This window comes from Kribbella sp. NPDC104740, assembly GCF_055583505.1.
Genome location: NZ_JBVJNV010000004.1, coordinates 498,532 through 554,004, shown reverse-complemented (window position 1 = coordinate 554,004; position 55,473 = coordinate 498,532). Strand labels below are relative to the sequence as shown.

Sequence of the window (55,473 nt, the reverse complement as noted above, 5' to 3'; positions counted from 1 at the left end):
GCACCGGGGACCGCTGGGCGGCCCACTCGGGGCGGCTCACCGCTGCTCGCTGATCAGTGCAGCCGCAGGCGCTTGCTGAGTCTCGGCCCGCGCTTGACCTTGATGTCCCCGAGGATCGCGGTGCCGCGGATGTGGAACGTCTTCGGCGGCGTGGTCGGCGCGTCCACGACGCCGCCGATACCGGCCTCCTGCTCGCTGACCGAGCCGAGGATCGGGTTGCTGTCCAGGTGCACGATCGCGTTCTGCGGAACCCGGATCTTCACGTCGGCCAGGATCGACTTCACGTCGATGTACATCACGTCGTGCGCCATCTGCGCCTCGGTGAAGTCGAGCGTCACGTCGCCGAGGACCGCGTTGACCTCCTGACGCTGCGGGACGATCCAGGCGCCGGTCTTCTTCGAGTCCGACAGGAAGACGTTGATCACCGGGACGGTCTCGTTGGTGTACTGCGGGACGTACGACTGGCCGGCGTACTGCGGCGTCGCGCGCTGCTGGTCCCGCGGGGCGACCAGGCCGTTCGGCAGGTCGGTGGTGATCTCGACCAGTTCGCCGTACGTCTTCGCGCCGTACACCGTCTCCAGGCGTTCCTCCAGCTCGGTGTAGCTCAGCCGGCCCTCCCCCGCGGACTCCCGGAGCAGCTCGGCGACGTTCTCGCGTTCCAGGTCGGAGACCCGTCGGCGCAGCGCGAGCTCGTCCCCGGTCGGCTGCGCCGGCGCGGGCGCGTCCTGCGGGCGGTCCTGAGATGCTTCGTCCTGAGCCACAGGAAAAGATTACGCGCGCACCGGTTCCCCCGAACAGGAGTTACTTCCCTTAGGCAACCCTGACCCCACCCCTGAGGAATGTCGCTCTTAGGCTTGGGGGATCTCAGACCACCTGCCAGGAGGTACGCCCGCGTGTCCGCCGATTTCAGCTACTCCGACTTGCTCCCGCTCGGCCAGGACGACACGGAGTACCGGCTCCTCACCAGCGACGGGGTCAGCACGTTCACCTCGGGTGGGCGGACCTTCCTGCAGGTCGAGCCCGAGGTGCTGCAGCAGCTCACCGCCGAGGCGATGCACGACATCTCGCACTACCTACGGACCGCGCACCTGAGCCAGCTACGCCGGATCATCGACGACCCCGAAGCCTCCGGGAACGACCGCTTCGTCGCGCTCGACCTGCTCAAGAACGCGAACATCTCGGCCGGCGGCGTGCTGCCGATGTGCCAGGACACCGGCACCGCGATCGTGATGGGCAAGAAGTCCGAGGGCGTGCTGACCGGCGCGGTCGACGAGGAGTGGATCAGCCGCGGCGTGTACGACGCCTACACCAAGCTCAACCTGCGCTACTCGCAGATGGCGCCGCTGACCATGTGGGACGAGAAGAACACCGGCTCCAACCTGCCCGCGCAGATCGAGCTGTACTCGACGCCGGGGACCGGCGACCCGGCGTACAAGTTCCTGTTCATGGCCAAGGGCGGCGGCTCGGCGAACAAGTCGTTCCTGTTCCAGGAGACCAAGGCGGTGCTCAACCCGGCCGGGATGATGAAGTTCCTGGACGAGAAGATCCGCTCACTCGGTACGGCGGCCTGCCCGCCGTACCACCTGGCGATCGTCGTCGGCGGTACGTCGGCGGAGTACGCGCTGAAGACCGCGAAGTACGCCTCCGCGCACTACCTGGACGCCCTGCCGACCACCGGCTCGCCGCTCGGGCACGGGTTCCGCGACGTCGAGCTGGAGGAGGAGGTCTTCAAGCTCACCCAGCAGTTCGGGATCGGCGCGCAGTTCGGCGGCAAGTACTTCTGCCACGACGTCCGCGTGATCCGGCTGCCCCGGCACGGCGCGTCCTGCCCGGTCGCGATCGCGGTCTCCTGCTCGGCCGACCGGCAGGCGCTGGCCAAGATCACGCCCGAGGGCGTCTTCCTGGAGCAGCTCGAGCGCGACCCGGCGCGCTTCCTGCCCGACACCACCGACGCGCACCTCGACGACGCGGCGGACGTCGTACGGATCGATCTGAATCGGCCGATGAGCGAGATCCGCGCTGAGCTCTCGAAGCTGCCGGTGAAGACCCGGCTGTCGCTGAACGGGCCGCTGGTGGTGGCGCGCGACATCGCGCACGCGAAGATCAAGGAGCGGCTGGACGCCGGCGAGCCGATGCCGTCGTACCTGCAGGATCACGCGGTGTACTACGCCGGACCGGCCAAGACGCCCGAGGGCTATGCGTCGGGATCGTTCGGACCGACGACGGCTGGGCGGATGGACGCGTACGTCGACCAGTTCCAGGCGGCCGGCGGATCCTTCGTGATGCTTGCCAAGGGCAACCGTTCGGCGAAGGTGACGGCGGCGTGCAAGGAGCACGGCGGGTTCTACCTCGGGTCAATCGGTGGGCCGGCGGCGCGGCTGGCGCAGGACTGCATCAAGTCGGTCGACGTGCTCGAGTATGCCGAGCTGGGGATGGAAGCGGTGTGGAAGATCGAGGTCGAGGACTTCCCGGCGTTCGTGGTGGTGGATGACAAGGGCAACGACTTCTTCACGGAGACGGCGAAGCCGGTCCCGCTGACGGTGCGTCCGCGCAGCTGACGTGCGGTTCGGCGTACAGGCGACTGAAGCCGGGGCGCAGGCGATCGAAACCGGGCAGACGATCGAAGCCGGGTTTGGTCGACCGGAGTCGGTGTGCAGGTGACCGGAACCGCCGGGCGGGCGCTGCTCCTGACTGGCGGTGAGGGCGCGGGGAAGACGTCGCTCGGGCAGGCGATCGGTGGTCTGTTGACCGCCCGGTCGCTGCCCGTCGCCGTCGTGGATCTCGACGCGCTGGCGCAGTTCGGCGGCGGTGCGCCAGTACACGGGGAGCTGCGGCGGCGGAACCTCGCCTCGATGTGGACCAACTACCGGGACCTCGGCGCCCAGTACGTCGTGGTGTCGGGAGTCGTCGAGACCGCCGCGGAGGTGACGGCGTACGGCGAAGCGCTGGTGGGGTGCGACCTGCAGGTCGCGCGGGTCGCGACGCCAGTGGAGCTGGTCGAGCAACGGACGGCGGGGATGGTACGGGGATTCGGCTGGGATCCCGCGAACGCGCCGGCGTCGTACGAGCGCGCCCGGCGGGCGGCATTGGAAGACTTTGCCGTGAGCAACGATCGCTCGCTCGACGAGACCGCTCGGGAGATCGTGGCACGGGCGGGCTGGCTGTGGGATTGACCGGTTGCGGGACGGCGGATTAATCGGTTGGCGGTGGACAGAGCTGGTGCTAGCTTGCTGGTGACCGTTTGGATCGAGGAGGTGAGCCCTGTGAACGCTTCAGCGTGGGTGCTCCCCGCTTCGTCACGGTCGGGCGATTGACGTAGGTCTCGCCGGGAGCGCCAGACAGCATCAGCACTCCCGAAAGGCACTACCTGTGAATCTTCAGTTCACCGCACACACCGCGGCCGACGGCGTTCTGACCCGTTCGTTCGCGCTCGGCGAGGTCACCGGCGTTCTCTGGTCCCCGGTCGACACGACAGCTCGTACGCCGCTCGTCCTGCTCGGGCACGGCGGCGGCCGGGACAGCAAGGCCGCGCCGATGGTCGGGCGGGCGCACCGCCTGGTCCCCGAAGGGTTCTCGGTGGTCTGCATCGACGCCCCGGGGCACGGCGGCCGGCCGCGGACCACGGACGACGACCGCGAGATCGCCGCGATGCAGCACGCGATGGCGACCGGCGAACCAGTCGGCCCGATCGTCGTCCGCTACAACCTCGACCTCGCCGACCGCGCGCTGCCCGAGTGGCAGGCCGTGCTCGACGCGCTCCTGGAACTGCCGGAGCTCACCGACGTACCGGTCGGCTACTTCGGCCTCAACATGGGCACCGCGATCGGCATCCCGCTGATCGCAGCCGACCCGAGGATCACCGCAGCGGTCCTCGGCATCTTCTGGTACGACGATGTGCTGGCCAAGCTCGCCGCACAGATCACCGTCCCGCTGGAGTTCCTGCTCCAGTGGGACGACCAGCACATCCCGCGCGAGTCGAGCCTGGCGCTGTTCGACGCGTTCGCCTCACCCGACAAGTCCCTGCACGCGAACGCAGGCGCCCACAAGGAAGTCCCCCGCTTCGAGTTCAAAAGCGCGGTCCGCTTCTTGACCCGGCACTTGCGTCCGGCGTAGTCGCAAGCCCAGGACACTTGTCATTGCCTCACGGCCTTGTCGACTGAGTTACTGAAGAAAACACGAGGACTACTCAGCAATGACTTTGTCGCTTACCCTCTGAATTCGATGTGGGCTGGAGGCGCGCATGAGCACCACACCTGACGCTATCGACTTACGCCCACTCAGACACTGGCACCGGCGACGTGACCAGACCACGAAAGTGCTGATCCGGCAGGCAGAGAGTTACCTCCTCGGCGCTCAAGCGATCTGGATCATCGTGACGAGTCTGCTCGACAAGGTCGATCCCGTAGGTCGTGACATATTGTGGCTTGTCGCCGGCATTCACTTGATCGCCGCATTCTTGGCTTTCCGTTACGGGGGACCGTTCTTCCGCGGTGGTCCGGTGATGTGGCTGTGGATCGGGGCGGCGCTGATCATGCCTCTGATCATCGCCGCGCTGGTCCCGATCGGCGAGTACGGCGCCAGTTCGGCCTGCTTTCAGCTCTGTGGCTACCCGGCGCCGCCGATTCTGTTCCTTGCCTTCTACCCATGGCTGGGAGTGGCGCGCGACGATATTCGGCCGGCCATGAGTGTGATCGTTCTGGCGCTGATCACACTCATACCCCTCGCCATCATGATTGGCGTGAACGGCACGCTCGAGCTTTGGAACTGGCTCGGCTGGTTGAACGGGGCGTCCGGGTACCTGCTGGCCTACGTCGGTGGGATCATGTTCGGTACTATTTGCAAACAGGCGGCCACCGAGCAGGTCAAAGCCCAGCTTGAGGTCCAGTCCCAGGTTTTCGACGCGCTGCATGACAACGTCTCGAGCTCGATCAGTACCGCCATGAATCACTTTCACCAGCAAAACGGCAGCGCGGTTCTCCAAACGCTGCGAGTGTTGAACGAGACGGTCATCGCAGAGCGCAACCGGTTGAAGTCCGACGAGGACTCCACTTCACTCAACTACCTCGTCAGCCAGCAGATCCTCGCCGTCATGGGCTTGCTGGATCATGTCGAAGCGAAGGTCGGGCGAACGATCCGCGTCACCCCGGAACTCGGGATCTTCCTGAACCAGGCGGTGGGCGCGCTGCTGGGAAATGTGACCGCGCACGCCCAGGCCCGGCGCGTGAACATCGAGATCGAGACACTGGGCGACGAGGTTGTCATCATCGACGTCGGCGACGACGGAATTGGATTCGGAGATTCCGTGATCGACAACCCGGATACGAGCCTGCATCGGCTCCGCCAGCGAGCCAGAGACCGCGGTGGCGACTTGACCAAGATCAACTCAGCTGGAAACTCGACATGCCTCCGACTATGGGTTCCGCTTCACGAACAGGGTTGAGCTTCGATGAAAATATCGGTTCTTCTGGTCGATGACGACACCACGTCGCCGCCGATGGTCCGGGATCAGCTCATGGCGGCTGACCAAAACCTGGAAATCACGCTGACTGAAAACCCTCGGACAGCGCGTCAATTGATTCGAGACAATGCCTACGCGGTGGTGGTCGCCGACTTGTCGTTCAGGCCGGAGCGAGACGCCTTTCGGCAGCGGCGCCGCACGAACCAGGTGTCTTTGACCAACGACTCGGAATATTTGGTGAGCGGTCTGAGCGTACTCTCGGACGCCCGGCGCGTCGGCCGTCGCACCATGGATCCCGAGATCGCAAGGCAAGCACCAGGCCTGGTGGTCTGGACCAGCTTGGACGAGGACCGCGAGCTATTGGTCCGGTATGCCTACGACGTCCTCGGAGTGCGGAGCTTCTGCGCGAAGGGTGCGCATATCATCCCACCCTCCGGATCGACGACCGGCAGCCTGCGCGGCGCCATCTACGCGGCCCTCGATAACCGGTGGCACGTCGACTCGATCAGCAAGCCATTGTTTCCCGAACGGCGTCCCGGAACTCTTCAGGACACGATTTTCAAAGATCAGAACTGGTACGGAATCTGGCGCGCCTTGGCCCTCGGTGCCGCCAGCGAGAAAGAGATCAAAGCCGCATTGGGTAGCATCTCGAGGGCACGTACCGCGCATTCGAAAATGAAGTCGGCAATGCGAGCCCTGGAGCAGCTGGAGACCAGCGATTCATCCGACGCGATGAAGCAAATCAGCAACTACGCCAGCGTGCACTGGTCCTTCTTCCTGGATGACGAAGTGATGCGAGAGTTTCCACCCATACAGCATCGGATCTTCAACACGCGAGAGGCCAAAGATGAACGACAGTGAAAGCATCTCGATCTTGCGGGAGTTGCGTGCCCGCCGCATTCGCCACGATCGCCGTCATCGACGCCGGTCGATCGCGTCGGCGGTGATCGTCGCCATGACGGTAGCCGGAGTCGTCGTACTGTTCTGGTATGTCATCAATCGACAGCCACTGGAGGTGTCGGGAACGGTACGATGCTTGGACGGCAACCCGGTGCAGGGGATCTGGGTCAAGGAGGCCAACGGAGCGGGCAGATTCGCCGATCCGCAACGATTGGCGACTGATCCCAGCACCGCGACGTTTCGCTCCGTGGTTCGCGGCACCCGGCAGTTCGGGGTGAACATTGGTTGCGGACCGCTCGGCGCCCCTTCCTGGACACACCCCGCCAACTCGGACTACGTCTTCATCGGGAACTACACTTTCAACTGCCACGACGACGAACGCGACAACCAATACGGTCGTTGCGTGGCCCACAAGTAGCCGGCACTCAGATGCTCCCTCCCGCCGATCTGAAGCCGGAATACGAGCCAAGCCCCGCGCGCGAGCAGCCTGGCATCCGGAGCACCAACCGAAGGGCTCTCGATCGCGGACACTTGTCCGCCTGAGGCATATCTGTCCGCTGTACCGTCAAGACGACCAGTTTCGTCCGCGAGAGGCAGCCAGCCATGCCTGACAGTTCACAGCTTTTCGAGAGAAGCACCACTCCCTTCTTCTCCCAGAAAGAGACGAAAGATTGTCTGGTGACCCTGGCGAAAGCTGACGAGATCGTTCTCTACTGTGGCGCCGGTGTCACCATCGATCGGACCAGCCTGGGCTGGAAGGAGCTGGTGTCCCTCAGCCTCCGAGCGCGCGACGAAAAGAATCGGCCGTACATCTCCAACCGGCACCTCGAAATCCTGCTGGCAGATCTCGATCCACAACGGCTGGCATCGATCCTGAGCCAGCACTTCGTCTCGAAGTACTCGAAAGAGAATGTTCGCCGGGGACGCGTCATCGGCAACGTCCGGCACCAACTGTACGAGCGGCACACCTGGCAAGGCGGTCAGTTGGTCGGGAACATCGCTCAGTTCTGCATCTTCGGCGCCCTGGCCGGCAAGAAGATCACGGTCGTCACCACGAACTACGACACCTACATCGAGCAAGAGGTTCGGGCCGCGATCGAAGGAATCCGAGACGCGGCACAGTCCATGGAGACTCCACAAGCCCTGCCTGGTCTGACGGTCGAGGTTTTCGACGGGCAGATCGTCGACAGGACGCCTTCGTCGGAACCTTCGGCTCCTGACATCCGGCTGATCTATCTTCACGGCAGGATCCCGCCCGACGGCGAGGGCGAACCGACCGAGAAGATCGTGCTGGACGAGAGAGATTACGCGTTGACGCGGTCGAACACGATCGAGGTGCTGCAGTCGCTCTGGACGACGGACGGCTGCGTCAGTCTGATCGTGGGCGCCAGTCTGAGTGATCCACCGTTGATCGAGGCGCTGGCTCTGACCAGCGAGCACGGTCATGCGAAGTTCGCCCTCATGCCGGTGAAGTCGACCAAGCTGTCGGACAATCCTCCTGATGACGTCCCCGAGCTGCTGAACCAACTTCGCAAGAGGTACAAGCCGCTCGGCGTGCAACTGATCGTCGCCGATTTCAAGGCTCAAGTAGCACAGTTCTTCGAAGAACTGACCGTGTGCAACGGCCTCCTCGATCCCACGTCCTACTCGAACCCCACGTCGGGTGTCAGTTACGGCGGGCGCTTGACGAGCTGGTGGACGGAGTTCAATGAGATCTCCAAGAACGTACGCTACGTCTCCAGCACCTTCCTCGCATTACGGAGATTCATCGATCAATTGCGTACACAATGGGGCCTTCCGTCCGAAGACATTGAAGGCACCGAACTCCTCAAGTTGGAATTGTGGGTTCGCTGGAAACCCAAGAACCGTCGTGCTTTGGCGCTCTGGGGAAGCTCACTCGGCATCCTGACTGCTCGCGATCTCCTCCGGCAAGCCGACCTCGTGCTCAGGGCGCCGCAGGCATCCGTGCGCAGTTTCACCGAGGGACGACCTCAACACGTAGATCTCTCTGAGGTGCAACCGTCGCGAACGACCGACAGCAACCGTCCTTATCCAACGCGCTGGAAGTCCTTCCTCTCCGTTCCGATCTACCTCGAGGACCCTGAGCGACGTTTCGTCGGCGGCGTGATGACGCTCGCATCCTCCAAGGTCAAGGACGACAGCGAGATCCCCTATCGGGAGACGGCTCAGATGGAGAAGCTCATCATCGAAATGCTCGCCCTCGGCACGGCAATCCTCAGCCCTGAATCCGCGGCGAACATCGATGACGACTAGGCGGACTCTTCTCCCCTGGCTTGCCGGGCACGGTGCGCCCGGACCTTTCTCCCCAGCGCGGCATTCGCCAGGCTTCGCCGCAGTTTCCGATCCTCAAGGTATGCTTTGGCGTCGTCAATGTGAAACGGACGGGCATCAGACCGCAATTGATCAACGATGTCGTCCTCACGCATAGGATCAGCACCCATCGTCTCCGCCCTCCACCGGTCGACCTCCGACGGGTACAATCGTCAACCACTCCCGTCGGCTTCGCCACTGTCGATCTCATCATCGAAATTACACTGAGTGTAGTTTGCAACCGGTGAATCCGGTCGGCGTGTCGGTCATGTCGTCACCCGGCAGGGCAACTCGCTAAGTCTAGAGTGCACGGCACCTGATGACCAGTGATCGTCAGCTGTGCGAATCGCCGCGACCGTCGTTGGTCGCTTTACTGTGGTGTTGGCTGCCATTTCGGGTCACTCAGCGTAAACTCTGTGATTCGGATGCCGTTGGGGCGGGCTTGGACGTCCGAACGGGCCGGACGTCGCAGGACACCGACCAAACATCTTCGCGGGGGTCGAACGAATCAGTTGCGGGTAAGAACGTGAACAACTCAACCAGCCCGCATCCTTGTCCATTTGAGCAGGTCCGCCAGCAGCCTTCACAGCTGATCGGGTGAGCTCAGTAGTTCCTCGGTGATGTGGGCGACCTCGTACCCGGTTGGTGCCTCCGGGAGGCGCCAGCTGGGTGGGGCGGTCCACTCGTGCCAGTTGTCGGAGAAGGGGGCTGTCCAGGACTTGATGTCCTCGACGGCGGCGTGGGCCGTGCTGGTGATGCGGTCGGCTTCGGCGGGGGTGTAGCGGCCGGCTTGGACGGCGCCTTCCAGTTCGTCTTCGTCTTTCCACTCGATCACGCGGTCGGGGGTGATCCACAGGTCGAGGACGTAGTCCATCGTGGTCGTACGCCGGGCCGCCGGGTCGCGGTGGTGTTCGGCCTCGAGGTTCACGTACCAGCCGCGGAAGGTGCCGTCCTCGTGCCAGAAGTGCCACAGGGACCAGGGTTTGCCGGTGGGGGCGACCTTGAGGATGCCGGTGCCGTGCCAGATGTCGAGCTTGAGCACGCGGGGCTCGGTGAACATGCCGGTGGGGCCGGCGTGCCGGAGTTCGCGGCCGTCGGCCAGGACGGGCTTGATCAACGGTGTGCCCGGGGCGAGCCAGGCGACCAGGCCGTTGGCGTCGTCCTGGACGACTGTCATCGGTCGCACGTTCGGCAGCTCCGGGTGCAGCCCGGCGCCCTGGTAGACCCACTCGATCGTCGTACCCGGGGTCCAGTACTGCGATGCCGGGGAGGGCGGGGACGTCTCGGAGGTTGCTGTCACTGCTTGGCCGGGGTGGTCATCGACAGGAGGTCGAGGGCGGCGTCGAGTTGCTCTTCGGTCAGGTCGCCGTTCTCGACGTGGCCGTTCTCGATGACGACCTCGCGAATCGTCTTGCCCTGCTTGAGGGCGCTCTTCGCGACCGCGGCGGCGTTCTCGTAGCCGATGTAGCGGTTCAGCGGAGTGACGATCGACGGGGAGGACGCGGCCAGCGCGCGGGCGTGGTCGACGTTGGCGGTGATGCCGTCGACGCAGCGGTCGGCCAGCAGTCGGGACGAGTTGGTCAGGAGCTCGATCGACTCCAGGAGGTTGCGGGCGATCACCGGGAGCATCACGTTCAGCTCGAAGTTGCCGCCGGCACCGGCCACGGTGATGGTGGTGTCGTTGCCGATCACCTGGGCGGCGACCATCAGCGTCGCCTCACAGATCACCGGGTTCACCTTGCCGGGCATGATGCTGGAGCCGGGCTGCAGGTCGGGCAGCGCGATCTCGCCGAGGCCGGCGCGGGGGCCGGAGCCCATCCAGCGCAGGTCGTTGCAGATCTTGGTCAGGCTGACCGCGATCGTCTTCAGCTGGCCGGACAGCTCGACCAGCGCGTCCCGCGCGCCCTGGGCCTCGAAGTGGTCGGCGGCCTCGCTGAGCTCCAACCCCGTACGCCGGTTGAGCTCGGTGATCACCTTGCCGGCGAAACCAGGCGGCGTGTTGATCCCGGTCCCCACCGCGGTCCCGCCCAGCGGCAGCTCGGTGACGCGCGGCAGCGTCGCGCGAACCCGGTCGGCACCGCGGCGGATCTGCGCGGCGTACCCGTCGAACTCCTGGCCGAGGGTCACTGGCGTCGCGTCCATCAGGTGCGTCCGCCCGGACTTCACCACCTCGGCGAACTCGACGCCCTTACGCCCCAGCGACTCCGCCAGATGATCCAGCGCAGGCAGCAGGTCCTGGACGACGCCCGCCGTGGCGGCGACGTGGATCGCCGACGGGAAGGTGTCGTTGCTCGACTGGCTCGCGTTCACGTGGTCGTTCGGGTGCACGTCGGCCTCGAGCGCACGCGTCGCCAGCGTCGCGAGCACCTCGTTGACGTTCATGTTCGTCGACGTACCGGAGCCGGTCTGGAAGACGTCGATCGGGAACTCGGCGTCGAACTCCCCCGCGGTCACCCGGTCGGCGGCCGCGACGATGCCCTCGGCCAGCTTCGCGTCCACCACACCGAGCTCGGCGTTCACCACCGCCGCCGAGGCCTTGATCTGGGCCAGTGCGTGCACGAGCGCCGGCGCCAGCGGCCGGCCGGAGATCGGGAAGTTCTCCACCGCACGCTGGGTCTGCGCCCGCCACAACGCGTCCCGAGGCACCTTGACCTCGCCCATCGTGTCGTGCTCGATCCTGAATTCCACGTTGTCTCCCATACCAAGCAGAGTACGTCGATCCGCCCTGTCGGCCGGAGCTGGTAGAACGTCTGTGGACAACGCCACACGGAGGAGACCCATGCCGTTCACCCAGTCGTTCGAGATCACCAAGTGGGACCAGTCCACCTACGACGACGCCGACGGCGCCGAGCTCGGCCGCGCGACGGTGTCCAAGACGTTCGCCGACGGCGAGCTGGTCGGCACCAGCTCCGCCGAGCTGCTGATGGTCGGTACGCCGGCCGGCCCGGCGGCATACACGGCGGTCGAGCGGTTCACCGGCACGCTGGCCGGCCGCGAGGGTTCGTTCGTGATCGTGCACGGCGCGACCGCCGAGGAGAACGTCTCCCGCGGCAAGATCGTCGCCGCCACCGGCGACCTGACCGGACTCACCGGCACGGTCGTCTTCGAGCACGACGACAAAGGCCCGCGGCTGACCGTCGACTACGAGGGCTGAACAACGCCCTGGTAGACGTAGTACGTCTCGTCCCGTCCCTGCAGCGCCACCGGGACGGGCGAGACGGCGCACGCACCGAAGACGTTGCCGATGGCCCCTTCCAACGCGGCGGAGGCGGACGACGACCACACGGTCAGCACACCGCCGGCCCGCAACCGCGCGCGGCAGACCGACAAGAACTCGGAGCTGTAGATCGCCGCGTTCGCGTCGTACACGAGGAAGTCCGGCCCGTTGTCCACATCGAGCAGGATCGCGTCGTACGAAGACGAAGACGACTCGGCGACCACGTCCCGGACGTCGCCCACGGCGACCGTCACCCGCGACGAGTCGAGCACTGACGGCACCAGCCCACAACGCATCCACTCGACCAGCGCCGGCTCGATCTCCGCCACGACGATCTCCCGCACCGACGACGACGCGAGCAACGCTCGTACGGTGTAACCGAGCCCGAGCCCACCAACCAGCACTCGCTCAGGCCCATGAGAGAGCGCGACCGACGCGAGCAGCTCCTCGCTCGAGGTCTCCTGGTCGTCCATCACGAACACACCGTTGACGCGCAGCTCCAGCGCACCGTCCGTACGCCGCCCCAGCACCAGCTCGCCGCGCTCACTGACCGCGCGGGCCACCTCCGAAGTCACAGAGGTAATCAGTACCAGTTCTTCGCCCTGGAGTGCGCCCAGGCCTCGCACGGCGAGCCGTAGGCGTCCTCGATGTAGTCCAGGCCCCACTTGATCTGGGTCACCGGGTTGGTCCGCCAGTCCGAGCCGTACTCGGCCATCCGCTTACCCGGCAGCGCCTGCGGGATGCCGTACGCGCTCGACGTCGGGTTGTCCGCGTTGACCTTCCAGCGCGACTCCTTCGTCCACAGCTTGTCCAGGCAGGAGAACTGGCTCTCCTTCCAGCCGTGGTTGTCGAGCAGGTTCAGCGCGATCTCGCGCGGCGTGCCCTCGAGCTCCTTGCGGGCGGCGTCGCGGCTGGCGCGCTCCTTGCGGGAGTCGTTGTTCGTCTTCTGCAGCGCCTCGTACCGGGCCAGCGCGGCGTTCTTCGCCTTACGGCGCAGCGCGGCCTGGTCCTGCATCGTCTTGCGGGCGGTCTCCACGGCCTCGATCTGGTTCCGCAGCCGGGTCACCTCCGCGGCCTGCTGCTCGGCGGTGAGCGGCTTCGGTGACGGCTTCAGCGCGTCCCGGCCCTTCTCACTGTTCAGTACGGCGAGCTCCGCGCGCCCGGAGACCGGGTCGGAGGCGGCACTGGTCCGGGGGGAGCTGAAGAGATCGATACTCGCGACGACCGAGACGACGGCGATCCCACTGACCGCGAGGATCGCGACGGAGCGCTTCGCTTTCATCTGTCCTTCCGAGATACCCGACCCCCGTCGGCCACAACAGGAACATACTCTGACCTAAACAGACCGTGATCACAAGCAGGTCACAGGCAACGGTGCGGCCACATGGCGTGTGGCCGCACCGGGTACCGCAGAAGTTTTAAATTGCCTTTACAGAAGTGCCTCTCAGAGCTGTACGTCCTCCAGCATCTCGGTCACGAGCGCGGCGATCGGCGAGCGCTCCGAGCGGGTCAGCGTGACGTGGGCGAACAGCGGGTGCCCCTTCAGCTTCTCGACCACCGCGACCACGCCGTCGTGCCGGCCGACCCGCAGGTTGTCGCGCTGCGCGACGTCGTGGGTGAGCACCACCCGCGAGTTCGCGCCGACGCGGGACAGCACCGTGAGCAGCACGTTGCGCTCCAGCGACTGGGCCTCGTCGACGATCACGAACGCGTCGTGCAGCGACCGGCCGCGGATGTGGGTCAGCGGCAGCACCTCGAGCATGCCCCGGTCCATCACCTCGTCGATCACGTCGGCGCTGGTCAGCGCGCCGAGCGTGTCGTAGACCGCCTGGGCCCACGGCTGCATCTTCTCCGACTCCGAGCCGGGCAGGTAGCCCAGCTCCTGGCCGCCGACCGCGAACAGCGGGCGGAAGACGACCACCTTCTTGTGCTGCCGCCGTTCCATCACCGCCTCCAGGCCGGCGCACAGCGCCAGCGCCGACTTGCCGGTACCGGCCCGGCCGCCGAGCGAGATGATGCCGACGTCGGGGTCGAGCAAGAGGTCGAGCGCGACCCGCTGCTCGGCCGAGCGGCCGCGGATGCCGAACGCCTCGCGATCGCCGCGGACCAGCCGGACCCGCTTGTCCGGCATCACCCGGCCGAGCGCGCTGCCGCGGTCCGAGAGCAGCACCAGACCGGTGTGCGTCGGGAACTCACCGGCCTGCGGCAGCTCCAGTACGCCGTCCTCGTACAGCGTGTCGACGTCGGCGGTCTCCACCTCGAGCTCGCTCATCCCGGTCCAGCCGGACTCCAGGGCGAGCTCCGCGCGGTACTCCTCCGCGACCAGGCCGCAGGCCGAGGCCTTGACCCGCATCGGCAGGTCCTTGGAGACCAGCGTGACGTCGCGGCCCTCGGCCTTGAAGTTGCAGGCCACCGCGAGGATCCGGCTGTCGTTGTCGCCGAGCCGGAAACCGGCCGGCAGGCTCTCGGGGTCGGTGTGGTTCAGCTCGACCCTGAGGGTTCCACCCTTCTCCCCCACTGGCAGGGGTGCGTCCAGACGTCCGTGCAGAATCCTGAACTCGTCCAGCAGTCGCAGCGCGGTGCGGGCGAAGTAGCCGAGCTCGGGGTGGTGCCGTTTGCCCTCCAGTTCGGTGACGACGACGACCGGAATGATCACCTCGTGCTCGTCGAACCGCTCCATCGCGTGCGGGTCGGAGAGCAGGACCGAGGTGTCCAGCACGTAGGTGCGCTGGTCCGGCGTGGATGAGGTGCTTGACGCCTTGGCGTGGGTGGCAGCCATGTCGCACGTCCTCTCGGGCCGCAGCGTGCACCACGCCCGGCCCACCAGTGGTTAGGTGATGGACCGGGATCGGGCCCGGAGGTCTGGTGCAGACCCCCTCCGGTACGCCGTGGCGTAGCCGAGGATCAGCATGATCGAGACGCGAGGTCTCGGGCACTCCGTTCTGCCCCTCATGGGGCAACCGGCTGGCGAACGATTCTCATCTGATCGGGCCTCCCGGACAGCCGGCTTCCCCTCCGACCGTCAAAACGAGAGTAGGTCGGCCGGTGAAACCCCGCAGCCCGACACGCCCGGCCACGGGGTTAACGGCTTGTTACACGTTGCCGTTGCCGAGTTCACCCGTGCGGGGGAGGCCGATCGCCCGCAGGAGGGATCCGCTCACGGACGGTACCGATCAGGCTTGGAGCATGCGGAAGAACTGGCCGATCTGGACCGGGAGCGTGACCGCCCTGTGGTCCTTCGCGTACGGCGTACTGGGGGTGTTCTGGGCAACAGGCGGCAGCGGGTACCCGTTCGCCGTGGTCGACGACGACCGGGCCACGGCGTCCCTGCTGGAAGGCGCTCCGGTGGGCGTGGTGGCGCCGGTGATGGCGGTGCTCGGGTTCACCGGCGCGGTGGTCGCGCTGCTGATGACCGTACGCCGCCCGCGCGGGTGGTTGCCGCAGGCATTCGGGGCGGTGCTCGCGGTCGGGCTGGCGCTCGCGGTCCCCGACTACACGCCGCTCGCGATCCTTGCCCTGTCCCCCGCGTTGCTGGTGTTCGCGTTCACCGGGATCCCCGGCGCGCAGGGCGGGCTCGAGGACGTCCTGTACTGGCACCGCGTCAACGTCCTGCTGATGTTCCTGGGCGGGCTCCTGTGGGCCGCCACGACCGTCGCGTACCACCGCCGAGCCCGGGCGGCCTGCGTCTCCTGCGGACGGCGGCACGGGCCACCGGTGGCCTGGACGACACCGGAGGCGGCGCTGCGCTGGGGCCGCCGGGCGGTGTGGATCGCCGTGCTCTCCAACGTCCCGTACGAGTTCACCCGGGTCGCCTGGTACTTCGGCTGGCCGCTGGGGATCTCCGACGAGTTCCGGCAGATGATGGCCGACACGCCGGGGATGCTGGAGATGGGGCTCGCGATGGCCGCGATGGGAGTCGGCGGGAGCGTGCTGACGCACGGGCTGATCCAGCGCTGGGGCGAGGTGTACCCGCGCTGGGTCTGGTGGCGGGCCGGGCGCCGGGTGCCGCCGCGGCTGGCGATCGTCCCGGCCGCGATCGTCGCGGTGGTGCTCGTCCCGGCCGGGCTGATGAACCTGCGGCTGATCGACGACAACCCCGGCTCCGCGTGGGGGCTGGTGATGCCGGGGGTGCTGTGGGTCGTCTGGGGTACGGCGCTCGGCGTCGCGGCGTACGGGTACTACTTGCGTCGCAGGGGGACGTGCAGCCGGTGCGGACAGGGAGATCCCGGCCGCGACTTGCTCACTCCGGCAGAAGCTCTTGTCTAGGTGCCGAAGCGGCGCTCGCGCTGGGCGTACGAGCGGATCGCGCGCAGGAAGTCGACGTGCCGGAAGTCCGGCCAGAGCGCCTCGCAGAAGTAGAACTCCGAGAGCGCGCTCTGCCAGAGCAGGAAGCCGCCGAGGCGCTGCTCTCCGGAGGTGCGGATGACCAGGTCCGGGTCGGGCTGGCCCTTCGTGTACAGGTGCTCGGCGATGTGCTCGACGTCGACGCGCTCGGCCAGCTCCTCGATCGAGATGCCCTTGGCGGCCTCCTCGAGCAGCAGCGAGCGGACGGCGTCGGCGAGCTCGCGGCGGCCGCCGTACCCGACGGCGACGTTCACCAGCAGGCCGTCGACGTGCTGGGTCGCGGTCTCCGCGCTCTTCAGCACCTCGGCGGTCGCGGACGGCAGCAGGTCGAGGGCGCCGACCGGGTGGATCCGGCGGCCGCCGACCGCGGCCATCTCCTCGACGGTCTGCTCGATGATCCGCAGCAGCGGCTCCAGCTCGTCGGACGGGCGGGTCAGGTTGTCGGTGGACAGCATCCACACCGTGACCACCTTGACGCCGACTTCGTCGCACCAGTCCAGGAACTCCGAGATCTTGCTCGCACCGGCCTCGTGCCCCCGCGACACCGGATCGCCGGAGGCTCGGGCCCAGCGCCGGTTGCCGTCGATGATCACGCCGATGTGGCGTGGCATCCGGTCCGGCGACAGGGAGCGCGCCAGCCGGCGCTCGTACAGTCCGTACACCGCGTCGCGAAGGCGCTGCTTGCCGGGTGTCCGCATGGGCAGGTGTTCTCCTCGAGTCCTCGACCGGGCCGTCTGCGGATCGGGGGGGTGCAGGCGTGCCCCAACGAGGCTAGCCCAGAATCACGTCACGGGAGAGGGCGGGACGAACATCGAACTTATCGACTCTCGATCGCATCAGACACTTCAGCGCGTGCTCCACAACACTCCGGCCGAGTGCCGCCGGCGCCGTGAAGTGGCCTACATTTCATCCCTACGGACCATTGAACCTACGCAACCGTAGGTTACGGTTGCGTAGGTACGAATTCCCGACGGCGTTCCGAGGAGGATGGCGCATGACGGCCAGGACCGTGACCGGCGACACCACCCCCACCGAACCGCCGGCGAACCAGACGCACGAGCACCGGCTGACCCGTGCGCTGAAGCCGAAGCTGCGCGGCTGGCTGCACGCCGGCACCTTCCCGTTCGCGACCGCGGCCGGGATCGTGCTGATCTGCCTGGCGCCGAGCGCGAGCGCCCGCTGGGCGGCCGCCGTCTACACGCTCGGCTCGATGCTGCTGTTCGGGATCTCCGCGCTGTACCACCGCTTCTACTGGGGCCCGACCGGCGAGGCGATCCTGCGCCGGCTCGACCACAGCAACATCTTCCTGCTGATCGCCGGCACCTACACCCCGCTCGGCATGGTCCTGCTCGACGGCAGCGACCGGCTCCTGCTGCTCGGTACGGCGTGGGGCGGCGCGCTGCTCGGCATCCTGTTCCGGATCTTCTGGGTCGGCGCCCCGCGCTGGCTCTACACCCCGATCTACCTGGCGCTCGGCTGGGTCGCGATCTTCTGGATGAAGGACTTCTACCAGTTCGGCGGCGCCTCGGTGGTCGCGCTGCTGGCGGTCGGCGGTGGGCTGTACTCGATCGGCGCGGTCATCTACGGCACCAAGCGGCCGAACCCGTCGCCGCTGTGGTTCGGGTTCCACGAGATCTTCCACGCCTGCACGGTGGCCGCGTTCATCTGCCACTACGTCGCGGTCAGCATCGCCACCTACCGGGCCGGCTGACCGGCGCCGATCTCCAGCAGGGCCGCGCGGAAATCGGCGTACCGCTCCGCGCCCAACCGCTCCGCCCAGCCCTCCTCGACCCGCTCGATCGCGGCCCGGGCGAACGCCGTCGCCTCGTCCCCCTTGGCCGTACGCCGAACCAGCCGCACCCGCCGATCGGTCTCCAGCCGCGCCGACTCGGCGTACCCGCGGGCCTGCAGGTAGTCGACGTGCTGACCGAGCCCCTGCTTGGTCATCCCCGCGTGCGCGGCCAGGTCGGTGATCCGCGCGCCCTCGGCCGGGATCATGTCGAGCAAGCGGTAGTGCGAGACCCGCAGTTCCGTGAACGGCGGCCGGACGTCGACCACGATCTCGTCCCGCAGCCGGGCCATCACGAAGCCCAGCAGGTTCGCGACGTGCAGCGGGCGGTCCACCCCGTTGACGGAAGTCATAAAGCCACTTTACTATCCAAACAGTAAAGCTGCTTGTCTTTCCGGGGGGAAATCGTGTCCATCACCGCACTCGAACCGCTCGGGCGGGACGCGCCCGACACCGGCCAACTCACTGATCTGGTCCGCGCGATCACCGGCGACCCGCTCGCGATCCCGCTCAGCTCCCGCGCCGAGCCGTTCCCGTACGCGATCGGTACGCCGAGCACCGCCGCGCTGCTGAGCGTCTCCGGCACGGCCCGGCGGTCCGACGGCTCGACCACCGAGTGGCGCAGCTTCGTCAAGCAGCTGCAGTCGGCGCGGCACTGGGAGCTGCTGCACCTGATCCCCGAGCCGCTGCGCGAGGACCTGGTCCAGAACATCCCGTGGCGCCTCGAGCTCGCCGTGCACCGCAGCGACGTCGGCAGCGTGATGCCCGACGGGCTGCGGCTCCCGGCGACGTACCGGATCGAGGAGTACGACGACGACCGCGCCACGCTGTGGATGGAGTACGTCGTCCAGGAGCCGGGCGTCTGGGGACTGGAGCGGTTCGCCCGCGCCGCGTTCCTGCTCGGCCGGCTGTCCGCTCGGCGGCAGCCGCACCTGGTGGAGCCGTTCCTGCCCCGGCCCGGTGTCGACACCCCTGGCATCGGCCTGCGCTACTACACGAACGGCCGCGTCACGATGGGCGCACTGCCGGTCCTGGCTGACAAGGCGACCTGGCGCAGCCCGCTGCTCGCAGCAGCGATCTGCAACACCGGCGACCACGGCCTGCGCGACGACCTGCTCGAGCTGGCCGAGCAGCTGCCCGCCGTACTGGATGCGCTGGACGCACTGCCGCAGTGCTACCAGCACGGCGATGCGAGCCCGCAGAACCTGCTGGTCCCGCTGGGCAGCCCGGACGAGTTCGTGGTGATCGACTGGGGTTTCGACTGCCCACAGGCGATCGGGTTCGACTTGGGTCAGCTGCTGATCGGGCTGGCTCACGCCGGTGAACTGTCGCCCACCGCGCTCCCTGCTGTGCACCAGGTGATCCTCGAGGCGTTCACGGAGGGGTTGGCCGCCGAGGGTCTGCAGGTGCCGCTGGAGCAGGTCAGGTACGGGTACCTGGGGTCACTGCTGGCCCGGGCGACGTTCACCGCGCTACCGCTGGAGCAGCTGGGCATTCCAGCCACCGAGGAGGGCCTCGCTCAGTTCGAGAGCCGGGTGCTGCTCACGCGAGCACTGGTCGACCTGACCAGGCAGCTCAGCTAGGAGACAGTACGAACACCCGTACGTCGCGCCCGCTGCGCGCGACGTACGTGTCGTACGCCGGCCAGACCTGTGTGACCAGCGGCCAGACGCGTTCCCGCTCGGCTCCCTCAGCCAACCGCGCGCGGACAGGCATGGCCGCGGCACCAGGCGGCGAGACCACCGCCTGGTCGTCGGCGAGCAGGTTCGCCGACCAGGCCGGGTGGTGCTCCTGCCCCCAGTTGGACCCGACGACCACGAACGACTCGCCGTCGCGCGCGAACAGCAGCGGGACGGTCCGCGGCTGTCCGGACTTCCGGCCGGTCGTGGTGAGCAGCAGCATCGTCAGCTGGCTCTTGCCGATGATGTTGACCCGTCCACCGGTCAGCTGCTGCAGCCGGCGGTCGAGCGGCATCACCGCCCGGCCGAGCGCCGCGAACCACGGTCGGTGCCCGACGCGCCGGATGACATTCGTGTACCAACCCATAGCGAAAGTCTGCCCGGGCCGCCCGAGCGGGTATGCATGAGGGTGTGAAGACTCTCCGCCTCCTGACCGCCACCGCTGCCGCCGGCCTGCTGCTGGCCGGCTGCGGCGAAGACAGCGGGTCCAGCAGCCCGAGCCCGTCCACGCCCTCGGCCAGTACGCCGACGCCCAGCACCCCGGGCGGCGACCCCGGTCCGATCACCGTCACCCGGACCGGCGGCTTCGCCGGTTTCGACGACAAGGTCGTGATCGGCACCGACGGCGTCACCACCGTGACCCAGCGCGGCAAGCAGACCGCCAAGTGCAAGCTGGACGCCGCGTTCATGACCTCGCTCACCGCCGCGGTGAACCAGGTCGACTGGGCCGCGGTCGGCACCACCAAGCCCACGGTCCGGCACCCCGACGACATGATCATCGCGATCTCCGCCGGCGGCGGACTGGCCCGCCTCGAGGACCCACGCCTGGCGCCGCTGGCGACTTCGGTCAGCGCATTGCTGACCGAAGCCGCCAACCCGGGCAAGCTCTGCAAGCCGGTCTAGCTGGTCCCGAGCGCCACATCGTCGATCACGAAGGACGTCTGCAGCGACGAGTCCTCCTGGCCGACGAACTTCACCGTCACCGTCCTGCCCTTGTACGCCGTCACGTCGTACGTCTTCTGCACGTACGCCGTGGCCTTGTTCAGGTTCGACAGCGTGGCCAGCGTGGTCGTCGTACCGCCGTCGACCACCTGCACCTTCACCGTGTCGTACACCGTGGACCCCGTGGTCTCCGCGGTGTCGATCCGGATCCAGAACGACAGGCTCGCCGCGGCCGCCGACGCCGGGATCGCGACCGACTGGCCGACGTTCTCGGTGCTGGAGCGCCCGTTGCCCTGCAGCCACGCCTTGTACGACCCGCCGTGGGCCGGCTTCGAGCTGGAGTTGGTGATCACACCGGTGGTCCCGGTCCAGTTCGTCGCGCCGGACTCGAAGCCCGGGTTGAGCAGCAGGTTCCCGCCGGTCGGCGGGTTGGTGGTGCCGTAGTCCTTCTGCGCGTAGGTCCAGATCATGTGACCGATCGCGTCGCTCTGCCGGTCCAGCGAGGTCAGGTTCAGGTTGTTGATCGTGTCGCAGGACCGGTGGTAGCAGGGGTCGTACGCCTGCCCGGCCGTCCCGCCCCACTTCGCCGCCTGCGCCGAGGTCTTGATGCCCTCGGCACCTGAGAACGTCCCAGCTGTAGGGATTCCGAGCGACCGGAAGGCCGCGTGGTCGGACCGGCCCTGCACGTCGATGTACTCGGTCTGGATCGACTTGCTGGTGAAGTACGCCGTCAGGTCGTCGCGGGCACCGTTCCCCGCCGGGTTGTCGTTGTAGACGAAGTACCCCGGGTTCGGCGAACCGGTCATGTCGAAGTTCAGGTACAGCTCGATCTTGTCCCGCTCGGCCGAGGGAAGGTTGTTGACGTAGTACTTCGACCCGACCAGCCCGAGCTCCTCGGCACCCCAGAAGCCGAACCGCAGCCGGTTCCGCGGCGTCTGGCCGCTGGCCGCGTAGGCCAGGGCGACCTCGAGCACACCGGAGCTCCCGGTGCCGTTGTCGTTGATGCCCGGACCGGAGCTGACGCTGTCCAGGTGCGAACCGGCCATCACCACGTGGTTCGCGTCGCCGTGCGGCCACTCCGCGATCACGTTGTACGACGTACCGGCCGACGTCGAGAACGACTGCAGCGACGTGGTGTAGCCGGCCGCGTCGAGCTTGGACTTCACCCAGTCGGCCGAGGCGCGGTAGCCGGGCCGGCCGGTGTAGCGGTTGCCACCGTTGCTGGTGGCAATGGACTGCAGCTGGTCGAGATGGGCCTTGACGTTGGTGACCGAGATGTCGGGGGACTCGGCAACGGTCGTGGCGGTGGCAGCAGCGCTCGGCACCAGGGCGGTGGCGACGAGCGCGGCGGTCAGGACGCCGTACAGAACATGCTTGGACATCGGGGAACTCCCTTGCAGTACAAAGGAAATCCGGGGCGCACACGCTCGGGCGGGAGGTGTGCGCCCCGGACGGGACTACAGGCTCAGGTCAGGAGCCCGCGACCAGCGACACGTCGTCGATGACGAAGCTGGTCTGCAGCGACGAGTCCTCCTGGCCGAGGAACTTCACCGAGACGGTCTTGCCCTTGTACTGCGTCACGTTGAAGGTCTTCTGCACGTACGAGGTGGACTTGTTCAGGTTCGACAGGGTGCCGAGCGTGGTGGTGGTGCCACCGTCGACGATCTGCACCTTGACCGTGTCGTAGACCGTCGAGCCGGTGGTCTCCGCGGTGTCGATCCGGACCCAGAAGGACAGGCTCGCCGCCGTGGCCGAGGCCGGGATGGCGACCGACTGGGCGATGTTCTCGGTGCTGGAGCGGCCGTTGCCCTGCAGCCACGCCTTGTAGGTGCCACCGTGGGCCGGCTTCGAGCTGGAGTTGGTGATCACACCGGTGGTGCCGGTCCAGTTGGTGGCGCCGGACTCGAAGCCCGGGTTCTTGATCAGGTTGTCACCGGTCGGCGGCTCCGGGTCGGTGCCCCCGCCGCAGGCGGCGGTACCGGCCGGGACGGAGATGCCGGAGAACGCGGCCTCGATGCCCTTGCACTGCGTCGAGTCGGCGCCGTACAGCTCCTTGGCCGAGTTGATCGCGCCTTCGCGGGCGTCGCGGTAGGTGCTGCCCGAGGTGAGCTTGGTGCTCAGCGTCCGGTACCAGACCTTGGCGGCGACGTCGCGGCCGACGCCGGCGATGGTGGCGCCGTTGCAGGCAGTGCTGGAGTGCGTGACCCCACCGATGACCTTGCTGCCGGTGCCCTCGGAGGCCAGGTAGAACCAGTGGTTCAGCGGGCCGGAGGAGTAGTGCGGGTCGGCGCTGCCGACCGAGGTCGACCAGCAGTCGTAGCTGCGGCCGTCCTTGTTCGGCTTGTCCATGTAGCGCAGCGGCGTGCCGTTGCCGTTGATGTTGATCTTCTCGCCGATCAGGTAGTCACCCGGGTCGGAGGCGTTGTTGGCCGAGAACTCGACCGCGGTGCCGAAGATGTCCGAGGTGGACTCGTTCAGGCCGCCCGCGTCGCCGAAGTAGTTCAGGTTCGCGGTCGCCTCGGTGACACCGTGGCTCATCTCGTGGCCGGCCACGTCGATCGCGGTCAGCGGGCGGGAGTTGCCCGAGCCGTCGCCGTACGTCATCTGGGTGCCGTCCCAGAACGCGTTCACGTAGGCGTTGCCGTAGTGCACGCGGGACCGCGCACCCTGGCCGTTGTTGAAGATGCCGTTGCGGCCGTGGACGTTCTTGTAGTAGTCCCAGGTCAGCTGGGCACCGAAGTGCGCGTCGACGCCGGCGGTCTGCCGGTTCGAGGTCGCGCCGTTGCCCCAGGTGTCGTCGGGGTCGGTGAAGGTGGTCCCGTTGCCGGAGGTCGCGCCGTTGAGGTCCGTGGTGTAGTTTCCGCCACGGCTCGGGTCGCTCATCGTGAAGCTGCCCGACGTACCGATGCTGACCTGGCCGGAGTACATCGAGTTGCCGGTACCGGTCTTGATCTCGTCGTCCTGGGCCAGGACGGCGCCGGACTTGGCGTCGATGTAGCTGTGCAGGACCGAGGGCGTCTGGTCGGCCTTGGTGCCGGTGGTGACGACCTCGTAGGCCAGGACCGGCTTGCCGGTGGCGGCGAAGACGATCAGCGAACCCTTGTTGCTGGTGGCCTTGAACTCGGCGGACTTCGCGGCGGTACCGAGCGCGGTGGCCTGGGACAAGGCCGGCTTGGTCGACGCGACGCCGATGTTCTTCGCGCCACGGTTGTACGTGACACCGCCGATCGCCTCGCCCTTGCGCTTGACGATCAGGTCACCGCCGACCACCTTCAGGCCGTTGAAGGTGCGGTCGTAGTGCACGTACTCGGTGCCGTCCGGGTCGGCGGCGACGCCACGGGCGATGAGCTGCTCACCGCCGGCCAGGCCGAGGGCGGCGGCCGTCTGCGCGGTCAGCGCGTTCTCGGCCTTGACGGCGGCCGGCTCGTTGAAGCCGGATGCCGGGAGCGGGGCCGTCCGGTTGGCGGCTCCGGCGGGCGTGCCGGTGATGGTCGCAGCCAGACCCGCTGCTGCGACGATGGCCACCGCCCCTGCTGATGTCAGTCGTTTCAAGACAACATCTCCTCACGGTGTGGTCGCTGTTTGGGCGCAGCGACCAATTCAATTGGGGACCGCCGGAGGTACGACACAGCAGTGCCACTGCCTCAGTTGTGACACTGTGTGTCAGGACATGCGCATCCTGTTACATCCGACTGAGGGAGGACTCTCCCCCCGGCGGAGCCAGGAGTCAAGGGAATCTCGCGAAACGACAGGGAAAACCCGCTTTGACCGGCGTTGTCAGCGCGCGGCGGTCAACTCCGCCCGAAGGTCTTCCGGCAACACGACCGGCAGCTTGCAGGTGAACTTCTGACATACGTACGCCGCGGCGCGCCCGCCGACGAGGTCGCGACCGGCGAGCAGTGGTAGGTCGGACCCGGGAATGCCTCGGACAACTGCCGTTCCCCAGGGAGCGTGGGCAACGGCAACCCGCGCCAGCTCCTCGGACTGCGCACCGACGATCGCGATCTCAAGTGGTCCGGCCTGCAGCATTTCGGCGACCGCAAGGGCCCGGCCGGCGAAGCGTGGCGCTCGAGCCGCCAGCGCCGCCGAAGCGGCGAGCGCCTGCTCGGCCGCTTCGCTGTACCGATCCTCCCCCGTCACCGACGCCAACGTCGTGAACGCCTCCGCCGCCAGCGACACCCCGGAAGGACTCGCGTTGTCCGTCGGATCCTGCGGCCGCCACGCCAGCTGCTCCGCATCAGCCGCCGTGTCGAAGAAGGCGCCATCAGCAACGAACTGCTCCAGAACCCTGTCCAGCAAGCCCTTCGCCAGCGTCAACCACCCAGCGTCATCAGTTGCCGCCAGCAACGTCAGACAAGCCTGTGCGTACGCCGCGTAGTCCTCCAGCACCCCGTGCGCCGACCCCACCACACCGTCCCGCGACGTCCGGTGCAACCGCCCCGAAGCATCCACGTGCACGTCCCGGATCAACGACGCCGCGCGCACCGCCGCATCGACGTACGAGGGCTTGTCCAGCACCAGCCCGGCCCGCGTCAGCGCCGTGATCGCGAGCCCGTTCCACGCGGCAACGACCTTGTCGTCGCGCCCCGGGTACGTCCGCCGCGCCCGGGCCTCGAGCAACAGCCCACGCACCCGGGACCACCGCTCCGCATCGTCCGGGTCGCGCCGCAGCTGCAGCACCGACGTACCGTGTTCGAACGTTCCACTCACGTCGCACAGCTCGATCACCCAGGCGCCGTCGTCAGCACCGAGCACCGAGCGCAGCTCGTCCGGCGTCCAGACGTAGTACCGGCCCTCCTCGCCCTCGGTGTCCGCGTCGAGCGCCGAGGCGAACCCGCCCTCCGGCGTCAACAGCTCCGCGAGCAGGAAGTCCGCCGTCTCCACCGCGACGCGCTCCGCGAGCGGCAACCCGCTGACCGCCCACCAGTGCGTGTACACGTCGAGCAGCAGCGCGTTGTCGTACAGCATCTTCTCGAAGTGCGGCACGATCCACTGCTTGTCGACGCTGTACCGCGCGAACCCGCCGGCCAGCTGGTCGTACATCCCGCCGCGCGCCATCCGCTCACAGGTCGCCTCGACCATCGCCAGCGCGTCCTCCGACCCGGTCCGCCGATGGTGGCGCAACAGGAAGTCGAGCACCATCGACGGCGGGAACTTCGGCGCCTGCCCGAACCCGGCGTCGACCGGATCGAAGTCAACCTTCAGTACGGCGGCGGCCCGCTCGAGCACCGCCGCGTCGATCGCTCCCCCGGCCGGCTGCTGCTTGGCCCCGAGCTGCTCGACGACGGACTTCCCGATCCCGTCGATCTGCTCGCGCTTGCCCCGCCACGCGTCGGTCAGCGACTCCAGCACCTGCCGGAAGCTCGCCATCCCGTGCCGCGCGTCGGCCGGGAAGTACGTCCCGCAGAAGAACGGCTCCCCCGCCGGCGTCAGGAACACCGACATCGGCCAGCCCCCACGCCCGGTCATCGCGACCGTCGCCTCCATGTAGATCGCGTCCACGTCCGGCCGCTCCTCGCGATCCACCTTCACGTTCACGAAGTGCTCGTTCAGGTACGCCGCCGTCGCCGCGTCCTCGAACGACTCGTGCGCCATCACGTGACACCAGTGGCACGCCGAGTACCCCACCGACAGAAACACCGGCACGTCCCGCTCCCGCGCCTCCGCGAACGCCGCCTCCCCCCACTGCTTCCACGCCACCGGGTTGTCCGCGTGCTGCCGAAGATAGGGCGACGTCGAAGAGCCGAGCTCGTTGGAGGACATGGCCCCCACGGTAGGCGGTCGGTCCCAGGGGTCCGTGACCAGTCTGGCCAAAACAGGCCCGTTGGGTGGCTGAAATGGGCATTCCGTTTACACCGGTGAACGAGGCTGATCGGATGCGGGCACCCCAGAGTTCCGGAGGACACCGTGCGTCGTTCTTCTGCCCGTAGGCACCTCGTGCCGCTCGCAGTGCTAGCGCTCATTGCCGGCGTGGCTGCTCCTGCGCCGGCCGGCGCCGAGCCTGCGCCACCTACCGCGGCGGCTGCCGCGTCTGCACCGGTCGAGTTGACCTTGATCACCGGCGACAAGGTGAGTGTCGTCCAAGGGCCGGGGAGGGCGGTGTCGGTCGAGGGCGTCACGCGTGCGCCTCGGGCGAGCGGCTCGATCCGGGTCACCGTCGAGCGCGGTGACACCTTTGTGTTGCCTGACGAGGCGATGCCGTACGTCGCCAGTGGGCGGTTGGACAAGCAGTTGTTCAACGTCAGTGAGCTGATCGCGCAGGGGTACGACGATGCTCGGGCGCAGGAGTTGCCGCTGATTCTGACCGGCACGCAGGCTGCTGCCAGGTCGGCGCAGGCGTTGCCTGGGACGACTGTTGCTCAGCAGCTGGATTCGGTGGGTGGCGCGGCTGTTCGGGCTGAGCTGTCGCAGGTGGCGTCGCTGTGGTCGACGCTGACCGGCGGCGGCGCCGCCCGGTCGAAGCAAGGCGCAGGCACGGATGCCACCGGGCCGTCGTTCGCCGCCGGGGTCGACAAGGTCTGGCTGGATGGCAAGGCGAAGGCGATGCTCGCGGACACCACCGCGCAGGTCGGCGCCCCGGCCGTCTGGGAGACCGGCGCGACGGGCGCCGGCGTGCGCGTCGCCGTACTGGACTCCGGGGTGGACACCACGCACCCCGACCTCGCTCCGCGCATCGTCGCGACCCGGAGCTTCGTCGCCGGTGAGGACGTCGTCGACCGCAACGGCCACGGGACGCACACCGCCTCCACCGTCGCCGGGACCGGCGCCGCCTCGGACGGCAAGGAGCGCGGCGTTGCACCCGGCGCCGATCTGGTGATCGGCAAGGTGCTCGGTCAGAACGGCTCGGGCCCGATCTCGGGGATCATCGCCGGGATGGAGTGGGCGGCTCGCACCGAGCGCGCCAAGGTGATCAACATGAGCCTCGGTACGGCGGCCTGGCACACCCAGGACGACCCGCTGAGCCAGGCGGTGAACCGGCTGAGCGCCGAGACCGGCGCGCTGTTCGTCGTCGCGGCCGGCAACTCCGGCAACACCCCGTACGCCGTGAGCGCGCCCGGCACCGCCGACGCCGCGCTGACCGTCGGCGCGGTGGACACGTCCGACCAGCTCGCCGGGTTCTCCAGCGTCGGACCGCGGATGCTCGACGACGGCCTCAAGCCCGACCTGACCGCGCCTGGCGTCGACGTACTGGCTGCCCGGTCGCAGCACATGAACGACGGCAGCGAGGGCTATTACCGGACCGACAGCGGTACGTCAATGGCGGCGCCGCACGTCGCGGGCGCGGCCGTCCTGCTCGCCGGGCAGCACCCGGAGTGGACCGGTCAGCAGCTCAAGGACGCGCTGATGAGCAGCACCAAGCTGACGCCCGCCTACACGCCGTACGAGGCCGGCAGCGGGCGGCTCGATGTCGCGGCGGCGTACCTCCACGGGGAGATCGTCGCGACCGGGTCGGTGGATGCCGGACTCGTCCCGTCCGGATCCAGAGCGCCGGTCCAGCGGCAGATCACCTACCGCAACACCACCACCCGCCCGATCACGCTGAAGCTCTCGACGACCGGAGTGTTCACGACCGCAACCGGCCAGCTCACCGTCCCCGCCCGCGGCACCTCGACCGTCGGTCTCGTCGCGAATCCGAAGGGCCTGCAGCCCGGCCAGTACGCCGCCCAAGTCGTCGCCCGTTCCTCGTCCGGCAGCGTCCACACCGCCGTCGGACTCTCCGTCGAGCCGAAGAAGCACGACCTCACCGTCCACCTCAAGGACCGCGCCGGCAAGCCGATCAGCGGCGAGGTCGAGATCACCGGCACCGACGGCAAGTCGACGATCTTCTGGGTGCCGGACGGCAAGCTCACCACCCGCTGGGCGCCCGGCGTCTACACGCTCATCTCCACCCTCGACGTGCAAGGCCGCCACGGCCCCCGCTCGCTCGGGCTCGCCGTCCTGACCGCTCCCGAGGTGAACCTGACCGGCGACCGCGACGTCGTCCTGGACGCGTCGCGGATCCGCGAGGTCAAGGTCGCGACGCCGCTGCCGACGACCGTCTCCACAAGCCGGATCGACCTCTTCCGCTCATTCACCACGAAGCCCGACCCGAACGATTCCCAGGCGCTGCACGAAATCCTGATGCCGCCCCCGGCGTACGACAGCATCTGGGCGCTGCCGACCAAGACCAGCGTTCGCCAAGGCAGCTTCGTCTTCACCACGCGATTCCGCGCCGTGCAGACCCCGCTGAAGATCTCGTACGCCGGCCGCACACTCGACGACGCGCTCGTCGTCCAGCCCGGCTCCCCCGCGTTCCGCGACGGCAAGACGCGCATCGCCACGGTCTTCGCCGGGACCGGCACACCGGCTGAGTACAAGGGCCTGTCGGCGCGCGGCAAGGCGGTCGTCGTCCGCACCGGCGATCCCGCCGAGCAGGCCGCCGCGGCGCACGCCGCGGGAGCCGCGATGCTCCTGGTCGTCAACGACGCCGACGGCCGCAAGAGCGACTGGTACGGCGACCCCGACGGCCGCACCGCCGGGCCGATCCCGACAGCGTCTCTCATGGTCGACGACGGCGAGGCCCTGATCGCGCGGATCAAGAAGACCCGGACCGACCTCGACGTCGAGGCGCACCCGGTGGCCAAGTACCTGTACGACCTCGCCGACTACCACCAGGGCAAGGTCCCGGACGACCCGTCCGCGGCCACCGACCCCGGCAGCCTCGCGCGGATCGAGAACGACTTCGCGCCGTCGCTCGGCCAAGAGGTCCTGGAGAGCCGCGAGGACAGCCCGGCGTACGAGCACTGGCCGGCCGCGTACCCGTACGCCGGTTTCGGTATGACCCGAGTCCCGCGATTCCCGCGCATCCCCGCCGCCGGGCACCGGACGGACTGGGTCTCGGCGGGCGCCCAGTGGCAGCAGTACGCGTCGATCGACGGCTGGTCAACGTTCACCGACGTCGTCGGCTTCCAGCCGCGCAGCGTGCAGAACGAGCGGTGGTTCGGCCCGATCGTCCGGCCGCGGCTGCTCGGCTTCGAGGTCCCGCACCGGGTCGGCAACGCGATGGGCGGCATGATCGCGGGCTTCGGCGACGGCGGCTCGGCGCACAGCGGGGACTCGCTGATGTCGCGCAGCTTCGCGCTGTATCAGGGCGATCAGCTGCTCGCGCAGAACGGCCCGCGGCCGGACTTCGGCGTCGGCGGTCTCGCGCCGGAGAAGCTCCCGTACCGGTTGGTGGTCGACACGGTCGGCAACGCGGCGCTGACGCCGTACTCGACGACGACGCACACCGAGTGGACGTTCGTCTCCGGCGAGGCCGAGAACGCGGCGCTGCCGCTGGTCCAGCTCGACTACGTCGCGGACGTCGACGCTGCTGGGCGGGCGAAGCGGAACTCGGTCTTCTCCGTCAAACCGGTGGGCGATGCCGTCGTCACGCTGGAGGTCTCGTACGACGACGGTACGACGTGGCAGCGGCAGCAACTCCAGCAGCGCAAGGGAATCTGGCAGACCACGCTGCACGCGCCGAGTCGGGCTGAGCACGTGTCCATCCGGGCGACCGCCAAGCAGCGCGACGGCAGCGCCGTGACGCAGACGATCACCCGGGCCTTCGGGCTCCGCTGAAACTGAGGCGGCCGGCTCCGGCCGGCCGCCTCAGCTCTGGAAGGTCTCGGTGCCCACCACCCGCAGCAGGTCCAGCCGCTCGCGGGTCTCGCTGTCCGCGGGCGTCAGCACCAGCAGCATCTGCCCGAGATCAGGTGTGACGAGCGTTTCGCAGTCCATCACCAGGTCCCCGACCCGCGGATGCACGAACGTCTTCCGATCGGCCCGCCGGACCTCGACCTCGTGCTCGGCCCACCGGCGAGCGAACTCAGGACTCGCAGCCCGCAGCCGGGCGATCAACTGCTCGACGACCGGATCACCAGCCCGCCGCCCAGCGGTCGCGCGCAGATCGGCGACCAGCGTCCGCGCGTGATGCTCACGCTGCTCGAGCGGATGCATCGCCCACGCCTCGGGCTCGGTGAACCACCGATACGCGTGGTACCGGCGATCGCCCGTGAAGCGGGTGTGATCGCCGCCCATCAGCACCGACATCCGCGTTTGCGCGAGGATCTCGCCGAGATCCGACATCACCATCGCCGGGGTGTCCCCGAGCAGATCCAGCATCCGGATCAGCCCGGCCCGCGCCAACCGCGCGACGCCATCGGCCGGCGGCGGCCGATGCCCGGCCAGGTGGAACAGGTGATCCCGCTCGTCGTCGCTCAAGCGCAGCGTTCGGGCCAGCGCCCCGAGCAGCTGCGTCGACGGCTGACTGCTCCGCCCCTGCTCCAGCCGGACGACGTAGTCGACCGAGATCCCCGCGAGCATCGCGACCTCCTCGCGGCGCAGACCCGCCGTACGGCGTCGTGGCCCGGCCGCGATCCCGACGTCGGCCGGGTCGATCGCCTCCCGGCGGCGGCGCAGGAAGTCGGCCAGCTCGTCGCGTTGCATACCTTCATCCTGCCGCGCCGCCGGGCGCCGATCCAGGGAGCGCCGCTCCCACGATGAACTCTCCTCTCCCGATCCCGCCGGAGCCGAAGCAGGCTGATGCCGACAGCAACGACAAGGGAGAGCACCGTGCACACACGAGAACTGGGCCAGAACGGCCCCACCACCGGCGCACTGGGCCTCGGCGCGATGGGCATGTCCGGCGCGTACGGCGAGACCGACCGCGCCGAGAGCATCGCCACCGTGCACGCCGCGCTGGACGCCGGGATCACGCTGATCGACACCGGCGACTTCTACGCGATGGGCCACAACGAGCTGCTGCTCGCGGAAGCCTTGCGGGGCAGAGATCGCGACAGCTACCAGCTGAGCGTCAAGTTCGGCATGCTCGGCCAGCCCGGGCACGGGATCGGCGGGATCGAAGGCCGGCCCGCGTCGGTGAAGACGTTCCTGGCGTACTCGCTGACCCGGCTCGGCACCGACCACATCGACATCTACCGGCCCGCGCGGCTGGACCCGCAGGTGCCGATCGAGGAGACCATCGGCGCGATCCAGGAGATGGTCGAGGCCGGGTACGTGCGGCACATCGGGCTGTCGGAGGTGAACTCCGAGACGATCCGGCGCGCGCACGCCGTGCACCCGATCTCGGACCTGCAGGTCGAGTACTCGCTGATCTCGCGCGCGATCGAGCCGGAGGTGCTGCCGACCCTGCGTGAACTGGGGATCGGGCTCACGGCGTACGGCGTGCTGGGGCGAGGGCTGATCTCCGGGCACTGGTCCGCGGACGGCTCGCGGCCAGGTGATCTGCGCGGTTTCAGCCCGCGGTTCGCGGCGGAGAACGTCGATCACAACCTGACGCTCGTCGAGGCGTTGCGCCAGGTCGCCGCAGCGAAAGGCTGCACGGTCGCGCAGCTGGCGATCGCGTGGGTTGCCGCGCAGGGTGCCGACATCGTCCCGCTGGTGGGCGCGCGGACGCGCAACCGCCTCACCGAAGCGTTGCCGGCCATCGAGATCGACCTCACCGCGGACGACCTCGCCGCGATCGAGCGAGCGGTCCCCCGCAACGCGGCCCGCGGCGACCGCTACCCGAGCGCCCACATGCAGGCGCTTGGCGTCGGCAACTAGGTCGTCTGGGACAAGGCGACGGAGAGGCCCAGCGCGATCGCCATCACGAGCAGCTCGACGGCGACCAGCTGCCAGAAGGCCGGGCCGGGCTCGATCAGATTGGTGACGACCTGGCGGCGGTGGATCCAGCCGCCGACGATGAGCAGCGCGAACACCGCCGTCTTTGCGATCATCAGTCCGCCGTACGGCGTGGTGGTGACGGCGTCGAGGACGTGGTCGAAACCGCCGGACTGGGCGGCGAGGCGGCCGGCGCCGCTGATCAGACCGCTGAACAGGACGATCAGCGACGAGATCAGCGCCACCTGGCTGAAGCGTTCGAGCACGTACGGAAGGCCGTCGCGGCTCGCCCGCCCGTAGCGGACGAGTCCGGCCATGCCGCCGACCCAGCTGGTGGCGGCGATCACGTGCAGGACCAGGGCAGCACCAGCCAGTACGATACGCCTCGTTGCGCGGATAGGCCGTGAGCGCCGACGGCAGCAGCGCGGCGACCGCGACCAGCACGCCGAGGCCCGCGGCGGACGACGTCTGGACGCGGCGGATGCCGACGGCCAGCGCGACGACCAGGATCCCGGTGATCAGCAGCGCCTTCACCTCGGGGACGCCGAGCGCGTCGTCGATCCGGTAGCGCAGCAGGTTCACCGGGGTGTCGAGCAGGATCGCCGACGTGACCACCGCACCGGCGAACGACGCCACCGCCCAGATGACCGCCGCGTTGCTGGCGTCGCGGACCGCGCGGCGGCCCTGCGTGCCGAGCGGGCCACCGTCGGTGCGCAGCAGCACCACGGCCGCGAGCAGGGCGCCCGCGCAACCGACGGTCGCCAGCGTCGACAGCAGCCGGAAGAACGGCTGCAACCAGTACACGAACTCGGACGGACCACCGAGGCCGAGCACGTCGTCAGCGGGTTCGCTCCCGGCGGCGAAAACGCCCACCACCAAGGCGATCGAGGCGACCACGAGAGCGGCCAGACCACCCGCGACCAGACGTCCGGGCATCCGGTGCCGGGCGGCGCGGGTCGCGGTCACCGACCGGTCCCGCCGTGGGCGCAGTTGAACACGCGCTCACTATAGGGTGACGAACCTCACGGATGCTGCCGGCGACACCATCTCGTGACCCCGGTGTGCGAACGGTTGCCTGCTCGTGACTTTGTGCAGCCGGGCGCCGAAGACCGTTGCCCTCGGCACCGTTGCCGCTACGCCTTCTTCTGCTCCGGGTCAGCCGGCTCCGCGACAGCGCCAGCCGGGGCCGGTGAGCTGTCCTCCGTCGGCTGGTCGCCGGACGGTGCTGGGTCGTCCGCAGTGCCGTCGGAGCGGGTCGGCGCCCCATCGGTGGGATCGATGTCGATTCGCTTCAGCTGCTTGCTCATGTTCTTCATCAGCAGCGCCGTGGCGGCAGCGAGCGCCAGGATGATCAGCAGGGCGACCCACCCCGGCTTCACCGTGTTCGGGTCGATCTCGCCCGCCGGGGCTGCGGTCGTCAGAAGAAGGGTCGTCGCGGTCACCAGGCCAGTGTCTCACCGTCCCCACCCGCCGTCAGCGCAGCCCCGCGAACAGGTCGTTCTCGGGGAGCTCGGACTCGACCAGGCTGCGGGCCAGTTCGTAGTCCTCGGTCGGCCAGGCCGCCTGGTGCACCTCCAGCGGCACCGTGAACCAGCCGCCGTCCGGGTCGATCTGGGTCGCGTGCGCCAGCAGCGCCCGGTCCCGGACCCCGAAGTACTCCGCGCACTCGACCCGGGTGGTGATCCGGCGCTCGTTCTCCGGGTCCGGCTTCCAGTCCTTCATCCGCTCGGCGTACGGCGACTCCAGGCCGCGGGCCAGCATCGCGTCGTGCAGCGCCTTCATCCGCTCGAAGTGGAAGGTGTGGTGGTAGTACAGCTTCAGCGGCTGCCAGGGCTCGCCCAGCTCCGGGTAGGCGTCCGGGTCGCCGGCCGCCTCGAACGCGGCGACGCTGATCTGGTGACACATCACGTGGTCGGGGTGCGGGTAGCCGCCGTTCTCGTCGTACGTCGTCACGACCTGCGGGCGGAACTCCCGGATCAGCTTGACCAGCGGTGCGGCGGCGTCCTCGACCTTCATCAGCCCGAAGCAGCCCTCGGGCAGCGGCGGCAGCGGGTCACCCTCGGGGTAGCCCGAGTCGACCCAGCCCAGCCACTCCTGGCGGATGCCGAGGATCTCGCGGGCCGCGTCCATCTCCTGGCGGCGGATCTCGGTGATGTTCGCCAGCACCTCGGGGCGGTCCATCTTCGGGTTCAGGATCGAGCCACGTTCACCGCCGGTGCAGGTGGCCACCATCACGTCGACACCTTCGGCCACGTACTTCGCGGTCGAGGCAGCGCCTTTGCTGGACTCGTCGTCGGGGTGGGCATGGACATGCAGCAGGCGAAGATCTTCGGTCACAAGACACAATGGTCCTCCAAGCCCGAGGAGAACCGTTGACCGACCCAGCCGTGACCGACCTGGACGCCCGCTACGGCCGTACGCCGCGCGGCCGCCGACCGCTGCTCCTGATCGCCGTGATCGGCGTCGTCGCCGTCGTCGCGCTGGTCTGGCTGGTCCGGGTCGCGTTCATCCAGTCGACGCCTCCGGTGTCGTCGCGCCTGCTGGCGTTCACGATCCCGTCCGACACCTCGGCGACCGCGACGATCCAGGTGGAAAAGCGCGAAGCGGTCGAGGCGTCCTGCCGGCTGCAGGCCAAGGCGGCGGACTTCTCGATCGTCGGCGAGGTGACGCTGAAGGTCCCGGCCGACGCCCCGAAGGAGCAGACGCTGCCGGTCACGTTGACAACGCAGCGGGCGGCGACGTCGGTGGTGCTGATCGGGTGCACGACGGCCGGCACCGCGCGTCCGCACTAGCGTTTCGGCGGCGTCCGGCGCCCGCGGCCGCAGCGTTCGCACCGACGGTCGCCGTACGTCCGTAGTACGGACAGAAGTCTTGGCCGGAGCGGTGGAAATCGTTTGCCTAAGCGATCTGCGGGGAACCGGCCGGGTGTTTGAACCGACAAAGACCTGTGGGGTTCCGGGCCCGTTCTTGCTACGCTCGGAGGATTGGTCGCCGTCGACGACGGCGGCCTTGAGTATTTCCGACCCATCCCATCAACAGAGGAGCAGCCCGTGACGCAGAACATCGAGGACAGCGTTGTCTGGCTGACACAGGATGGCTACGACCAGCTGAAGTCGGAGCTCGAGCACCTGAAGGGCCCGGCCCGGGCCGAGATCACCCAGCGGATCAGCGACGCCCGCGACGAGGGCGACCTGAAGGAGAACGGCGGGTACCACGCCGCCAAGGACGAGCAGGGCAAGATCGAGGCCCGGATCCGCCAGCTGGAGGACATGCTGCGGCGCGCCCAGGTCGGCGAGACGCCGAAGCCCGGCGGCAAGGTCGAGCCCGGGATGAAGGTGTCGATCAAGTTCGCCGGTGACGACGAGGTGGAGACCTTCCTGCTCGGCTCCCGCGAACTGCTCGCGCTGGACGCGTCGGTCGACATCGACGTCTACTCCCCGCAGTCGCCGCTCGGTTCGGCGATCCTCGGCAAGAAGAAGGGCCAGAAGGCCACCTACGAGGCCCCGAACGGCAAGCCCGTCACGGTGGAAATCGTCGCCGCGGAGCCCTTCACCGGCTGATCACCCCTCGCCACCCCCGACACCCAACAAGTACCGGCCACCATTCGAGGGCCGGTACTTGTTGCGTTTCAGGTGACGAGGTGTCGTTCGAGGTGTCGTTCGACTGCTCAGTGCCCGGTCGTCCGCCGGTACTTCCGCACCGCCAACGGCGCGAACACCCCGATGATCACCGCGCACCAGATCAAGCTCAGCCACACCGGATGCTGAGCCGGAAACCCATCAGGGCTCGCGAAAGGCGACGGATTCCCGAACAGATGCCGGCAAGCCGCCACGATCGACGAGATCGGGTTCCACTCCGCGACCGGCTGCAACGCGCTCGGCAGGTTCGGCGTCGGCACGAACGCGTTCGACAGGAACGTCAACGGGAACAGCCAGATCAGCCCCGCCGACGCGGCGACCTCAGGGCTGCCGACCGACAACCCGATCAGCGCCCCCACCCACAGCATCGCGAACGCGAACAGCAGCAGGATCGCGAACGCGCCGAGCGCCTGGCCGAAGCCGTTGTGCCAGCGCCAGCCGACGATGAACCCGCAGATCACCATCACCAGCATCACGAACGCGTTGAACACCACGTCGCCGATCACCCGCCCGGCGATCACCCCGGACCGCGCCATCGGCAGCGAGCGGAACCGGTCGATCAGGCCCTTGGACATGTCGTCGGCCAGTCCGACGCTGGCCGAGGCGACCGCGAAGGCCATCGTCTGCGCGAAGATCCCGGACATCAGGAACTCCCGGTACGCCCGCGCGCCCGGGAAGCCCGGGATCGGGATCGCGTTGCCGAACACGTAGGCGAACAGCAGCACGAACATGATCGGCTGGATGGTCGCGTAGATCAGCATGTCCGGCGTCCGCGGGATCCGCTTCAGCGTCCGCCAGGCCAGGATCCCGGCGTCGGACACGGCCCGCCCGACCGGACTCTGCTGCCGCACGCCGCTCGGCCCGCCCTGCGTCACGTCGGCGCTCATCGCCCGGCCTCCGCCCGGCTCGCCGCGATCGAGGAGTTCCGCAGGCTGCTCGCGCCGGCCCCCGACGAGGCGGTCGCGGCGCCCTTCGTACCCCTGCTCGCGCCGGCCCCCGACGAGGCGGTCGCGACTTCCGTCGTACTCATGCTCGGGCCTTCTTTCCGGTGGTGGCCGACTCATCGGCGACGGTGTCGGGGTTGTCGGTCGCGTGACCGGTCAGGGTCAGGAACACGTCGTCGAGCGTCGGCCGGCGCAGGCCGATGTCGGCGATGCGGATCCCGTTCGCATCCAGCGTCCGGATCACCTCGACCAGCGCCGCCGAGCCACCCGGCGCGGGCAGCGTGACCCGCTTGGAATGCTCGTCGAGCGACGTCGACTCCGGGTCGCTCACCTGCAGCGACGCGGTCAGCAGCTCGAGCGCGCGGGCGGTGTCCCCCGGCTCGTGCACGACGACCTCGATCCGCTCGCCGCCGACCTTGGCCTTCAGCTCGTCCGCGGTGCCGCGGGCGATCACCGAGCCGTGGTCGACGACCGCGATGCTGTCGGCCAGCTCGTCGGCCTCTTCGAGGTACTGCGTGGTGAGCAGGATCGTGACGCCCTCGCGGACCCGGTCGCGGATGATCTGCCACAGGTCGAGCCGGCTGCGCGGGTCGAGCCCGGTGGTCGGCTCGTCCAGGAACAGCACCTTCGGGTGAGCGATCAGCGACCCGGCCAGGTCGAGGCGGCGGCGCATGCCGCCGGAGTACGTCTTGAGGATCCGGTCCGCGGCCTCGGTGAGGTCGAAGATCTCCAGCAGCTCGTCGGCCCGCTGCTTGGCCTGCGCGCTGGTCAGCCGGTAGAGCCGGCCGAACATCCACAGGTTCTCGCGGCCGGTGAGCAGCTCGTCGACGGCGGCGTACTGCCCGGACAGGCCGACCAGCTGCCGGACGGTGTCGGCCTCCTTGACCACGTCGTGCCCGAGCACGCGCGCGCTGCCGGCGTCGGGCGCCATCAGCGTGGTGAGCACCCGGACCGTGGTGGTCTTGCCCGCACCGTTCGGGCCGAGCAGCCCGACGACGCTGCCCTCGGGCACTTCCAGGTCGATCCCGTCGAGCGCCTTCACGGTGTTCTTCCGGGTCCGGAACGTCTTCACGAGGCCGGTCGCCTCGATTGCAGCCATCAGAGCCGCCCCCTCCTGAGTGTGATGCAGATCATCCTGTCGGAGACTCCCGACAGTTTTCGAGCCATTTCTCCCTGGGTAGATACGCTAGCAGTTATATAAGCCACCGCCACTATTTAGTTGCAGACTCCAACTTGAGTCCCCTCGACTCAAGTTTCTTGCCATTGAGTCGACAGGGCTCAACTTAGGGGTCTACGGTCCCGGAATGGGCATCCTGAGGCACCCCGACTTCCGCCGGCTGTGGATCGCCGACCTGCTCAGCCAGCTCGGCGCGCGGCTCGGCATGATGGCGATCCCACTGCTCGCCCTGCTCGCCCTCGACGCGACGACGTTCCAGGTCTCGCTGCTGCGCACCTGCGAGACAGCAGCCTGGCTCCTGCTCGGGCTGTTCGCCGGTGCGTGGGTGGACCGGGTCCGCTGCCTGCCGGTGCTCATCGCTGCCGACCTGGGGCGAGCGGTGCTCTTCGGCTCGATCCCGGTCGCTGCAGCGTTCGGCGTACTCGGCCTGCCGCAGCTGTACGTCGTACTAGCGCTCGCCGGGCTCCTGACCGTGCTGTTCGACGTAGCGCACAGCTCCTATCCCCCACGCCTGCTGACACCCGACCAGCTGCTCCCGGGCAACGCCCGGCTCGCGGCCAACCACTCCGTCGCAGCAGTCGTCGGAGCCGGCGCGGGCGGCGTACTGGTGCAGTGGTTGTCAGCTGCGACGACAGTCGGCCTGAACGCGCTCGGCTTCCTCTGGTCAGCCCTGTGGCTGCGCTCGATCCGTACGCCGGAGCAGAAGCCGCCCGCGCCCGAGCACCGCAACCTGCGCCGCGAGATCGCCGAGGGCCTGCGCTACGTCTTCCGGCACCCTCTGCTGCGCCCGCTGACCCTCAACACCGCCACCACGATGCTCTTCCAGGCCGCGAACTCCGCAGTGGTGATCGTCTTCCTGGTCCGCGAGATCGGCCTGTCCCCCGCGACCATCGGCCTGCTCAGCATGATCGGCCTGCTCGGCGCGATCGCCGCTTCCGCCTTCACCGAACGCCTCAGCCACCGCGTCGGCGACGCCCGCCTCCAACTCGTCGCAGCGATCGGCCTGGGCGTCGCCTTCACCCTTCAAGCCCTCACCACCGCCGGCTGGGGCCTGACCTGGTACGTCGGCTCGACCCTGCTCGCCGCGATCTGCATCATCGTCGGCTACATCCTCCAGGTCAGCACCCGCCAACGCGTCTGCCCACCCGACCTCCAGGGCCGGGTGAGCGCCACGATGTCCTTCGTCAGCTGGGGTGCAATGCCCGTCGGCAGCCTGCTCGGCGGCGTCCTGGGCACAGCGTTCGGCCTCCGCCCGACCCTGTGGATCTCCGGCCTCGCCACCTTGCTCGGCACAGCCTGGCTGCTGTTCTCACCGTTCCGAACCCTGCGAACGATCCCGGCGGAGCTGGAGTCGCTCAAGCGTCCCGACTGACGAAGGAGATCACCGCCGCCGTACCGGTGCAGAGCAACCAGACCAGCAGGACCGCCGTACCGCCGGCAGGACCGAAGGGGCCGGGATCAGCCGAGTAGAGCGCGCGACCGGCCTGGTCAGGCAGCCACCGGGCTTGATCGGTGACAGTCGCAAGCAGCGGCGAGGCCACGATGACCCCGACGAACATGAGGACCAGCGGCGGGACGAGCGACCGAAGTACGACGGTGACCGCCGCTGCCAGCAACCCCACGAGCACGAGGTACGCCGCTGCTCCGGCGACCCGCCAGAGCGACGCCCGAGGCGGCTCCGTCGCCCAAGCAGTCGCCACTGCGGCCCCCAGCGCGGCCGCGCTGGTGACGGTCGTGGCGATCAGTTGCGCCACAGCCTTGCCCGCCAGAGACACGACCCGGTTGGGCACTGCCGTCAGTGTCGTCCGCAGCTCGTGGCCGCCGTACTCCGAGGCCACGCCGACCACGCCGAGCACGATCGTCCCCACTTGCAGGAACGCGACGCTGCCGAGCGCGAGCGTCACCGCATCCGCAGCGGGGTCGGTGGTCGAGCTCGCGGTGGCCGCGGTCACGACGACCGCCGACACCACCGTGACCAAGCTCGTGATCCACGCGGCGGGCAGCGTCCGCAGCTTGATCAGCTCGGCCGCGATCGCCTGATCGGTCATGCGTCGCGCCGGTTCAGCACGACGCCCGCCACCAGCAGCAGAGCAGCAGCCCACGCCGCCATCACGAGGCCGCCGGTGAGCGGAGGTAGCGCGTCGTCGACGGCGGTGAAGGTCTCGCCGGCGAACAGCCGGGTGCCGGCCAGATCGGGCAGGTACCGGGCCAGCGGCGTCACCTTCCACAGTAAGAAGGAGACCGAAACCACCGTGCCGTTGGTGATCAGCACGATCAGCGGCACGATCCCGCTCCGGGCCAGGACCGTGATCGCGAGCGCCATCAGCGCGGCCAGCACCCAGTAGAGCCCGGCGCCGAAGAACCTGCCGATCGGCGGACCGGCGCCCGCAGGTGCCGCATCGCCGATGATCGTGGCGGCTGCGACGAGCGAGATCGACAGGCTGATCAGTGCCACCAGTACGACGAGTGCCGCGACGACGACGGCCTTCGCCGCGAGGACAGTCCACCGCCGGGGCGCCGCGCTCAACGTCGTACTGATCTGTCGCCCGCCACCCGCGTCGGTGCTGTTCGCGGTGTACTCGCTGCTGATCGCCACGACACCGAGAACCATCGCACCGGCGGTCCCGAGCGGTACGGCGCTGAGCGCCGCCTCGGCCGCGCTGGTGAACCCGACCCGATCGGTCTGCCCGGAGGTGAGCGCGTCGCGGACGTTGACGGCGTTGAGCACGGCGAGCGCGATCGGGCCGATCACCGCCACCGCAAGAGCGACAGCGGTGGCGGGCAGCGTCATCGTCTTGCGCAGCTCGGCGACCACCAGCTTCATCACCGCTCCTCCCCCGTCCGGCCAGGACGGGTCAGCGCGAAGAACGCGTCCTCCAGCGACTCGTGCCCGGCTCCGATCTCGGCGCACGGACCGGAGGCCACGATCCGCCCTTCGGCGAGCACGACGAGGTCGTCGGCGAGCTGGGCGATCTCGCCGATCTGGTGGCTGGACAGCAAGACCGTCCCACCCGCCGCCGCCTGGTCCTTCAGCAGGTCACGCAGCCAGCGGATCCCGTCCGGGTCCAGGCCGTTCGACGGTTCGTCCAGGACCAGCGCTTCGGGTTCGCCCAGCAGCGCGGTGGCCAGCGCGAGGCGTCGGCCCATGCCGAGCGACAACCGGCCGGCCCTGGTCCGCCGGCTGTCCGCCAGTCCGACCTGGTCCAGCACCTCGCCGACCCGGCGCTGCGGAATTCCGTTGCTTCGGGCAACCCAGGCGAGGTGCTCGCCGGCCCGGCGCGACCGGTGCGCACCGGAGCCGTCGAGGACCGAGCCGACGGTGCGGAGCGGGTTGCGCAGTACGCCGTACGGGCGTCCGTCGATCAGGGCCGTGCCGGAGGTGGCGCGATCCAGGCCGAGCAGGATCCGCAGGGTCGAGGACTTGCCCGCGCCGTTCGGGCCGAGGAAACCGGTGATCCGGCCCGGAGCGGCCCGGAAACTCACCTCGGACAGCACCAGGCGGGAGCCGCGTCGTTTCACGAGTTGGTCGATGGTCAGCATGCGATCCATCCCAGCGCCCGCGCGCGGGATCCGGATCGGCCTGAGGTCCGGACTTCGCCGGGCGGCTCGGTCCTGGGTCTGTCGGTCCTGGGTCCGGGCTTTTCGGCCCTCTGTCCTGGGACTCTCAGACCTGGGTCCGATGCCTGGTCGGCCCGCGGATCCTAGACTCGCGGTGTGGAGGCTGGCCGTCCGACCCGGAGCTCAGGCATCGGCTTCGCGGCCGGAACCGTCGCGGTGCTGCTGCTGTCCCTGCTGTTCGTCGCCGGCGCCCCGGATCCGGCCACCCTGATCGCGCCGGTCGTCATCACCGCGATCGCGATCGCGGTCTCGGTCTGGGCCGTGGTCCGCAGCCGCCGGCAGCGGCGCGAGTACGAGGAGCGCCTGACCGCGTGGGCCGGCGAGCAGGCGGTCCAGGCCGAACGGCTGCGCATCGCCCGCGACCTGCACGACCTGGTCTCGCACGGGCTCGGCCTGATCACCATCCGCGCCGCCGTCGCCCGCCGGGCCGGTGCCGAGCCGAACGCGGCGCTGAACGACATCGAGCAGGTCAGCCGCGGGACCACGACCGAGCTGCGGCGGATGCTGAACGTGCTGCGCTCGGCCGACGGCGAGCCCGCGCCGCTGCGGCCTGCGGAGACCCTCGAGGACCTCCCGGCGATCGTCGACGAGGCCCGCGCCGCCGGGCTGCAGGTCACGCTCGAGCTGCCCGCACTCGCCGACGTCTCGCCCGGCGCACAGCTCACGGTCTGCGCCGTCGCCCGGGAAGCGCTCAACAACACCCTCCGCCACTGCGGCCCGACCCGAGCCCAGCTCGCCGTACGACGCGAGGACGGCGTCCTGCTCACGGCGTACCGCGACGAAGGCCCGATCGCCGGCTGGACCGCCCATCACGGCGGAGGCCACGGACTGACCGGCCTGCACGAGCGAGTCACCGCCCTCGGCGGCACCCTGACCGCCCGCCCGGCGAACGCCGGCTTCACGGTCGAAGCCCGGCTCCCCGACGGTCCCACGGGATGAGCGCCACGCGCCCCGCAGCCCCTGCTGCTGCAGGAGATCTCGGGGTCACTCCGCACCCCCGGCCGGGACCGCGCGGATGAGCGCCACGCCGGTCCGGGTGCTGATCGCGGACGACCAGCCGCTCCTGCGCCACAGTCTCGCGCTGCTCATCGACGCGACCGACGACCTGACCGTGGTCGGGCAGGCCGCGACCGGACGCGAGACGGTCCAGCGCGGGCGGGAGTTGCGGCCGGACGTCGTACTGATGGACATCCGGATGCCCGGCGGCGACGGCATCGAGGCGACCAGGCAGCTGACCGGGGACCGCGCGCTCGCCGGCCTCCGGGTGCTGGTGCTGAGCATGTTCGAGCTCGACGAGTACGTGTACGCCGCGCTCCGGGCGGGCGCCAGCGGCTTCCTGCTCAAGGACGCCGAGCCCGACCAACTGCTCGACGCCGTACGCCGAACTCACCGCGGGGAGTCGCTGTTCGCGCCGCGCATCGTCACGCGGCTCGTCGAGCACTACCTCGACCGCCCGGCGGTCCACCGGCCGCGCACCGTGGACCGGCTGACCGAGCGCGAGACCGAGGTCCTCGTCCAGATCGCCCGCGGGCTGTCCAACGACGAGATCGCCTGTGCGCTCGGCATCTCGATCAAGACCGTCAAGACCCACATCGGCAACCTGCTCGCCAAGCTGCCGGCCCGCGACCGCGCTCAGCTCGTCATCACCGCGTACGAAGCCGGCCTGGTCGCCGCCCGGTGAGCGGCTCGAGAAAGAACACCGGGATCGTGCGGTCCGTGCGGGCGGCGTACAGGGCGTAGTTCGGCCAGGTCTTGACCATGTGCTCCCAGACGACAGCTCGTTCGTCACCGGTGATCTCCCGCGCGGTCGCCTCGTGCTGCTCAGCGCCGATGACAACAGTCACCCGATCGGCAGCGCGCACGTTCACCACCCACACGGGCTCCTTGAGGCCGCCGAAGTTGGAGCCCGCGATCAGGTACCCGTCGCGGTAGGGAACGCAGAGCAGCGGCGTAGAACGCGGCACCCCAGACTTACGGCCGGCCACGACAAGCATCAAGTTCGGCAACCCGGCAACCCGCAGCAGCGACCAGCGCCCCCGGGTCCCCTGCTGCAGCAGCTTGTCCACCCACGTGATCTGCGGCAGCAGCCTCGGCATCCAGCTCAACGAACCGATCTTGACCGCCACCGGCGTCAACAAGCCCATCAACCGACGCTAACCCGTCTGACTCCGAAACAGCGCGGCGAACCTGCCGCCCGCGGCGACCAGTTCGTCGAAGGTTCCCGACTCCACGATCGATCCCTGGTCGAGGACATAGATCCGATCCATCGCCTGGAGGGTCCAAGCCCGGTGCGAGACGACGATCGTGATCCGGTCCGCACGGGTCTGGTGAAGTCGCGCGAACACCTCGTACTCCGCTTCTGCATCGATCGCTGACGTCGGCTCGTCGAGAATCCAGACAGGTGCGTCCCGGGCGTAGATCCTCGCCAGGGCCATCCGCTGCCACTGGCCTCCGGAGATCCCGACTCCGCCCTCCCACTGATCACCGAGCTGCGTATCGAGCCCGCTCGGCATGGATGCGACGACATCCGCCGCCTGGGCTTTGGCCAGCGCTTCAGTGACATCGTCGTCGGACAGCGCCCGTGCGGGCTGTCCCAGGCCCACCGCGTCGCGGACCCGCAGCTCGAAGCGGCCGAACTCCTGCGACAACGCGCCGAACATCGCGAGGCGGTCGGCCTCCTTCAGCTCGGCGGCGTTCCGGCCGTCGACGAACACGGCTCCCGAGCTCGGTTCGAGCGCTCCGACCAGGCAGTTCACCGCTGTCGTCTTTCCTGCACCGTTGGGTCCAACCAACGCCACCATCTCGCCGCGTCGCGCGCTGAAGGAGACGCCGTCGAGTGCCGGCGGCGAGGTTTCGTCGTACGAGAAGCTGAGATCCACCGCCTCGACCTGTTGAACGGCCGGCGCCTCCTGCTGCGGCGACGGCGCGGGAGTGTCTTCGAGCAGCTGAAGATGTCGGCCGACCCTGGGTGCTGCTTCGGCCAGTGATCCGAGCGAGAATCCGGCGGATCGGATCGCGCCGGCCCCGGCCACCGCGGCGACGACTCCTGCTGCCGCTCCTGCCGTCGCTTGGCCGGTTACCAGGACCAGCAGCGCTGCGGCGAGCAGAGCGCCAGTGACCACCCCCGCGACGATCTGCGCCTTGAGCAGGGGCCGGAGCAGGCGACTCTCGAAATCGGCCACCTGGTGATATTGGGACGCCGTCCAAGCGGCGACGCGCCGGCCCGTGCCGAGGCTGTTGAGTTCCGTTGCACTCCGCTGATGGGTGATCAGAGTCTCCAGATAGCCGGCGCGTCGCGAAAGCGCTGCCAGAGGAGCGTCCATCCGATCCTGGACCCGATTGAGGTAGCTGGAGGCCAGATAGACGGGCAGGGCAGCCACCAGGACAAGCAGGCCGGACAGGATGTTGAACGTGAAGACGGCAAGGCAGACACCGATGGCGCCGATGATTCCCTGCAACGCCAGAAGGATGTTCAGGAACAGGTACCCGGTGTGCATCGGGATCGCGTCTTTCACGGACTGCACCCGGTCGGCGGTCTCAGGTCGGCGCAGCATCGACGGCGGCATCGCGGCGACCGCGTGCGCCACCTGGCCGTGGAGGTTGGCCCGGACCCGGCTGACGATCTGATAGCCGAGCGCCCGGACCGCCTGCGCCAGTGGTTCCGCCGCACCGACACAGATCGCTACAGCAACAGTCCCGGTCGTCAGCGCGGTGAATTCTCCGGTCGAGACAGAGTCGACCAGGCGAGCGATCAGGACCACCTGCAGACCAGGCAGCAGGCTCACCACCACGAGCAGTCCCAGGCTGCCCGTGGTCAACGCCGCTGAGCTTCGCCAAGCCGTCCGAAACCCGAACAAGCACGTGGTGAAGATGGTCTGCGACGACGTCTTCCGGGGCATCACCTGAGAGTACGGAGCGGCGGGCTGTTCAGTCCGAGGTGATCTGTGCCGAACCCACCAGCACCTCGACGTCGAGGGCCGCGCGGCCGCGGCCGATCTCGACGTCCTTGGACTGGCCGTTGACGGCGCCGGCCCACGTCACTCGGCCTAGTTGGGACTCGGTGTGGACGCGGACGTCGGAGCCGCGGCGGAGGTTGACCGTTGCGGCGCCGGACTCGATGCGGACGCGGGAGCGGCCCTTGGTGACCTGGGCGTCGAGGTGGGCGGAGCCGGCCTGGACGAGCATGTCGATCGGGCCGTCGACGTCGTGGACCTTCGCCGTACCGGCGGTGACGCGGACGCGGGTCAGGCCGGGCAGGCGCTCGGCGACGACGCTGCCGCCGGTTACCTCGACCTCGACCTCGAGCATCGGGTTCACCCGGATCGACAGCTCCTTGGCGAAGCCGTTCACGTGCGCCTTCAGGTCGGTCGGGTTGCGCAGCATGCTGAAGCCGTCGAGGGAGACGCCCATGTCGCCCTCGCTGTTGATGGCGAGCGTGCTCCCGTCGCGCTTGATCACGTGCGGGCCGTCGACCGCGACACCGGTGATCGCGGACTCGCCGATCAGGCGGACCCGGCGGCCGACGGCGCGGATGGTCACCCGCTGCACGCCGGAGGGGACGGGCACGTTGCTGTGCTGCACTTCTTCTTCAACTTCTTCTTCAGCAGGTGCTTCGTCTACAACACTGTCTTGAACCGGTACGTCGACCACCGGCGCGGGCGCGGTGCCCGCGGCATCCGGGGAGTCGACCGCGTCCGCCCACACCGACGCCGACGGGACGTCAGCCTCCGCGGCGGCTTCCGCCTCCGGGGAGGTGGTCGCGGCAGGCTCGGCAACCGGCGTGTCCGCCGTCGGCTTGGTGACGGCGGCGATCAGGGTCGCGGCCTCGTCGCTGGACAGGTGGCCCTTCGCGACCCGGTCGAGGATGTCCTTGACCCGGCGGTCGTAGTCGCTCTGGTTGCTCATGTGCTCCAGTCCAGCACCCCGACGGGTCCAAACCAATAAGGGATGGCCCCGAACTCTCCCGAGAACAGCAGTGCGGGTCTCGGGGAGTAGCCCGGGACCCGCACTGCGGCATATACCTTCAACGACCCGATCAGGGCCGGTCGTTGGCCTCAGACAGCCGGTTCCATCTCCTCGGCGGCCAGCTCCCGCTGCACCGCCTCCAGCTGCGCCGCCTCGGCGGCTTCAGCCTCGCGCCGAGCCCGCAGCCCCCGCAGGCCGGTGAGCCCGATGATCAGACCCAGCGCTGCAATTCCGGTCACGACGCCCAGCGCGGGCTTGTACGCCGACAGCATCCCCTCCGGCGTCGTCACCCCCGCGGACTGGCTGCTGATCACCGCGGTCACGACGGCGAGCACGATCGCGCCGCCGACCTGGTTCGAGGTGTTGAACAGCCCCGACGCGAGCCCCTGCTCGTGGTCCGGCACCCCGGAGGTCGCCTGGATGTTCAGCGCCGGGAACGCGATCGCGAAGCCGAGGCCGATCAGCATGATGGTCGGGAACACCGTCGCGAAGTACGCCGACTCCGGCCCGATCCGCAGCGAGAGCGCGTACCCGACGACGAACAGCGCCATTCCGGCGACGATCATCCGCTCGGTGCCGATCCGGTCGGCGAGCTTGCCCGCGTTCGGCGACAGCGTCGCCACCAGCAGGCCGGCCGGGAGGAAGCCCAGCGCCGTCTCGAACGACGACCAGCCGAGCAGGTTCTGCAGGTAGAGCGTCCCGATCAGCTGGAACGCGACGTACGCGCCGAACACGGTCAGGATCGCCAGGTTGGCCCGCCGCAACGAAGGCGCGCGAAGGATCCCGAGCCGCACCAGCGGGTGCTTGGTCCGGCGTTCGATCAGCACGAACGCCGTCAGCAGCGCCGCGGCGAGCACGAACAGCCCGATGGTCTGGACCGAGGCCCAGCCGGCGTGCTCGGCGCCGACCACGGCGTACACGAGCGAGAGCATGCCGGCCGTGACGGTGATCGCACCCGGTACGTCGTACCCGCCGGCGGCGTCGTCGCGCGGGCTGTTCGGGATCAGCTTGAGCGCGAACAGGAACACGATCAGCGCGACCGGGCCGGGCATCAGGAAGGTCCAGCGCCAGCCGACCTCGGTCAGCGCGCCGCCGAGGATCAGGCCCATCGAGAAGCCGCTGGCGGCGCAGGTGGTGAAGATGCTGAGGGCGCGGTTGCGGTCCGGGCCCTCGTGGAAGGTGGTGGTGATGATCGAGAGCGCGGCCGGCGCGGTGAACGCGGCGGCGACACCCTTCACGAACCGCGCGGCGATGAGCAGTTCGGGGTTGGTGGCCAGCGAGCTCAGCATCGAGACCACGGCGAAGACGGCGAGCGCGATCAGGAAGACCTTGCGCCGCCCGAGCAGGTCGGCGGTGCGGCCGCCGAGCAGCAGCAGTCCGCCGTACCCGAGGACGTAGCCGGTGACGACCCACTGCAGGGACGACAGCGAGACGCCGAGGTCGGCGCCGATGGAGGGCAGCGACATACCGACCATGGACACGTCCAGGCCGTCGAGGAAGATCACGCCGCAGACCACCAGGAGCGCGCCCCACAGGCGGGCGTCCCAGGTCATGCGAGCCGGAGGTGTGTGCGTTGTCTGTGTCACGAGGAGAGAGCTTTGCATGCATGTGCATCTAATGTCTAGGCATTAAATGCGTTTGCATTGAATGCGCATGCATGATAACGTCGCGCTCGTGACCGACACGAAGGTCAGTACGACGACCGCCTCGGCTGACGTGCGCGAGTGGCGCGAGCTCCTCGCCCGCCACGCCGACCTCAGCTGCGCGCTCGACCGCGAGCTGCAGGCGGGCCACGCGCTGGGGATGAGCGAGTACGAGGTGCTCGAGCGGCTCGCCGAGTTGCCCGAGCAGTCCGCGAAGGTCCAGACCATCGCCAAGTCGGTGCACCTGAGCCAGAGCGCGCTGTCCCGCGTGATCGGCCGGCTGGAGACCGCCGGCCTGGTCGAGCGGCACATGTGCCCCGACGACCGCCGCGCGGTCAAGGTCCGGCTCACCGACGAGGGCCTGCTGCGTCAGACCGAGGCGCAGCCGACCCAGCGCCGCGTCCTCGCCGACCGGCTGCACTCCCCCTTGCTCAAGTCCTGCGAGTAGCTACTCCCGTACGGCGCCTTCCAGCATCCCGGCGATGAAGTGCCGCTGCAGGAACGCATAAACCAGTACGACGGGCAGCCCCACGATCACCGCGCCCGCGGCGAGCAGCGTGAACCCCGACGTGTACTGACCCGAGAAGAACGCCAGCCCCAGCGGCGCCGTCCGCAGCGACTCACTCGTCACCATCACCAGCGGGATCAGGAACTCGTTCCAGGTCCACATGAAGACCAGCACGATCAGCGTCACCAGCGCCGGTCGCGCGGGCGGGACCAGCACCCGCCACAGCGTCCGCCAGTGCCCGGCGCCGTCCAGCCGGGCCGCCTCGACCAGCGACCGGCTCGACGACCGGAAGTAGGCCCGCATCCAGAAGGTGCCGAAGGCAACGGACTGCGCGACCTGCGGCAGCGCGACCGCCCAGTAGGTGTCGGTCAGCCCGAGCGTGCGCAGGTCGAAGTACAGCGGGACGACGATCGCCTCGGTCGGCATCATGATGCCGAGCAGGAACAGGTAGAACAGCACCCCCGCGCCGCGGAACCGCATCGTCCCGAACGCGTAGCCGGACAGGATCGACAGCAGAACGCTCACGACGACCACCGACACGGACACGAGCAGGCTCATCCGCAGATACGTCCCGAAGTGCCCGATCTCCCAGGCCTTGCCGAAGTTCCCGAACCCGCTCGACCCGCTGCCGGCGTCGTCCGGCCCGAGCGCGGCCGTGACGATCGACACGATCGGCGCCAGCGCGAAGCACCCGAAGACGACCAGCAGCAGGTAGTTGCCGAACCGCTCTCCCGCCGAGGCCTTCATCCGCGGTCCGCGATCCGGTTGACCCCGAGCGTGATCAGGAAGATCAGCACCGTCAAGCACACTCCGATCGCCGCCGCCGAGCCGACCTGCCCGAGCTCGAACGCCCGGTGGTACACCTCGTACGACGGCACGCTGGTCGACGTACCGGGTCCCCCGCTGGTGGTCACGTAGACCAGGTCGAACGTCCGCAGCGCGGCGATCACGGTCAGCGTGACGGCGACCGCGATCTCACCCCGTACGGCGGGCAGCACCACGGCGAAGAACTCGCGGACCGGCCCGGCGCCGTCCAGCCGCGCCGCCTCGTACCGCTCGCGCGGGATCCGCGCCATCCCGGCCAGTAGCAGCACGGTCACCAGCCCGGTCTCGAACCACGTCCCGATCACCCCCACCGCGGGCAGCGCGAACGCGTAGTCACCGAGCCACCCGCGCGCCAGCCCGTCCAGGCCGACCGCCCGCAGTACGTCGTTCAGCGGACCGTCCGGCGCGTAGATGTGGCGCCAGGCAACGGCCACCACGACCATCGCGACGACCTGCGGCAGGAACACCACAGTCCGGAAGAACGCGAGCCCGCGCACCCGCGCCCGCCGCAGCACCGACGCCAGCGCGAGCCCGATGACGACCGGCAGCACCGAGTAGAAGATCAGCAGCACCAGCGCGTGCCCGAACGCCGCCCGCAGCCCGGCGTCCGCGACCACGTCGGCGTAGTTGCTCAGGCCAACGAACTTGCCGAGCGAGATCCCGTCCCACTCGAACAGCGACAGGTGCACCGCGCGGCCAAGCGGGTAGAGCAGGAACAACCCGTACACGACCAGCGCGGGCAGGATGTAGAGGTAGCCGATCTTGCGCGGTTCGCCGGGCGGTGAGCTCACTTGCCGGCGAACTTGCTGTAGTCGGCCTCCAGCTTGTCGACGAACTGCTGCGGCGTCGCCTTCTTCGCCATCAGGTCCTGCAGCGCGGCGCCGAGCGTGTCGTACATGGTCGGGGTCGCGTAGTCGAGGTACGGCACCAGGCCCTCCTGGTCGACCGCCGTACCGAAGGCGGCGAAGACGTCCTTGGCCAGTCCGGCCGGGGCCTGCTGCTGGCCGGTGTCGGCGATCGGCAGGTTGCCGGTGGCGGTCAGCACCTTCATCGCGTCCGGGCTGGTGATGAAGTTGATGTACGCCGCCGCGGCGTCCTTGTTCTTGGCCTTGTTGGTCATCGCGAACGGCAGACCGGTACCGCCGGTGATCACGGGCTTCGCCGAAGCGTCCGTGCCCGGCGGGAGCATGAAGCCGACCTTGGCGCCGAGCGCCTTCTGCAGGTCGGCCTGCAGCCAGGTCCCGGCGATCAGGAAGACGCCGTTGCCCTTGCCGAAGTCCTGCCAGGCCGGGTCGTAGCCCTGGCCGTTGAAGCCGTTGTTGAAGTAGCCCTTGTCCACCCAGGAGACGAGGTTCTCGGCGGCCTTGGTGTTCTCCGGCGTCTTCCAGGACGCGCCGGGCCGCCCGAACGCGAGTGTGGTGATCTGGTCGGCCGGGGTGGTCTTGTCCTGCACGGTGCCGAAGACGTGGATGGCCGGCCACTTGTCCAGGTTGCCGAGCTGCATCGGCAGCTCGCCGCCGGCCTTGGCCTTGGCCAGCGCGTCCTCGAACTCCGCCCACGTGGTCGGCGGCTGGATCCCGAGCTTGGAGAGCTTGTCCTTGTTGTAGTAGAGCCCGACCACCTCACCGACCTGCGGCAGGCCGTACAGGTTGCCCTCGCCGAACGTCTTGCCGTCCGCGGAGTACCGCGAGTACTGCATCACCGACGCCGGGTACCGGCTGCCCCAGTCGTACGCCTTCGCCCACTCGTCCAGCGGCACCAGCTGACCGGCCTTCACGAACTCACCCATGTCGGACCGGCCGTTGTTCGCCTGTACGACGTCCGGCGCGTCGTTGCCGGTCAGCGCCAGCCGCAGCTGCGTCTTCAGGTCGTCGAAGGACCGCGAGACCCGCTTGATCTTGATGTTCGGGTACTTGGCCTCGAACTGCTTGATCAGCTCGGCCATCTGCGCCGCCTGCCCGCCGCGGACCTCCTGGTCCCACACGGTCAGGCTGACATCCCCCAGCGAGGCGGCGTCGGTCTTCACCGAGCTCGGCGCGCTCGCACCCCCCTCGGGGGTCTCGGCTCCCGGCGTACAGGCGGTGGCCAACAACAGTGCTGCAGCCGCTAGGGCAACGACCTTCACAACGGCATGTCTGACGGTTCCCCGCCGTAGCGAGCAGGTGCTCGGTGCGGTAGCTCGGAGTGCTGGAGGGAAGCCCTCGATGTTCTTCCATCGTGGGCTTTTCTCCAGTGCTCCGAGGTGCCGTGCCGAGTGCCGCGCAGTAGGCGGGGAATCGTCAGACATGCCGTTGCTCCTCAGTTCAAGGTGTAGGTGTATCCGTTGGCGCTCAGGCTGTTCAATACCCGCATCCGGTGCTCCTCACCCCGGGTCTCCAGCTGCAGCGCGACCTCGACCTCGTCCAGGTCGAGGGTCTCGGAGATGCGTTCGTGCAGGACCTCGATCAGGTTCGCCTCGACCTCGGCCAGCCGGGTCAGCAGCGTGGCCAGACCGCCGGGGGTGTCCGGGATCCGCACCCGCAGCGACAGGTAGCGACCGGCGGCCGCCATACCGTGCCGCAGCACGCGCATCAGCAGCACCGGATCGATGTTGCCACCGGACAGGACCACGACGACCGGTGGCTTGAACCGCTTCGGATCGTCCAGTACGGCGGCGACCGCGGCCGCGCCCGCGGGCTCGACCACCAGCTTCGCGCGCTCGAGCACCAGCAAGAGGGCCTTGGACAACGAGTCCTCGCCGACCGTGAGCACCTCGTCGACGTACGCCTGGATCGCCGCGAACGGCACCTGACCGGGCAGCCCGACCGCGATCCCGTCGGCCATCGTGCTCATCCGCTCCAGCGCGACCGGCTCGCCGGCCAGCAGCGAGGCCGGGTACGCCGCGGCGCCCTTCGCCTGCACCCCGACGACGCCGATCGGCATCCCGTCGCGCTGCATCGCCGACGCGATCCCCGCGATCAGCCCACCACCACCGGTCGGTACGACGACGGTCCGCACCTGCGGGCACTGCTCGACGATCTCCAGCCCAGCGGTCGCCTGCCCGGCGACGATGTCCGGGTGGTCGAACGGGTGGATCAGCACCGCTCCGGTCTCCGCCTCGAACTCGCGCGCGGCGCGCAGGCAGTCGTCGATCGACGTCCCGACGAAGCGGATCTCCGCGCCGTACGCGCGGGTCGCGTTCTCCTTCGGGATCGGAGCGCCGTACGGCATGAAGACGGTCGCCTTGATCCCGAGCAGCTGCGCCGCGAGCGCGACGCCCTGCGCGTGGTTCCCGGCGCTGGCCGCGACCACACCGCGCGCCTTCTCCTGCTTCGACAGCCGCGCCATCCGCACGTACGCGCCGCGCAGCTTGAACGAGCCGGTCCGCTGCAGGTTCTCGCACTTCAGGAAGACGTCACCGCCGACCAGGTCGCTCAACCACCGCGAGTACTCCAGCGGCGTCGGCGCCACGACGTCGTGCAGCAGATCCGCTGCCCGGGCAATCTCCGCCGCTGTGATGCTCACCAGCCCACACTAACCAGAGCGGGCTTGTTTCTGGCGGTGTTTTCCCGCGGACAGGATCACGTCGAGCTGGTCGAGCGGCGGCGGTGGGACCGGGAACGGCGCCTGGCCGTTCGGGCGCAGGCCGTCCAGCATCAGCGCGAGGTAGCGGCGCCAAAGGTCCTCCGACGTGCTGCGGCTCATCTCGAACGCCGGGCCGAGCAGGGCGAAGATCGCGGCGACATCCTGTGGCGCGGCGTCCGGCCGGACCACGCCGGCGGCGCGGGCGCGCTCGAACAGCTCGGTCACCGCTTCGAAGACCTGCGGCCAGATCCGGGCCTGCTCCTGGTCGTTGCCCTGTCCGGTGAGCGTCTCGTACAGCCCGCGATCGGCGACCTGCCGCACCGCGTTCCGCTCGAAGAACAGCACCAGCCCTTCCCACGGGTCCTCGACCGCGAGCGCGTCGCGCGCGTCCCGCGCGATCGCGCTGGTCGCGTCGGCGAGCACCTCGGCGGCGATCGCCTGCTTGTTCGGGAAATGCCGGTACGCCGTACCGGTGCCGACGCCCGCGTGCCGGGCGATGTCGTCGAGCGTCGCCCCGAACCCGCGCTCGGCGAACACCTCCCGCGCCGCAGCAACCAGCTTGGCGCGGTTGCGCGCGGCGTCGGCCCGAACCATCACAGCGCGCTCCGGTCAATCGGCTCGGCTCGGCTCATCACAGCGCCTCGTGCTCGATCAGGCTCTCCGCGCAGCCCAGCACGGTCTCGGCGGCCGGGCGCGGCGTCCAGCCCAGGACGCGCTGCGCCTTCGCGGTGGTGTGCCGGTTGCGGCGTCCGAGCGACATGGTGATCGACCGTAGTTGCTGGTCCCGGATCGCCGCCAGCCGGACCAGGAAGTCCGGCAACTGCCGGGTCGAGACCTTCGCGCCGCGCTCCCCCAGCCCGTCCTTCAGCACCCGCGCGATGTCGCGCATCCAGACGAACTCGCCGGTCCCCAGGAACCGCTCACCGGCGGCCTCGGGCGCGACCATCGCCCGGACGTGCAGGTCGGCCAGATCCCGGACGTCGACCACCTCGAGCCCGATCCGCGGCACACCGGGCATCGCGCCCCGGACCATCCGGGCGATGATCTCCACCGAGCCGAGATTGGCCGGCGTCAGGATCGGCCCGAACACCGCGCCCGGCAGCACCGTGGTGAGCCGCGTCGGACCGTCGTACGCGGCCATGAAGTCCCAGACCGCCTTCTCCGCCAGGGTCTTCGACCGCCGGTACGCCGGGAGCTTCGGGTCGTCGACCGTCCACAGTGTCTCGTCGGTGACACCCTCGGTCCCGTACGACGCGGGTGAGGCCGCGTTGGCCGCCGACGTCATCACCACCCGCTGGACGCCTTCGGCGGTCGCCGCGCGAAGCACGCGCAGCGCACCCTCGCGCGCCGGGACGATCAGCGCGTCCGGGTCGTTCGAACCGCCGTCACCGAGCGGGGACGCGACGTGCAGGACGTGGTCGACGCCCTTCATCGCGTCTGCCCAGCCGTCGTCGGACATCAGGTCGGCGACCGCGAACCCGAGCCGCTCACCGGGATCCACGGCGGCGCTCACCGCCTCGCGGACCGCGTCGCCCTTGACCAGGCTGCGCACGGTCGTCCGGACGTCGTACCCACGCTCCAGCAGCGTGACGATGCACCAGCCGGCCACGTACCCGGTCCCGCCCGTCACCAGCACGGTCTCTGCCATCGTTGCCGTCCTCTAAACGGAGATACTCTCTCCGAATAAAAGTAGCAGATGAAATCGGGTTCACCAGGAGGCGCCGGGGCCCTAGGATTCCGCGATGAGTGCAGCAGGCAGTGACCACACCGGTGCGACGGCGAAGCCGGAGAGCGGTCGATCGCCGGCGACCATGACCGCCGTGGTCATCCGCCCGGGCGACGAAGCTGTGCTCGTTCTGCCCACCGGACTGCCCCGGGTCGAACTGCCGGAGGAGGTCTGGTTCCCCGACGTCGATCGCGTGGTGCGCGCGTTCCGCGAGCAGCTCGGAATCGAGGCGGTGGTCCTCGAATGCCTCGACGCGGAAGGCCCGGACTACCTGATGGTGGCCGAAGGCAACATTCCGGCCGGCGCCCGCTGGGTCTCCGGCCTGGACCACCCGCTGGTCACGGCCGCGGGCAAGCTCCTCGCCCGGCCCGCCGGATCGCCGCTGCTTCCTCCGTGGACCCGCCCCGAGTGGTACGACGAGGCGCTGGCCTGGATCGACGAGCAGGTCCAGCGCACCGGACCGCTGCAGCAGGTCCGCTCCTGGGGCCTCTCCAACGTCTTCCGGGTGCCGGAAGACGCTTATTTCAAGGCGATCACGCACTCCTCGACCGTCGTCCCCGAC

Annotated in this window: 56 protein-coding genes (2 of these 56 cut by a window edge); 24 read left to right on the top strand and 32 right to left on the bottom strand. The window is 68.9% G+C overall.

Features of this window, described 5'->3' with window-relative positions:
* Positions 1-53 carry the end of an ABC transporter ATP-binding protein gene (locus tag ACZ6Z4_RS23760; RefSeq protein WP_465568433.1) on the top strand. It extends 763 nt beyond the left edge of the window, so only the last 53 of its 816 coding nucleotides appear in the window; its start codon lies beyond the left edge, outside the window; its stop codon occupies positions 51-53.
* Here the strand turns inward: ACZ6Z4_RS23760 and ACZ6Z4_RS23755 are convergent, their stop codons facing one another.
* Complete coding sequence (locus ACZ6Z4_RS23755) at positions 54-761, bottom strand: DUF1707 SHOCT-like domain-containing protein (RefSeq protein ID WP_465568430.1); 708 nt, start codon at positions 759-761, stop codon at positions 54-56.
* Between the two features lie 132 nt (positions 762-893).
* Here ACZ6Z4_RS23755 and ACZ6Z4_RS23750 point away from each other — a divergent pair, with 132 nt between their 5' ends.
* The 7 genes from ACZ6Z4_RS23750 to ACZ6Z4_RS23720 all read left to right on the top strand — a co-directional run bounded on the left by ACZ6Z4_RS23750 (position 894) and on the right by ACZ6Z4_RS23720 (position 8,632).
* A complete protein-coding gene (locus ACZ6Z4_RS23750; RefSeq protein WP_465568427.1) occupies positions 894-2,558 on the top strand; it encodes a fumarate hydratase in 1,665 nt (554 codons plus the stop codon).
* 99 nt (positions 2,559-2,657) lie between these two features.
* Entirely contained in the window at positions 2,658-3,173 is a 516-nt protein-coding gene (locus tag ACZ6Z4_RS23745) for a P-loop NTPase family protein (RefSeq protein ID WP_465568424.1), read from the top strand.
* Between the two features lie 196 nt (positions 3,174-3,369).
* Positions 3,370-4,113 carry an alpha/beta hydrolase gene (locus ACZ6Z4_RS23740; RefSeq protein WP_465568421.1) on the top strand — a complete coding sequence of 248 codons (744 nt, stop codon included), beginning with the start codon at positions 3,370-3,372 and terminating at the stop codon, positions 4,111-4,113.
* Positions 4,114-4,240: 127 nt separating this feature from the next.
* Complete coding sequence (locus ACZ6Z4_RS23735; protein WP_465568417.1) at positions 4,241-5,440, top strand: sensor histidine kinase; 1,200 nt, start codon at positions 4,241-4,243, stop codon at positions 5,438-5,440.
* Between the two features lie 6 nt (positions 5,441-5,446).
* Entirely contained in the window at positions 5,447-6,319 is an 873-nt protein-coding gene (locus ACZ6Z4_RS23730; RefSeq protein ID WP_465568415.1) for a hypothetical protein, read from the top strand.
* Positions 6,306-6,776 (top strand): hypothetical protein, encoded by a 471-nt coding sequence (locus ACZ6Z4_RS23725; RefSeq protein WP_465568412.1) that lies wholly within the window; start codon positions 6,306-6,308, stop codon positions 6,774-6,776. Before ACZ6Z4_RS23730 ends, ACZ6Z4_RS23725 begins: the two co-directional genes overlap by 14 nt.
* Before the next feature lie 185 nt (positions 6,777-6,961).
* On the top strand, positions 6,962-8,632 hold the full coding sequence (locus ACZ6Z4_RS23720; protein ID WP_465568409.1) for an SIR2 family protein: 1,671 nt from the start codon (positions 6,962-6,964) through the stop codon (positions 8,630-8,632).
* Between the two features lie 640 nt (positions 8,633-9,272).
* Here the strand turns inward: ACZ6Z4_RS23720 and ACZ6Z4_RS23715 are convergent.
* Both ACZ6Z4_RS23715 and ACZ6Z4_RS23710 read right to left on the bottom strand, forming a co-directional pair.
* Entirely contained in the window at positions 9,273-9,866 is a 594-nt protein-coding gene (locus ACZ6Z4_RS23715; RefSeq protein ID WP_465568406.1) for a DUF402 domain-containing protein, read from the bottom strand.
* A 119-nt stretch (positions 9,867-9,985) separates the two neighbouring features.
* Positions 9,986-11,389, bottom strand: a complete 1,404-nt coding sequence (locus tag ACZ6Z4_RS23710) for a class II fumarate hydratase (protein ID WP_465568403.1) — start codon at positions 11,387-11,389, stop codon at positions 9,986-9,988.
* Positions 11,390-11,468: 79 nt separating this feature from the next.
* Here ACZ6Z4_RS23710 and ACZ6Z4_RS23705 point away from each other — a divergent pair, with 79 nt between their 5' ends.
* A complete protein-coding gene (locus ACZ6Z4_RS23705; RefSeq protein ID WP_363665346.1) occupies positions 11,469-11,843 on the top strand; it encodes a DUF3224 domain-containing protein in 375 nt (124 codons plus the stop codon).
* Here ACZ6Z4_RS23705 and ACZ6Z4_RS23700 read toward each other — a convergent pair.
* The 3 genes from ACZ6Z4_RS23700 to ACZ6Z4_RS23690 all read right to left on the bottom strand — a co-directional run bounded on the left by ACZ6Z4_RS23700 (position 11,831) and on the right by ACZ6Z4_RS23690 (position 14,685).
* Positions 11,831-12,481: a spermidine synthase gene (locus ACZ6Z4_RS23700; RefSeq protein WP_465568399.1), complete on the bottom strand. Its 651-nt coding sequence runs from the start codon at positions 12,479-12,481 to the stop codon at positions 11,831-11,833. The genes ACZ6Z4_RS23705 and ACZ6Z4_RS23700 overlap by 13 nt on opposite strands.
* A gap of 8 nt (positions 12,482-12,489) precedes the next feature.
* Entirely contained in the window at positions 12,490-13,188 is a 699-nt protein-coding gene (locus ACZ6Z4_RS23695; protein ID WP_465568396.1) for an aggregation-promoting factor C-terminal-like domain-containing protein, read from the bottom strand.
* Positions 13,189-13,350: 162 nt separating this feature from the next.
* A complete protein-coding gene (locus ACZ6Z4_RS23690) occupies positions 13,351-14,685 on the bottom strand; it encodes a PhoH family protein (protein WP_363665349.1) in 1,335 nt (444 codons plus the stop codon).
* Between the two features lie 407 nt (positions 14,686-15,092).
* Between ACZ6Z4_RS23690 and ACZ6Z4_RS23685 the strand changes: the two genes are divergently transcribed.
* Positions 15,093-16,172, top strand: a complete 1,080-nt coding sequence (locus tag ACZ6Z4_RS23685) for an NYN domain-containing protein (RefSeq protein WP_465568392.1) — start codon at positions 15,093-15,095, stop codon at positions 16,170-16,172.
* On the opposite strand, the gene ACZ6Z4_RS23680 is transcribed toward ACZ6Z4_RS23685, so the two are convergent.
* Positions 16,169-16,948, bottom strand: a complete 780-nt coding sequence (locus tag ACZ6Z4_RS23680) for an isoprenyl transferase (protein ID WP_465568389.1) — start codon at positions 16,946-16,948, stop codon at positions 16,169-16,171. The genes ACZ6Z4_RS23685 and ACZ6Z4_RS23680 overlap by 4 nt on opposite strands.
* Positions 16,949-17,244: 296 nt before the next feature.
* On the opposite strand from ACZ6Z4_RS23680, the gene trhA reads away from it, so the two are divergent.
* A complete protein-coding gene (gene trhA / locus ACZ6Z4_RS23675; RefSeq protein ID WP_465568386.1) occupies positions 17,245-17,961 on the top strand; it encodes a PAQR family membrane homeostasis protein TrhA in 717 nt (238 codons plus the stop codon).
* Here trhA and ACZ6Z4_RS23670 read toward each other — a convergent pair.
* Complete coding sequence (locus ACZ6Z4_RS23670) at positions 17,946-18,392, bottom strand: MarR family winged helix-turn-helix transcriptional regulator (protein WP_465568383.1); 447 nt, start codon at positions 18,390-18,392, stop codon at positions 17,946-17,948. The genes trhA and ACZ6Z4_RS23670 overlap by 16 nt on opposite strands.
* Before the next feature lie 54 nt (positions 18,393-18,446).
* On the opposite strand from ACZ6Z4_RS23670, the gene ACZ6Z4_RS23665 reads away from it, so the two are divergent.
* On the top strand, positions 18,447-19,622 hold the full coding sequence (locus ACZ6Z4_RS23665) for a phosphotransferase (RefSeq protein WP_465568380.1): 1,176 nt from the start codon (positions 18,447-18,449) through the stop codon (positions 19,620-19,622).
* Here ACZ6Z4_RS23665 and ACZ6Z4_RS23660 read toward each other — a convergent pair.
* A complete protein-coding gene (locus tag ACZ6Z4_RS23660) occupies positions 19,615-20,085 on the bottom strand; it encodes a nitroreductase/quinone reductase family protein (RefSeq protein ID WP_465568377.1) in 471 nt (156 codons plus the stop codon). The two genes, ACZ6Z4_RS23665 and ACZ6Z4_RS23660, sit on opposite strands and share 8 nt — an antisense overlap.
* Before the next feature lie 44 nt (positions 20,086-20,129).
* Here ACZ6Z4_RS23660 and ACZ6Z4_RS23655 point away from each other — a divergent pair, with 44 nt between their 5' ends.
* Complete coding sequence (locus tag ACZ6Z4_RS23655) at positions 20,130-20,621, top strand: hypothetical protein (protein WP_465568374.1); 492 nt, start codon at positions 20,130-20,132, stop codon at positions 20,619-20,621.
* Here the strand turns inward: ACZ6Z4_RS23655 and ACZ6Z4_RS23650 are convergent.
* The 3 genes from ACZ6Z4_RS23650 to ACZ6Z4_RS23640 all read right to left on the bottom strand — a co-directional run bounded on the left by ACZ6Z4_RS23650 (position 20,618) and on the right by ACZ6Z4_RS23640 (position 26,423).
* Positions 20,618-22,042, bottom strand: a complete 1,425-nt coding sequence (locus ACZ6Z4_RS23650) for a M28 family metallopeptidase (protein WP_465568371.1) — start codon at positions 22,040-22,042, stop codon at positions 20,618-20,620. The genes ACZ6Z4_RS23655 and ACZ6Z4_RS23650 overlap by 4 nt on opposite strands.
* Before the next feature lie 88 nt (positions 22,043-22,130).
* Positions 22,131-24,185, bottom strand: a complete 2,055-nt coding sequence (locus ACZ6Z4_RS23645; RefSeq protein ID WP_465568368.1) for a M4 family metallopeptidase — start codon at positions 24,183-24,185, stop codon at positions 22,131-22,133.
* Positions 24,186-24,437: 252 nt separating this feature from the next.
* Entirely contained in the window at positions 24,438-26,423 is a 1,986-nt protein-coding gene (locus ACZ6Z4_RS23640; RefSeq protein WP_465568365.1) for a thioredoxin domain-containing protein, read from the bottom strand.
* Between the two features lie 207 nt (positions 26,424-26,630).
* Between ACZ6Z4_RS23640 and ACZ6Z4_RS23635 the strand changes: the two genes are divergently transcribed.
* Positions 26,631-30,260, top strand: coding sequence for a S8 family serine peptidase (locus tag ACZ6Z4_RS23635; protein WP_465568361.1), 3,630 nt, complete (start codon positions 26,631-26,633; stop codon positions 30,258-30,260).
* 30 nt (positions 30,261-30,290) lie between these two features.
* On the opposite strand, the gene ACZ6Z4_RS23630 is transcribed toward ACZ6Z4_RS23635, so the two are convergent.
* Positions 30,291-31,127, bottom strand: coding sequence for a helix-turn-helix transcriptional regulator (locus ACZ6Z4_RS23630; protein WP_465568358.1), 837 nt, complete (start codon positions 31,125-31,127; stop codon positions 30,291-30,293).
* 126 nt (positions 31,128-31,253) lie between these two features.
* On the opposite strand from ACZ6Z4_RS23630, the gene ACZ6Z4_RS23625 reads away from it, so the two are divergent.
* Positions 31,254-32,246 (top strand): aldo/keto reductase, encoded by a 993-nt coding sequence (locus ACZ6Z4_RS23625; protein ID WP_465568355.1) that lies wholly within the window; start codon positions 31,254-31,256, stop codon positions 32,244-32,246.
* Here the strand turns inward: ACZ6Z4_RS23625 and ACZ6Z4_RS23620 are convergent.
* The gene (locus tag ACZ6Z4_RS23620; protein ID WP_465568352.1) at positions 32,243-32,650 is read right to left on the bottom strand and encodes a CopD family protein; all 408 of its coding nucleotides are present in this window, start codon (positions 32,648-32,650) and stop codon (positions 32,243-32,245) included. The two genes, ACZ6Z4_RS23625 and ACZ6Z4_RS23620, sit on opposite strands and share 4 nt — an antisense overlap.
* A gap of 56 nt (positions 32,651-32,706) precedes the next feature.
* On the opposite strand from ACZ6Z4_RS23620, the gene ACZ6Z4_RS23615 reads away from it, so the two are divergent.
* Positions 32,707-32,871, top strand: a complete 165-nt coding sequence (locus ACZ6Z4_RS23615) for a hypothetical protein (protein ID WP_465568349.1) — start codon at positions 32,707-32,709, stop codon at positions 32,869-32,871.
* An 18-nt stretch (positions 32,872-32,889) separates the two neighbouring features.
* The gene (locus ACZ6Z4_RS23610) at positions 32,890-33,297 is read left to right on the top strand and encodes a hypothetical protein (protein ID WP_465568346.1); all 408 of its coding nucleotides are present in this window, start codon (positions 32,890-32,892) and stop codon (positions 33,295-33,297) included.
* Between the two features lie 139 nt (positions 33,298-33,436).
* On the opposite strand, the gene ACZ6Z4_RS23605 is transcribed toward ACZ6Z4_RS23610, so the two are convergent.
* A complete protein-coding gene (locus tag ACZ6Z4_RS23605) occupies positions 33,437-33,745 on the bottom strand; it encodes a hypothetical protein (RefSeq protein ID WP_465568343.1) in 309 nt (102 codons plus the stop codon).
* A 31-nt stretch (positions 33,746-33,776) separates the two neighbouring features.
* Positions 33,777-34,640: a mycothiol conjugate amidase Mca gene (gene mca, locus ACZ6Z4_RS23600; RefSeq protein ID WP_363665365.1), complete on the bottom strand. Its 864-nt coding sequence runs from the start codon at positions 34,638-34,640 to the stop codon at positions 33,777-33,779.
* Between the two features lie 35 nt (positions 34,641-34,675).
* Here mca and ACZ6Z4_RS23595 point away from each other — a divergent pair, with 35 nt between their 5' ends.
* Positions 34,676-35,095, top strand: coding sequence for a DUF4307 domain-containing protein (locus ACZ6Z4_RS23595; RefSeq protein WP_465568339.1), 420 nt, complete (start codon positions 34,676-34,678; stop codon positions 35,093-35,095).
* Positions 35,096-35,353: 258 nt separating this feature from the next.
* On the top strand, positions 35,354-35,863 hold the full coding sequence (gene greA / locus ACZ6Z4_RS23590) for a transcription elongation factor GreA (protein ID WP_344180317.1): 510 nt from the start codon (positions 35,354-35,356) through the stop codon (positions 35,861-35,863).
* Positions 35,864-35,970: 107 nt separating this feature from the next.
* Here the strand turns inward: greA and ACZ6Z4_RS23585 are convergent, their stop codons facing one another.
* Genes ACZ6Z4_RS23585 through ACZ6Z4_RS23575 form a run of 3 tightly spaced genes read right to left on the bottom strand, consistent with a single transcriptional unit; the run spans position 35,971 to position 37,984 of the window.
* Positions 35,971-36,828 (bottom strand): ABC transporter permease, encoded by an 858-nt coding sequence (locus ACZ6Z4_RS23585; RefSeq protein ID WP_465568335.1) that lies wholly within the window; start codon positions 36,826-36,828, stop codon positions 35,971-35,973.
* The gene (locus tag ACZ6Z4_RS23580; protein ID WP_465568332.1) at positions 36,825-36,971 is read right to left on the bottom strand and encodes a hypothetical protein; all 147 of its coding nucleotides are present in this window, start codon (positions 36,969-36,971) and stop codon (positions 36,825-36,827) included. The genes ACZ6Z4_RS23585 and ACZ6Z4_RS23580 overlap by 4 nt, the downstream gene beginning before the upstream one ends.
* Positions 36,968-37,984 carry an ATP-binding cassette domain-containing protein gene (locus ACZ6Z4_RS23575; RefSeq protein ID WP_465568329.1) on the bottom strand — a complete coding sequence of 339 codons (1,017 nt, stop codon included), beginning with the start codon at positions 37,982-37,984 and terminating at the stop codon, positions 36,968-36,970. The genes ACZ6Z4_RS23580 and ACZ6Z4_RS23575 overlap by 4 nt, the downstream gene beginning before the upstream one ends.
* 205 nt (positions 37,985-38,189) lie before the next feature.
* On the opposite strand from ACZ6Z4_RS23575, the gene ACZ6Z4_RS23570 reads away from it, so the two are divergent.
* A complete protein-coding gene (locus ACZ6Z4_RS23570) occupies positions 38,190-39,434 on the top strand; it encodes an MFS transporter (protein WP_465568326.1) in 1,245 nt (414 codons plus the stop codon).
* Here ACZ6Z4_RS23570 and ACZ6Z4_RS23565 read toward each other — a convergent pair.
* From ACZ6Z4_RS23565 to ACZ6Z4_RS23555, 3 genes are read right to left on the bottom strand one after another with little or no spacing between them, the layout of a single operon-like run.
* The gene (locus tag ACZ6Z4_RS23565; protein WP_465568323.1) at positions 39,418-40,110 is read right to left on the bottom strand and encodes a hypothetical protein; all 693 of its coding nucleotides are present in this window, start codon (positions 40,108-40,110) and stop codon (positions 39,418-39,420) included. The two genes, ACZ6Z4_RS23570 and ACZ6Z4_RS23565, sit on opposite strands and share 17 nt — an antisense overlap.
* Entirely contained in the window at positions 40,107-40,886 is a 780-nt protein-coding gene (locus tag ACZ6Z4_RS23560; protein ID WP_465568320.1) for a hypothetical protein, read from the bottom strand. Before ACZ6Z4_RS23560 ends, ACZ6Z4_RS23565 begins: the two co-directional genes overlap by 4 nt.
* Positions 40,886-41,602, bottom strand: a complete 717-nt coding sequence (locus tag ACZ6Z4_RS23555) for an ABC transporter ATP-binding protein (protein ID WP_465568317.1) — start codon at positions 41,600-41,602, stop codon at positions 40,886-40,888. Before ACZ6Z4_RS23555 ends, ACZ6Z4_RS23560 begins: the two co-directional genes overlap by 1 nt.
* Before the next feature lie 174 nt (positions 41,603-41,776).
* Here ACZ6Z4_RS23555 and ACZ6Z4_RS23550 point away from each other — a divergent pair, with 174 nt between their 5' ends.
* Both ACZ6Z4_RS23550 and ACZ6Z4_RS23545 read left to right on the top strand, forming a co-directional pair.
* On the top strand, positions 41,777-42,619 hold the full coding sequence (locus ACZ6Z4_RS23550; RefSeq protein ID WP_465568313.1) for a sensor histidine kinase: 843 nt from the start codon (positions 41,777-41,779) through the stop codon (positions 42,617-42,619).
* A 76-nt stretch (positions 42,620-42,695) separates the two neighbouring features.
* A complete protein-coding gene (locus ACZ6Z4_RS23545) occupies positions 42,696-43,361 on the top strand; it encodes a response regulator (RefSeq protein WP_465568308.1) in 666 nt (221 codons plus the stop codon).
* Here ACZ6Z4_RS23545 and ACZ6Z4_RS23540 read toward each other — a convergent pair.
* The 4 genes from ACZ6Z4_RS23540 to ACZ6Z4_RS23525 form a co-directional block, all read right to left on the bottom strand.
* The gene (locus ACZ6Z4_RS23540; RefSeq protein WP_465568305.1) at positions 43,324-43,824 is read right to left on the bottom strand and encodes a nitroreductase family deazaflavin-dependent oxidoreductase; all 501 of its coding nucleotides are present in this window, start codon (positions 43,822-43,824) and stop codon (positions 43,324-43,326) included. The genes ACZ6Z4_RS23545 and ACZ6Z4_RS23540 overlap by 38 nt on opposite strands.
* Before the next feature lie 9 nt (positions 43,825-43,833).
* Positions 43,834-45,579, bottom strand: a complete 1,746-nt coding sequence (locus ACZ6Z4_RS23535; RefSeq protein WP_465568302.1) for an ABC transporter ATP-binding protein — start codon at positions 45,577-45,579, stop codon at positions 43,834-43,836.
* 28 nt (positions 45,580-45,607) lie between these two features.
* A complete protein-coding gene (locus tag ACZ6Z4_RS23530; RefSeq protein WP_465568299.1) occupies positions 45,608-46,585 on the bottom strand; it encodes a hypothetical protein in 978 nt (325 codons plus the stop codon).
* Positions 46,586-46,734: 149 nt separating this feature from the next.
* Positions 46,735-48,198: an MFS transporter gene (locus ACZ6Z4_RS23525; RefSeq protein WP_465568296.1), complete on the bottom strand. Its 1,464-nt coding sequence runs from the start codon at positions 48,196-48,198 to the stop codon at positions 46,735-46,737.
* Between the two features lie 121 nt (positions 48,199-48,319).
* Between ACZ6Z4_RS23525 and ACZ6Z4_RS23520 the strand changes: the two genes are divergently transcribed.
* Positions 48,320-48,736 carry a MarR family winged helix-turn-helix transcriptional regulator gene (locus ACZ6Z4_RS23520; RefSeq protein WP_465568294.1) on the top strand — a complete coding sequence of 139 codons (417 nt, stop codon included), beginning with the start codon at positions 48,320-48,322 and terminating at the stop codon, positions 48,734-48,736.
* On the opposite strand, the gene ACZ6Z4_RS23515 is transcribed toward ACZ6Z4_RS23520, so the two are convergent.
* The 6 genes from ACZ6Z4_RS23515 to ACZ6Z4_RS23490 all read right to left on the bottom strand — a co-directional run bounded on the left by ACZ6Z4_RS23515 (position 48,737) and on the right by ACZ6Z4_RS23490 (position 54,833).
* Positions 48,737-49,543, bottom strand: coding sequence for a carbohydrate ABC transporter permease (locus tag ACZ6Z4_RS23515; RefSeq protein ID WP_465568291.1), 807 nt, complete (start codon positions 49,541-49,543; stop codon positions 48,737-48,739). It abuts the gene before it with no gap.
* Positions 49,540-50,412, bottom strand: coding sequence for a carbohydrate ABC transporter permease (locus ACZ6Z4_RS23510; protein ID WP_465568287.1), 873 nt, complete (start codon positions 50,410-50,412; stop codon positions 49,540-49,542). Before ACZ6Z4_RS23510 ends, ACZ6Z4_RS23515 begins: the two co-directional genes overlap by 4 nt.
* The gene (locus ACZ6Z4_RS23505) at positions 50,409-51,746 is read right to left on the bottom strand and encodes an extracellular solute-binding protein (RefSeq protein WP_465568284.1); all 1,338 of its coding nucleotides are present in this window, start codon (positions 51,744-51,746) and stop codon (positions 50,409-50,411) included. Before ACZ6Z4_RS23505 ends, ACZ6Z4_RS23510 begins: the two co-directional genes overlap by 4 nt.
* Before the next feature lie 173 nt (positions 51,747-51,919).
* Positions 51,920-53,125 (bottom strand): threonine ammonia-lyase, encoded by a 1,206-nt coding sequence (ilvA, locus tag ACZ6Z4_RS23500; RefSeq protein ID WP_465568281.1) that lies wholly within the window; start codon positions 53,123-53,125, stop codon positions 51,920-51,922.
* Between the two features lie 9 nt (positions 53,126-53,134).
* Positions 53,135-53,779: a TetR/AcrR family transcriptional regulator gene (locus ACZ6Z4_RS23495; protein ID WP_465569264.1), complete on the bottom strand. Its 645-nt coding sequence runs from the start codon at positions 53,777-53,779 to the stop codon at positions 53,135-53,137.
* Positions 53,780-53,816: 37 nt separating this feature from the next.
* Positions 53,817-54,833: an NAD-dependent epimerase/dehydratase family protein gene (locus ACZ6Z4_RS23490; protein ID WP_465568278.1), complete on the bottom strand. Its 1,017-nt coding sequence runs from the start codon at positions 54,831-54,833 to the stop codon at positions 53,817-53,819.
* Positions 54,834-54,927: 94 nt separating this feature from the next.
* On the opposite strand from ACZ6Z4_RS23490, the gene ACZ6Z4_RS23485 reads away from it, so the two are divergent.
* Positions 54,928-55,473, top strand: the start of a protein-coding gene (locus tag ACZ6Z4_RS23485) for an aminoglycoside phosphotransferase family protein (RefSeq protein ID WP_465568276.1). Its footprint extends 780 nt past the window's final position; 546 of the gene's 1,326 nt are visible here — the first part of the coding sequence; its start codon is at positions 54,928-54,930; the stop codon falls past the right edge of the window.

Bases quoted from the DNA above. Each gene is read 5' to 3' on its own strand.
- ACZ6Z4_RS23575 (WP_465568329.1), bottom strand. From the start codon at position 37,984: ATGGCTGCAATCGAGGCGACCGGCCTCGTGAAGACGTTCCGGACCCGG.
- ACZ6Z4_RS23725 (WP_465568412.1), top strand. From the start codon at position 6,306: ATGAACGACAGTGAAAGCATCTCGATCTTGCGGGAGTTGCGTGCCCGC.
- ACZ6Z4_RS23540 (WP_465568305.1), bottom strand. From the start codon at position 43,824: ATGGGCTTGTTGACGCCGGTGGCGGTCAAGATCGGTTCGTTGAGCTGG.
- ACZ6Z4_RS23585 (WP_465568335.1), bottom strand. From the start codon at position 36,828: ATGAGCGCCGACGTGACGCAGGGCGGGCCGAGCGGCGTGCGGCAGCAG.
- ACZ6Z4_RS23720 (WP_465568409.1), top strand. From the start codon at position 6,962: ATGCCTGACAGTTCACAGCTTTTCGAGAGAAGCACCACTCCCTTCTTC.
- ACZ6Z4_RS23545 (WP_465568308.1), top strand. From the start codon at position 42,696: ATGAGCGCCACGCCGGTCCGGGTGCTGATCGCGGACGACCAGCCGCTC.
- ACZ6Z4_RS23580 (WP_465568332.1), bottom strand. From the start codon at position 36,971: ATGAGTACGACGGAAGTCGCGACCGCCTCGTCGGGGGCCGGCGCGAGC.
- ACZ6Z4_RS23640 (WP_465568365.1), bottom strand. From the start codon at position 26,423: ATGTCCTCCAACGAGCTCGGCTCTTCGACGTCGCCCTATCTTCGGCAG.
- ACZ6Z4_RS23695 (WP_465568396.1), bottom strand. From the start codon at position 13,188: ATGAAAGCGAAGCGCTCCGTCGCGATCCTCGCGGTCAGTGGGATCGCC.
- ACZ6Z4_RS23630 (WP_465568358.1), bottom strand. From the start codon at position 31,127: ATGCAACGCGACGAGCTGGCCGACTTCCTGCGCCGCCGCCGGGAGGCG.
- ACZ6Z4_RS23565 (WP_465568323.1), bottom strand. From the start codon at position 40,110: ATGACCGATCAGGCGATCGCGGCCGAGCTGATCAAGCTGCGGACGCTG.
- ACZ6Z4_RS23730 (WP_465568415.1), top strand. From the start codon at position 5,447: ATGAAAATATCGGTTCTTCTGGTCGATGACGACACCACGTCGCCGCCG.
- ACZ6Z4_RS23535 (WP_465568302.1), bottom strand. From the start codon at position 45,579: ATGCCCCGGAAGACGTCGTCGCAGACCATCTTCACCACGTGCTTGTTC.
- ACZ6Z4_RS23690 (WP_363665349.1), bottom strand. From the start codon at position 14,685: ATGGCTGCCACCCACGCCAAGGCGTCAAGCACCTCATCCACGCCGGAC.
- ACZ6Z4_RS23735 (WP_465568417.1), top strand. From the start codon at position 4,241: ATGAGCACCACACCTGACGCTATCGACTTACGCCCACTCAGACACTGG.
- ACZ6Z4_RS23495 (WP_465569264.1), bottom strand. From the start codon at position 53,779: ATGGTTCGGGCCGACGCCGCGCGCAACCGCGCCAAGCTGGTTGCTGCG.
- ACZ6Z4_RS23525 (WP_465568296.1), bottom strand. From the start codon at position 48,198: ATGACCTGGGACGCCCGCCTGTGGGGCGCGCTCCTGGTGGTCTGCGGC.
- ACZ6Z4_RS23650 (WP_465568371.1), bottom strand. From the start codon at position 22,042: ATGTCCAAGCATGTTCTGTACGGCGTCCTGACCGCCGCGCTCGTCGCC.
- trhA (WP_465568386.1), top strand. From the start codon at position 17,245: ATGACGGCCAGGACCGTGACCGGCGACACCACCCCCACCGAACCGCCG.
- ACZ6Z4_RS23710 (WP_465568403.1), bottom strand. From the start codon at position 11,389: ATGGGAGACAACGTGGAATTCAGGATCGAGCACGACACGATGGGCGAG.
- ACZ6Z4_RS23560 (WP_465568320.1), bottom strand. From the start codon at position 40,886: ATGAAGCTGGTGGTCGCCGAGCTGCGCAAGACGATGACGCTGCCCGCC.
- ACZ6Z4_RS23685 (WP_465568392.1), top strand. From the start codon at position 15,093: ATGCGGAAGAACTGGCCGATCTGGACCGGGAGCGTGACCGCCCTGTGG.
- ACZ6Z4_RS23530 (WP_465568299.1), bottom strand. From the start codon at position 46,585: ATGAGCAACCAGAGCGACTACGACCGCCGGGTCAAGGACATCCTCGAC.
- ACZ6Z4_RS23570 (WP_465568326.1), top strand. From the start codon at position 38,190: ATGGGCATCCTGAGGCACCCCGACTTCCGCCGGCTGTGGATCGCCGAC.
- ACZ6Z4_RS23670 (WP_465568383.1), bottom strand. From the start codon at position 18,392: ATGACTTCCGTCAACGGGGTGGACCGCCCGCTGCACGTCGCGAACCTG.
- ACZ6Z4_RS23715 (WP_465568406.1), bottom strand. From the start codon at position 9,866: ATGACAGTCGTCCAGGACGACGCCAACGGCCTGGTCGCCTGGCTCGCC.
- ACZ6Z4_RS23555 (WP_465568317.1), bottom strand. From the start codon at position 41,602: ATGCTGACCATCGACCAACTCGTGAAACGACGCGGCTCCCGCCTGGTG.
- ACZ6Z4_RS23660 (WP_465568377.1), bottom strand. From the start codon at position 20,085: ATGGGTTGGTACACGAATGTCATCCGGCGCGTCGGGCACCGACCGTGG.
- ACZ6Z4_RS23705 (WP_363665346.1), top strand. From the start codon at position 11,469: ATGCCGTTCACCCAGTCGTTCGAGATCACCAAGTGGGACCAGTCCACC.
- ACZ6Z4_RS23680 (WP_465568389.1), bottom strand. From the start codon at position 16,948: ATGCGGACACCCGGCAAGCAGCGCCTTCGCGACGCGGTGTACGGACTG.
- ACZ6Z4_RS23515 (WP_465568291.1), bottom strand. From the start codon at position 49,543: ATGAAGGCCTCGGCGGGAGAGCGGTTCGGCAACTACCTGCTGCTGGTC.
- ACZ6Z4_RS23490 (WP_465568278.1), bottom strand. From the start codon at position 54,833: ATGGCAGAGACCGTGCTGGTGACGGGCGGGACCGGGTACGTGGCCGGC.